This window comes from Shimia sp. R9_3, assembly GCF_017743755.1.
Taxonomy (GTDB): domain Bacteria; phylum Pseudomonadota; class Alphaproteobacteria; order Rhodobacterales; family Rhodobacteraceae; genus Shimia.
Window position 1 is genome coordinate 173,014 of the sequence record NZ_JAGHRP010000007.1, and the last position, 57,671, is coordinate 230,684.

44 protein-coding genes (2 of these 44 only partly in view) are annotated in these 57,671 nt (G+C 61.5%); 31 read left to right on the plus strand and 13 right to left on the minus strand.

Annotated features, from left to right (window positions below; translation table 11 throughout):
• Nucleotides 1-264 carry the end of an RraA family protein gene (locus J7412_RS17365; protein ID WP_209079777.1) on the plus strand. 432 nt of this gene lie to the left of the window's left edge, so only the last 264 of its 696 coding nucleotides appear in the window; the start codon falls outside the window, past its left edge; its stop codon occupies nucleotides 262-264.
• A gap of 13 nt (nucleotides 265-277) precedes the next feature.
• Here J7412_RS17365 and J7412_RS17370 read toward each other — a convergent pair whose 3' ends face one another.
• On the minus strand, nucleotides 278-1,174 hold the full coding sequence (locus tag J7412_RS17370) for a LysR family transcriptional regulator (RefSeq protein WP_209079778.1): 897 nt from the start codon (nucleotides 1,172-1,174) through the stop codon (nucleotides 278-280).
• A 128-nt stretch (nucleotides 1,175-1,302) separates the two neighbouring features.
• Here J7412_RS17370 and J7412_RS17375 point away from each other — a divergent pair, with 128 nt between their 5' ends.
• The 4 genes from J7412_RS17375 (at nucleotide 1,303) to J7412_RS17390 (ending at nucleotide 5,152) form a co-directional block, all read left to right on the plus strand.
• Nucleotides 1,303-1,779, plus strand: a complete 477-nt coding sequence (locus tag J7412_RS17375; RefSeq protein WP_209079780.1) for a nuclear transport factor 2 family protein — start codon at nucleotides 1,303-1,305, stop codon at nucleotides 1,777-1,779.
• A gap of 18 nt (nucleotides 1,780-1,797) precedes the next feature.
• The gene (locus tag J7412_RS17380) at nucleotides 1,798-2,421 is read left to right on the plus strand and encodes a glutathione S-transferase (RefSeq protein ID WP_209079781.1); all 624 of its coding nucleotides are present in this window, start codon (nucleotides 1,798-1,800) and stop codon (nucleotides 2,419-2,421) included.
• Between the two features lie 54 nt (nucleotides 2,422-2,475).
• Entirely contained in the window at nucleotides 2,476-4,119 is a 1,644-nt protein-coding gene (locus J7412_RS17385) for a pyridoxamine 5'-phosphate oxidase family protein (RefSeq protein ID WP_209079783.1), read from the plus strand.
• 112 nt (nucleotides 4,120-4,231) lie between these two features.
• Nucleotides 4,232-5,152 (plus strand): LysR family transcriptional regulator, encoded by a 921-nt coding sequence (locus J7412_RS17390; RefSeq protein WP_209079784.1) that lies wholly within the window; start codon nucleotides 4,232-4,234, stop codon nucleotides 5,150-5,152.
• Between the two features lie 9 nt (nucleotides 5,153-5,161).
• On the opposite strand, the gene J7412_RS17395 is transcribed toward J7412_RS17390, so the two are convergent.
• The 3 genes from J7412_RS17395 to J7412_RS17405 form a co-directional block, all read right to left on the minus strand.
• Nucleotides 5,162-6,532, minus strand: coding sequence for an HlyD family type I secretion periplasmic adaptor subunit (locus tag J7412_RS17395; RefSeq protein ID WP_209079786.1), 1,371 nt, complete (start codon nucleotides 6,530-6,532; stop codon nucleotides 5,162-5,164).
• Complete coding sequence (locus J7412_RS17400) at nucleotides 6,529-8,274, minus strand: type I secretion system permease/ATPase (protein WP_209079788.1); 1,746 nt, start codon at nucleotides 8,272-8,274, stop codon at nucleotides 6,529-6,531. Before J7412_RS17400 ends, J7412_RS17395 begins: the two co-directional genes overlap by 4 nt.
• 66 nt (nucleotides 8,275-8,340) lie before the next feature.
• The gene (locus tag J7412_RS17405; RefSeq protein ID WP_209079790.1) at nucleotides 8,341-11,520 is read right to left on the minus strand and encodes a CHRD domain-containing protein; all 3,180 of its coding nucleotides are present in this window, start codon (nucleotides 11,518-11,520) and stop codon (nucleotides 8,341-8,343) included.
• Nucleotides 11,521-11,921: 401 nt separating this feature from the next.
• Here J7412_RS17405 and J7412_RS17410 point away from each other — a divergent pair, with 401 nt between their 5' ends.
• The 18 genes from J7412_RS17410 to J7412_RS17495 all read left to right on the plus strand — a co-directional run bounded on the left by J7412_RS17410 (nucleotide 11,922) and on the right by J7412_RS17495 (nucleotide 36,707).
• Nucleotides 11,922-13,115: a hypothetical protein gene (locus tag J7412_RS17410; RefSeq protein WP_209079792.1), complete on the plus strand. Its 1,194-nt coding sequence runs from the start codon at nucleotides 11,922-11,924 to the stop codon at nucleotides 13,113-13,115.
• Nucleotides 13,116-13,326: 211 nt separating this feature from the next.
• Complete coding sequence (locus J7412_RS17415) at nucleotides 13,327-14,340, plus strand: hypothetical protein (protein WP_209079794.1); 1,014 nt, start codon at nucleotides 13,327-13,329, stop codon at nucleotides 14,338-14,340.
• A gap of 25 nt (nucleotides 14,341-14,365) precedes the next feature.
• On the plus strand, nucleotides 14,366-16,048 hold the full coding sequence (locus J7412_RS17420; protein WP_209079796.1) for a phage tail sheath subtilisin-like domain-containing protein: 1,683 nt from the start codon (nucleotides 14,366-14,368) through the stop codon (nucleotides 16,046-16,048).
• Nucleotides 16,049-16,060: 12 nt separating this feature from the next.
• On the plus strand, nucleotides 16,061-16,600 hold the full coding sequence (locus J7412_RS17425) for a hypothetical protein (RefSeq protein WP_209065477.1): 540 nt from the start codon (nucleotides 16,061-16,063) through the stop codon (nucleotides 16,598-16,600).
• A gap of 6 nt (nucleotides 16,601-16,606) precedes the next feature.
• Entirely contained in the window at nucleotides 16,607-17,068 is a 462-nt protein-coding gene (locus J7412_RS17430; RefSeq protein WP_209079798.1) for a hypothetical protein, read from the plus strand.
• A complete protein-coding gene (locus J7412_RS17435; RefSeq protein ID WP_209079800.1) occupies nucleotides 17,065-18,285 on the plus strand; it encodes a hypothetical protein in 1,221 nt (406 codons plus the stop codon). The genes J7412_RS17430 and J7412_RS17435 overlap by 4 nt, the downstream gene beginning before the upstream one ends.
• Nucleotides 18,286-18,296: 11 nt before the next feature.
• A complete protein-coding gene (locus tag J7412_RS17440) occupies nucleotides 18,297-18,839 on the plus strand; it encodes a DNA circularization N-terminal domain-containing protein (RefSeq protein WP_209079801.1) in 543 nt (180 codons plus the stop codon).
• A gap of 17 nt (nucleotides 18,840-18,856) precedes the next feature.
• Nucleotides 18,857-19,276: a hypothetical protein gene (locus tag J7412_RS17445; protein ID WP_209079803.1), complete on the plus strand. Its 420-nt coding sequence runs from the start codon at nucleotides 18,857-18,859 to the stop codon at nucleotides 19,274-19,276.
• A 15-nt stretch (nucleotides 19,277-19,291) separates the two neighbouring features.
• Nucleotides 19,292-23,194 (plus strand): peptidoglycan-binding protein, encoded by a 3,903-nt coding sequence (locus tag J7412_RS17450; RefSeq protein ID WP_209079805.1) that lies wholly within the window; start codon nucleotides 19,292-19,294, stop codon nucleotides 23,192-23,194.
• Between the two features lie 9 nt (nucleotides 23,195-23,203).
• Nucleotides 23,204-23,623 (plus strand): hypothetical protein, encoded by a 420-nt coding sequence (locus tag J7412_RS17455; RefSeq protein WP_209079807.1) that lies wholly within the window; start codon nucleotides 23,204-23,206, stop codon nucleotides 23,621-23,623.
• The gene (locus J7412_RS17460; protein ID WP_209079809.1) at nucleotides 23,620-24,633 is read left to right on the plus strand and encodes a hypothetical protein; all 1,014 of its coding nucleotides are present in this window, start codon (nucleotides 23,620-23,622) and stop codon (nucleotides 24,631-24,633) included. Before J7412_RS17455 ends, J7412_RS17460 begins: the two co-directional genes overlap by 4 nt.
• Complete coding sequence (locus J7412_RS17465) at nucleotides 24,630-25,430, plus strand: phage baseplate assembly protein V (protein WP_209079810.1); 801 nt, start codon at nucleotides 24,630-24,632, stop codon at nucleotides 25,428-25,430. Before J7412_RS17460 ends, J7412_RS17465 begins: the two co-directional genes overlap by 4 nt.
• Before the next feature lie 9 nt (nucleotides 25,431-25,439).
• Entirely contained in the window at nucleotides 25,440-25,772 is a 333-nt protein-coding gene (locus J7412_RS17470) for a hypothetical protein (protein ID WP_209065468.1), read from the plus strand.
• A gap of 16 nt (nucleotides 25,773-25,788) precedes the next feature.
• Nucleotides 25,789-26,256, plus strand: coding sequence for a hypothetical protein (locus J7412_RS17475; protein WP_209079812.1), 468 nt, complete (start codon nucleotides 25,789-25,791; stop codon nucleotides 26,254-26,256).
• Nucleotides 26,256-27,851: a hypothetical protein gene (locus J7412_RS17480; RefSeq protein WP_209079814.1), complete on the plus strand. Its 1,596-nt coding sequence runs from the start codon at nucleotides 26,256-26,258 to the stop codon at nucleotides 27,849-27,851. Before J7412_RS17475 ends, J7412_RS17480 begins: the two co-directional genes overlap by 1 nt.
• Nucleotides 27,851-32,596: a hypothetical protein gene (locus J7412_RS17485; protein ID WP_209079816.1), complete on the plus strand. Its 4,746-nt coding sequence runs from the start codon at nucleotides 27,851-27,853 to the stop codon at nucleotides 32,594-32,596. The genes J7412_RS17480 and J7412_RS17485 overlap by 1 nt, the downstream gene beginning before the upstream one ends.
• Before the next feature lie 14 nt (nucleotides 32,597-32,610).
• Nucleotides 32,611-33,516: a hypothetical protein gene (locus J7412_RS17490; RefSeq protein WP_209079818.1), complete on the plus strand. Its 906-nt coding sequence runs from the start codon at nucleotides 32,611-32,613 to the stop codon at nucleotides 33,514-33,516.
• Between the two features lie 38 nt (nucleotides 33,517-33,554).
• Nucleotides 33,555-36,707 carry a hypothetical protein gene (locus J7412_RS17495; protein ID WP_209079820.1) on the plus strand — a complete coding sequence of 1,051 codons (3,153 nt, stop codon included), beginning with the start codon at nucleotides 33,555-33,557 and terminating at the stop codon, nucleotides 36,705-36,707.
• A gap of 10 nt (nucleotides 36,708-36,717) precedes the next feature.
• Here J7412_RS17495 and J7412_RS17500 read toward each other — a convergent pair whose 3' ends face one another.
• The 4 genes from J7412_RS17500 to J7412_RS17515 form a co-directional block, all read right to left on the minus strand.
• On the minus strand, nucleotides 36,718-38,085 hold the full coding sequence (locus J7412_RS17500) for a sigma-54 dependent transcriptional regulator (protein ID WP_209079822.1): 1,368 nt from the start codon (nucleotides 38,083-38,085) through the stop codon (nucleotides 36,718-36,720).
• 13 nt (nucleotides 38,086-38,098) lie between these two features.
• Nucleotides 38,099-39,034, minus strand: coding sequence for a hypothetical protein (locus tag J7412_RS17505; RefSeq protein ID WP_209079823.1), 936 nt, complete (start codon nucleotides 39,032-39,034; stop codon nucleotides 38,099-38,101).
• A 370-nt stretch (nucleotides 39,035-39,404) separates the two neighbouring features.
• On the minus strand, nucleotides 39,405-40,121 hold the full coding sequence (locus J7412_RS17510) for a response regulator (protein WP_209079826.1): 717 nt from the start codon (nucleotides 40,119-40,121) through the stop codon (nucleotides 39,405-39,407).
• Complete coding sequence (locus J7412_RS17515; RefSeq protein ID WP_209079828.1) at nucleotides 40,114-42,342, minus strand: ATP-binding protein; 2,229 nt, start codon at nucleotides 42,340-42,342, stop codon at nucleotides 40,114-40,116. Before J7412_RS17515 ends, J7412_RS17510 begins: the two co-directional genes overlap by 8 nt.
• 264 nt (nucleotides 42,343-42,606) lie before the next feature.
• Between J7412_RS17515 and J7412_RS17520 the strand changes: the two genes are divergently transcribed.
• From J7412_RS17520 to J7412_RS17540, 5 genes are all read left to right on the plus strand, one after another.
• Entirely contained in the window at nucleotides 42,607-43,434 is an 828-nt protein-coding gene (locus J7412_RS17520) for an alpha/beta hydrolase (protein ID WP_209079830.1), read from the plus strand.
• A 33-nt stretch (nucleotides 43,435-43,467) separates the two neighbouring features.
• Nucleotides 43,468-44,340, plus strand: coding sequence for a class I SAM-dependent methyltransferase (locus tag J7412_RS17525; protein ID WP_247743983.1), 873 nt, complete (start codon nucleotides 43,468-43,470; stop codon nucleotides 44,338-44,340).
• 149 nt (nucleotides 44,341-44,489) lie between these two features.
• A complete protein-coding gene (locus tag J7412_RS17530) occupies nucleotides 44,490-44,852 on the plus strand; it encodes a group 1 truncated hemoglobin (RefSeq protein WP_209079832.1) in 363 nt (120 codons plus the stop codon).
• 1 nt (nucleotide 44,853) lies between these two features.
• Entirely contained in the window at nucleotides 44,854-45,909 is a 1,056-nt protein-coding gene (locus J7412_RS17535) for an adenylate/guanylate cyclase domain-containing protein (RefSeq protein WP_209079834.1), read from the plus strand.
• A gap of 258 nt (nucleotides 45,910-46,167) precedes the next feature.
• Nucleotides 46,168-48,480 (plus strand): PAS domain-containing hybrid sensor histidine kinase/response regulator, encoded by a 2,313-nt coding sequence (locus J7412_RS17540; RefSeq protein WP_209079836.1) that lies wholly within the window; start codon nucleotides 46,168-46,170, stop codon nucleotides 48,478-48,480.
• 49 nt (nucleotides 48,481-48,529) lie between these two features.
• Here the strand turns inward: J7412_RS17540 and J7412_RS17545 are convergent, their stop codons facing one another.
• Genes J7412_RS17545 through J7412_RS17555 form a run of 3 tightly spaced genes read right to left on the minus strand, consistent with a single transcriptional unit; the run spans nucleotide 48,530 to nucleotide 51,430 of the window.
• A complete protein-coding gene (locus J7412_RS17545) occupies nucleotides 48,530-49,870 on the minus strand; it encodes a TRAP transporter large permease (protein ID WP_209079838.1) in 1,341 nt (446 codons plus the stop codon).
• A complete protein-coding gene (locus J7412_RS17550) occupies nucleotides 49,870-50,367 on the minus strand; it encodes a TRAP transporter small permease (protein WP_209065453.1) in 498 nt (165 codons plus the stop codon). Before J7412_RS17550 ends, J7412_RS17545 begins: the two co-directional genes overlap by 1 nt.
• Nucleotides 50,368-50,374: 7 nt before the next feature.
• On the minus strand, nucleotides 50,375-51,430 hold the full coding sequence (locus J7412_RS17555; RefSeq protein WP_209079840.1) for a C4-dicarboxylate TRAP transporter substrate-binding protein: 1,056 nt from the start codon (nucleotides 51,428-51,430) through the stop codon (nucleotides 50,375-50,377).
• 330 nt (nucleotides 51,431-51,760) lie between these two features.
• Here J7412_RS17555 and J7412_RS17560 point away from each other — a divergent pair, with 330 nt between their 5' ends.
• Complete coding sequence (locus tag J7412_RS17560; protein WP_209079841.1) at nucleotides 51,761-52,702, plus strand: aminotransferase class IV; 942 nt, start codon at nucleotides 51,761-51,763, stop codon at nucleotides 52,700-52,702.
• 16 nt (nucleotides 52,703-52,718) lie between these two features.
• Here J7412_RS17560 and J7412_RS17565 read toward each other — a convergent pair whose 3' ends face one another.
• Nucleotides 52,719-53,915: a replication initiation protein gene (locus J7412_RS17565; RefSeq protein WP_209079843.1), complete on the minus strand. Its 1,197-nt coding sequence runs from the start codon at nucleotides 53,913-53,915 to the stop codon at nucleotides 52,719-52,721.
• A gap of 523 nt (nucleotides 53,916-54,438) precedes the next feature.
• Here J7412_RS17565 and J7412_RS17570 point away from each other — a divergent pair.
• Both J7412_RS17570 and J7412_RS17575 read left to right on the plus strand, forming a co-directional pair.
• On the plus strand, nucleotides 54,439-55,842 hold the full coding sequence (locus tag J7412_RS17570) for an AAA family ATPase (protein WP_209065449.1): 1,404 nt from the start codon (nucleotides 54,439-54,441) through the stop codon (nucleotides 55,840-55,842).
• Nucleotides 55,835-56,959 (plus strand): ParB N-terminal domain-containing protein, encoded by a 1,125-nt coding sequence (locus tag J7412_RS17575; protein WP_209079845.1) that lies wholly within the window; start codon nucleotides 55,835-55,837, stop codon nucleotides 56,957-56,959. Before J7412_RS17570 ends, J7412_RS17575 begins: the two co-directional genes overlap by 8 nt.
• Nucleotides 56,960-57,005: 46 nt before the next feature.
• Here the strand turns inward: J7412_RS17575 and J7412_RS17580 are convergent, their stop codons facing one another.
• Nucleotides 57,006-57,671, minus strand: the 3' portion of a protein-coding gene (locus J7412_RS17580; RefSeq protein ID WP_209079847.1) for an integrase. The gene runs 285 nt beyond the window's last position; only the last 666 of its 951 coding nucleotides appear in the window; its start codon lies beyond the right edge, outside the window; it ends in the stop codon at nucleotides 57,006-57,008.

A 57,671-nucleotide genomic window follows, 5' to 3' on the forward strand; every position in this document is an offset into this window, starting at 1 on the left:
GGCCCCAGCCACGCCTTTGTGCATGTGCGCGAGGTTGGCACAACCGTGGACATCTTTGGCATGACGGTGAACGACGGCGACCTCATCCACGCAGACCGCCACGGCGCGCTGGTCATACCCGAAGACGTCTTGCCGATGCTGGAAGACGCCATTCTGAAGCTTCTGGACACAGAAAAGCTGGTGCTGGAACCAGCCCGCGCCGACGACTTTGATTTTGAGAAGTTTGAAGCCGCCTGGCAGGCCTTTGAAGCCGCGCGCACCTGAGCGCTGAGGCCGCCTAGGCCAACCCGGGGACAGCGCGCAGCCGGTCCCGCGCCATATCAATGAAAGCCCGGATTTTTGCCGGAGCCCGCCGCCCTTCCGCATGCACCAGATGGATCGGCAGCGGCGCGGGCTCATGCTCTTCCAGCACGGCTTGCAGCGCTCCGGACTGCAGATCAGCGGCCACCTGATAAGACAGCACCCGGCACAGGCCCCATCCGCTTTGCGCCACGGAAATCGCCGCCGCGACACTGCTTAACGTCAAGCGGGGCTTGATTTTTACGCCGTCCTGTAGCTCCCGGCCAAAACGCCATTCGGTGGTCGGGCTGACCGGCGCAGCGGTGAGGATCTGGTGTTGTGGCAGGTCTGCCGGCGTCTGCGGCATCCCGTAACACGCCAGATACTCCGGCGCAGCCACCACCATGCGCCGCACCTGCCCCACGCGCACCGCCGTCAGGCCGGAGGAGGGCAAATCGCCGATCCGCACCGCAAGGTCAAAGCCCTCCTCCACCATATTCACCACCCGATCCACCATCAGCACATCCGCACTGACCGCGGGGAAGAGGTCCAGAAAATCCGTCAGGATCGGCGCAACATAGATCCGGCCAAATTCCGTTGGGCAGGTGATCCGCAGCTGCCCCACCGGATTGGTCGCCGCCCCCGTGGCCGCGTCATCCGCCGCCTGCATCTGCGCCAGAATGTGGCGCGCATCCTCCAGATAGGTGTGCCCCACCTCGGTCAACCGCACCCGCCGCGTGGTCCGTGTGAACAACGGCGTCCCAAGGCGCGCCTCCAGCGTGTTCACCCCCCGCGTTGTCGAAGGTGCGCTCAATCCCAACCGCCGCGCCCCAGCGGCAAAGCTCTCTTCTTCTGCCACAGCCACAAAGACTTCGAGGGTTTGCAAACGATCCAAAGCACAGCTCCAATATGGTCATTTTCCAAAATAATGACTTTCATATTTCGTATATTCATTCGTTTTCCGGATCAATCTATCTCTTGGCCAAGCGATAGAACGCAGATTTCCAATCAAAGGATTTGGCCATGTTTCAAGAACCGCCTCGCGCGCCCCTGCCACCGTTTACGCGGGAAACTGCCATTGAAAAGGTGCGCCTCGCCGAAGACGGCTGGAACGGCCGCAACCCTGCCAAAGTGGCGCTCGCCTACACGCCGGACAGCAGGTGGCGCAACCGCGCCGAGTTTCCGCAGGGCCGGGCCGAGATCGAAGCCTTCCTGACCCGCAAATGGGACAAGGAGCTCGACTACCGCCTGATCAAGGAGCTCTGGGCCTACACCGACAACCGCATCGCGGTACGCTACGCCTATGAATATCACGATGACAGCGGCAACTGGTTCCGCGCCTACGGCAATGAGAATTGGGAATTTGACGCCAATGGCTACATGGCCAATCGCCATGCCTCCATCAACGAAAAACCGATCACCGAAGAAGAACGGCTCTTCCGCTGGCCTCTGGGCCGGCGCCCCGACGACCACCCGGGCCTGAGCGACCTTGGCCTCTAATCACAACAGGATCACGATATGAAACCGATCAAACTCTACCGCACCCCAAAGTCCGGCCACTGCCACCGGGTCGAGCTGATGCTCGCCCTGCTGGGCCTGCCATATGAAACCATCGATCTGGATATGGCCGCTGGCGCACATAAGGCACCGGACTTCCTGAAAGTCAGCCCCTTTGGTCTGGTTCCGGCCATTGAGGACGATGGCTATACTCTCGCGGATTCCAACGCCATCCTTGTCTATCTGGTGAAAACCTATGCGCCCGACAGCGACTGGCTGCCCGCCGATCCGAAAGTGGCCGCCGAAGTGCAGCGTTGGCTGACCATCGCCGCAGACAACGTCTATTCCGGCCCCTGTGCTGCGCGTCTGGTCACCCTGTTTGGGGCGCCGCTAAATCACGAGGCCGCCATCGCCAAGGCCCATGCGCTCTTCAAGATCATGGAAGCGCATCTCGCGGGCCGCAACTGGCTGGCCGCCGATGTCATCACCGCCGCCGACGTGGCCTGCTTCAGCTACATCGCCCATGCACCAGAAGGCGGCGTCGACCTCGCGCCCTACCCCAACCTGCGCGCCTGGATCGCGCGTGTTGAGGCCGAGCCGAACTTTGTCGGCATGGTGGCCTCGCCGGTCCCGGAACTGGCCTAATCCAGCAGGCTGGCGCGCCTCAGCGCCAGCCCCCCTTTGAGAAAGGTAGATCACATGGACACCGTTACAGAACGCACCCCGTTTCACGCCGGAGAACGCGCCGCCCAGAAACGCGCAGGCGCCGGTGACGTGGCCCAGTGGGCCAGCGGTTTCATCCGCGATTATCTACCACAACAGCACCGGGATTTTCACACGTCTTTGCCGTTTCTGGTGGTGTCCGGCGCCGGCGCAGATGGCCACACCTGGGTCACGCTTATTGACGGGCCGGCCGGCTTCATCCGCTCGCCAAACCCGCGCGCGCTCAGTCTGCACACAGAGATTGATGCACAGGATCCGCTGCGCGCCGCCGTGGATGCAGGCACCGACATCGGTGCCGTCGGCATTGAGCTGCACAGCCGCCGCCGCAACCGCTTTAGCGGACGCTTGAAGCGATCAGGTGCCGCCTATACGCTCGATATCAAACAGACTTTCGGGAATTGTCCGCAATACATCCACGAGCGCCGTTTGCGCCGTGTGCCCGCCAATACCCCCGCGCCAGCCAAGCGCACGGAGGCGCTCACACCGTCACAAACGGCGTGGATCACCGGTGCTGATACGCTGTTCATCGGCTCCGGCCATCAGCACGGTGCCGATGTGCCCTCGCGCGGCTTTGATGCCTCCCACAGGGGCGGATTGCCGGGGTTTGTGCGCGTGTCAGATGCCACGCATCTGCACATCCCGGATTATGCAGGCAACAACTTTTTCAACACCATCGGCAACCTGCTTGCCGATCCGCGTGTGGGCTTGGTCTTTGTCGATTTTGACAGCGGAAGCCTGCTGCACATCTCCGGACGCGCCAGCATCAACTGGCACCCGGACGCCAAAAAAGACCCGGAGGCCCACCGCGTGATCGACGTCACAATCGACGCGGTGATCGAGCGCCCCAACGCGCTTGGTCTGCGCTGGTCAAAGCCGAATGCGGACCTGCGCCAATTCAAAGTGTCAAAGCGCGTCAATGAAAGCGAGGAGATCACGTCTTTCTATCTGTCGCCCGTGGATGGTGAGGGCGTGACGCCCTACGCCGCGGGTCAGCACCTGCCGATAGAAATCAACGTGCCGGGCCACACCGGTCCCGTAAAACGCAGCTATTCCCTCTCAGGGGATCCGCGCGACAAGTCAGCCTATCGCCTTACAATAAAACGAGAAAGCCAAGGGCTGGCCTCCCGTCATCTGCATGATGCCTTGGGCGAAGGCGCGGTGCTGCGCGCGTCCCAGCCTGCAGGGGATTTCGTGATCCCAAAAGGCAGCGCCCCGCTGGTGCTGGTCAGCGCCGGTGTCGGGCTCACCCCGATGGTCTCCATGTTGCACACCCTCGCGCAAGACAAAGCGGCGCGGCCGGTGTGGTTTGTGCACGGTGCAAAAGACAGCGCGCACCACGCCCTGCGTGTTGAAACGGATGCTTTGGTTGAAACCCACGACCACCTCCACCAGCGCCTCTTTTACAGCCGCCCCAGTGCAGCGGATCAGGCCACAGGCCGTTTTGACCACCATGGCCGGATCACCGCGCAGGCGCTTTTGAAACTGGAGGCCGGTGCCACGGCGCACTACCTGCTGTGCGGCCCCGCGCGCTTCATTGCAGAGCTGCGCAGCGGCCTTGAAGCGGCGGGCGTGCCCGCTGAGCAGATCCATTTTGAGAGCTTTGGCCCCTCGGCGCGATAGCTCACTTCCCATCACAGGCCTGTGTGCACCCTATCGTAAGGACTTTGGGCGACTTAGGGTGCCTCAGCCGAGTTAAATTCGGCATTAGGATCACATGTGATGGCGCCGAGAGATGAACCTGCGAGACCTTGAGTATGTCACGGCGGTTGCGAGACTGAAAAACTTCAGCAGCGCTGCCGAGGCCTGCAACGTGACGCAGCCGGCCCTGTCCAACCAAATTCGCAAACTCGAAAAGGAATTGGGCGCGGACCTTTTCATCCGCATGAGCGGTGAAACCCGGCTCTCGGCCTTTGGCGAGCGGGTGGCCCGCATCGCCGACCGTATGCTGTCTGATGCCCAACGCATCAGGGACTCCGCAACAGAGTTCCGAGACCCTGAGGCCGTGCCGTTCAAGATCGGTCTCACCCCCACGCTTGCGCCCTATCTCACGCAGTATTTCTCTATTCTGTTCAACGACTTGTTTCCCCGCATGCGGGTCACGATGATCGAAGACCTGCCGCAGAACATGTTGCAAATGGTGGAAAACCACGAGCTTGACGTCGCCTTGGTGGCGCAGCTCAATCACAATCCAACGCTGGATTTCACCTCGATCTGGACAGAGCCGCTCTATCTGGCCATGCGCCACGGGCATCCGCTTGCAACACTGCCGGCCATTCACCCCGAAGACGTGCCGGTCAGCGATTTCATCCGCCTGCCGCATTCCTTCGGCTATGAACTGGAAGATCGCCTGCCCACGCCCCGACCTGAATCCCGCGCCTCCAAGCGGTTTGATCTCACGGCCCTTCGGTTTGAGACCATCTGCCGCCACATCATCCATTCTGATGATTGCACCATTGTGTCAGCGCTGGCAGCGGAGCAGTTTCGCGAAGACAATTGGCCGCTGTCTTTTGTGCCTTTTGAGGCCCCGGGCAATCTTCGCAATCTTGGCGCGGCCTCGCGTCTGACCTGCCCGCGCAAACCCCTCTTGGCCAAAATCGGTGCTTATATCGCCGAGAACCCGCCAAAGGGCGTCACGCCGACATTTGCGGCGTGACACAGGTGTTTACTCGATGAATGTCCGCGCGAGACGGTCACTCAGAGGTTTGGTGAGATAGCTCAACGCGGTGCGCTCGCCTGTGTTCACAAACAGATCCGCAGGCATCCCCGGCACGATCTCAAGCGCGGCAACCTCACGCGGCTGCGCCTCATCAAGCTTCACCTTGGCCACATAGTAGAACTGCCCGGTGCGCTCGTCTTCCAGACTGTCAGCGGAGATGTCGACAATCATGCCATTGGCCTCAGGAACATCACCTTGATCAAAGGCCGATAGGCGCACGCGGGAGGATTGGCCGACATGCAGTTTTTCGATGTCCCCTGTCTCCACACGCGCCTCAACCACAAGCGGTTGATCCAGCGGCACAATATCGAGGATCGGCGCACCCGGACGCACCACGCCGCCTTTGGTGAACACCGTCATTTCCACGACCCGCCCGCTGACCGGCGCGGTGATCGCCACACGATTGAACCGCTCACTGGCCCCAAGATACTGCGCCTCAAGCGTCTCAAGCTGGGCCTCAATCTGCGCGATTTCAGTGGAGGCTGTCTCCTGACGCAGCCGCTCTGTGCCGATCTGAGACAGGCGCAACTCGCTGATTTCATTGCGCGCCCGCGCCTCATCAGTGCGCAGAGCTGCCTCAACGCCATTCAGGCGCTCAATCTCGACACGGCGGGAGTTCACCCGGGTGACAGCCACCAGACCGCGATCCAGAAGGCTTTCGAGATTGACCAGCTCCTGCTGCGTGATCTCCACTTGACGGCGGTTTGACACCTGCTGCGCCTGCAACCCCTCCACCTGATCCTGAAGGCTCTCCAAGCGCTGCTCAATCAGTGCCGCTTCGGCATCACGTGAGCGCTGTTCCGCATCAAACAAGGCCTTTTGCCGCACAAATGACGCCTGCCAGACCTCGGGCTCAAGTGCCACCGGCAGCGCATTTGCCACACGCTCTTCCGCAAAAACAGGCGCGCTGTCGAGCTGTGTTTCCAACCGTGCGCGCCGTGCAGAGAGATCACCAATCTGGCTGCTCAGCACATCCAGATCCACCCCCAGATCGGTGTTGTCGAGTTCCACAAGCGTGTCACCCGCCTCCACCAGATCGCCGTCGCTGACAAAGATATTGCGCACCACACCGCCTTCGAAATGCTCAACCGTCTTGCGGTTGCCTTCCACAACAAAGGAAGCCGGGGCCACCACCGCACCGTCAAGCTGCGAGGTGCTCGCCCAATAGGCCGCGCCACCAAGGAAACCCGCCACGGTCAGGATGCCAAAGAAGACAAAGCCTCCGATCCCGATGCCCGCCGCCTTTGTTTGCACGCGGTTGTAGTCCTCAAGGCGCAGAACGCCGCCGTTGGATTGTTTTCTCAAAGCTGGGGTCATTGGTTCGCTCCTTTCTTGCTCGCTGGTGCCGCTTGGCCTTCCGCCAGCCGCAGGTTTGCCGCACGCGCCACAGAGGTCTGTTGGCGGGGGCGCAGAATGTCTTCTTTGTCGCCAAAGCCGGTTTGCGCGCCTTTGTTCAGCGTCAGTACTTTGTTGACAGCCTCAAGCGTGCTGGGGCGGTGGGTCATAACAAAGGTGATCGCGCCCCGCGCGCTTGCGCCGCGAATGGCATTGCGCAGCGCCAGCTCTCCCTGGGCATCCAGATCGGAATTGGGTTCATCCAGCACCAGCACAAAGGGATCATTGTAAAGCGCGCGCGCAAGTGCGATGCGCTGACGCTGACCGCCGGACAGATGATAGCCGTTGCCAATCTCGGTGGCGTAGCCATCCGGCAGGCTGCTGATCAGACCATGCACATCCGCCGCAATCGCCGCTTCCAACACTTTGCTGTCATCAATCGTGGTGGAAAACCGCGCGATATTGTCCCGGATGGTGCCGTCAAACAGCTGCACATCCTGTGGCAGATAGCCAATCAGCTGGCCAAGCTCTTCTGTGTCCCATTTCGCCATCGGCGTGCCATCCAGACGGATCGCCCCGCGTTGCGGCACCCAGATCCCGGCCAGCATTTTCGCCAAGGTGGATTTGCCCGATCCGCTGTGCCCGATCACCGCAACCACATCTCCGGCCGACAGGACAAAGTCGATCCCGCCAATGGTGGCATTCTGTGCCAGCGGAGGCCCCGCCTGCGCGATGGTGGCGTTCAGCGAGATCTGCGGGCGTGGCATCGCCAGCCGTTTGGCAGGCTCCGGGTAGGCTTCAGACAGGGCCCGCAGTGTTTTGTAGGAGCCACGCGCCGCCAGAAACGTGCGCCACTGCCCGATCAGCTGGTCAATCGGTGCCAGCGCACGGGCCAGCACGATGGTGCCTGCAATCATCACACCTGCAGTGGCTTGCCCGGTGATCGCCAGCGCCGCCCCAAGACCCAGCATGCCGGACTGAAGCGCCATGCGTGTGGTCTTGGAAATCACCGAAAAGCTTGCAATCCGGTCAGACACACGCGCTTTGAGCTCATGGGCCTGATGTTGCAGAGCCGTCCAGCGACGAGCGAGATCACCAGTCATACCCATTGCCTGGACGAGCTCTGCATTTTGCTCACTTGTGGTGAACAAAGCGTCGGACCTTGCACGGGCGCGGGCGGCATCCTGCATCACATCAGATGCGCGCGCGTTGTTCACAAGGGCCATAATTGTAAGGAAAATTGCACCGCCAAGACCAAGAGCGCCAAGGTAGGGATGCAGCAGAAAGAGCACGCCGATGTGCAGCGGAATCCAGGGGGCATCAAAGAAAGCCGTCAGTGTGGGGCCGGAGATGAAATCTCTCAGCCCGGTCACATCGGCCGCCGGATTGTCGCCCGCGCCTTTGCCCTGCACCCGTTTGCGCATGGCCGACTGAAGGATCGGAGCGCCCACTTTCAGCTCAAACCGCGCACCAAGGCGGCTCAGGATGCGCATACGCACCAGATCAAGCATGCCGCTGACAATAAAAACGCCACCCAGAAGGATGCTGAGCGCAATCAGCGTGTCCATATTCTGGCTGGTCAGCACCCGGTCATAGACCTGCAACATATAGAGAGGCGCGGCCAAAACGAGCAAATTCAGGATCATGCTGAAGAAGGCGACAGCCATGAAACCGCCGCGCAGGGAGCGCCATGCGGATTTAACGAAGGATTTTTTCTGAAACATTTTGGTGATCTCTTTTCAGGGTGAAGGGGATGGCAGCCTTGGCTGCCATCCCACTGTTGCGTGCGATCAGGCGATGAAGTCGTCGTCGGTCAGATCCGTGCTGAGGACCCCTTCAAGGCGCACAGAGGCGTCCGAGGAGAAGGTCAGCAGGGTGTCGTCGCCGTCCTGAGACACGGTGAGCTGAGTGGCGAAGTCCGGGCCGAAGTCGGAGAAATCCAACCGGTCCACGCCAGTCTCAAAGTCACGGATGGTGTCGTTGCCGAAGTCGCCTTCAAAGAGGAAGGTGTCCGCACCGTCACCACCGATCAGGATGTCGTCGCCACCCTCACCGTTGATCAGGTCGTCGCCGTCTTCACCCGACAGGGTGTTGGCCAGATCGGACCCGTTGATGGTGTCTCCGTCGTTGGAGCCGATCACATTCTCGATGGAACTGAGCGTGTCGGTTTCCGAGACTTCGTTGATGACATCCGCACCGGACACACCTGTCGGCGAGTTGGCGTCGATCGTGGCGCCTGCGTCCACCAGCGTGTCCTGCGCGATTGGGCCGTTCTGACCGGCAGGCGCATTGTGCAGGTGGATTGCCGAAACAACGCCTGGCACAGGTGTCTGCAGATCCGCTTCGTTCAGGCCGGTCACGGTTAGCTCGGAGGAGTAAACCACCTCACCGGTTTCCGGGTTCTGCACGATGGTCAGCGTCGCTGTACCCGTCGCTTCACTGTCAGATGTCGGACCAGGTTCCTGGGAGGCATCCAGCTCGGCACGCAGGGTGATGACCCGTGCGTTGTGGCTGTCCATCACATCACTAACCACTTCAAACTGCCCGCGAATTTCGCCTGCTGGGAAATCGGAGGTGTGAATGTTGTAGTAGAGATTGCCAGCCAGCGCTTCAGACACAAAGCCAGCACCGTCGTTGATGTTTGGCGTCGGCTGCAGCGAAGCCCCCACGGTCACATTCTGCACTGAAACGGAGAAGCCTGTCTCACGGGTGGCTGTGCCAGTGCCGCTGGAGCCAAGATCCACTTTCACCGCCACATCTTGATCGGAGAAGTCAACGGTATCGCTGCCTGCACCACCTTCGATGAAGTCGTTGCCCAGACCGCCAACAATCACATTGTCGCCGTCACCAGCAATCAGAACGTCGTTGCCGGCACCGCCGTCAATCACGCCGTCGATCTGGCCAAGGTTGACCACGATGTCTTCGCCTGCACCCAGCAGCACGTTGCCATCTACCACGCCGTCATCATCGTTCACAAAGGTCACAGAGCCCGCATCACGCGCATCAATCGCGTTTACAGAACCGGTGATCTGACCTTCGTTGACAATCGCGCCAAGGATGTTCAGGCCGCCGTCCACACGGATACCCGCTGCTGCGTCGCTGTCCTCAGAGCCCGCGATCACGCCGGAGTTCTGCACCAGACCGGCAAAGCTTGCGTCTTCCTGATTGCTGAACAGACGCAGACCGTCACCAACGGTGTTGCCTTCGGTTGCATCGCCGCGACCTTGCAGGATGCCTTCGTTTACAACCGCTGCAGAAACCACATCACCCGCTTCGTCACCTGTCTGAAGAGACACGGCAGAGCCGTTGTTGCCCGCACCTGCGTCCACAAGACCGGTGTTGGTGAAGGTGTAGTTGTCTGCGGTGCCATCGGCATAGACGGTCCCGTTGCGCTGATCGCCGGTGCCGAGGATTGCGCCGGAGTTGGTCACTTCCAGACCTTCGCCATCGATGTTCAATGCACGGCTGTCAGAGGACACCACGCCGGAGTTCACAAACGAGCCACCAGAGTGATCGCCGGTGCCAAAGTACACACCGTTCTGCACACCTGCGACAGTGCCGGAGTTGGTGAACGTGCCTTGGAAGTTCACACCGTTGACAAAGCGCACACCGGCAACCGTGCCATTTGCGCCTTCAGACAGGATCGAGCCGCTGTTGGTGATCGTGGCATCTGTGGTGCCTTGGTTGCCAGGATTGCCAACCCGCACACCGTCACCTGCCAGACCTGTTCCGGCACTGGCATTGCCACGGCCTTGGATGGTTCCGGCGTTGTTCAATGTGAAGGTGTTTGCACCGTCTTCTGCGCCACCGATCTCTGCGCCAAAGCCAGAGCCTTGGTTGCCTTCGCCTGCATCAATCGTGCCGTTCACGAGGTTGGAAACGGAGAAGTCATCGGCTGTGCCATCGGCATAGACCGTGCCGTTGCGCTGATCGCCGGTGCCCTGAATGGTGCCTGCGTTCAGCAGGTCGACGCCGGAGCCGTCGATGTTCACCGCGCGGCTGTCAGATTGGATGGTGCCAAAGTTCAGCACATCCAGATCATGCTCGGCTTCACCGATATAAAGACCATTGCGCACGCCTTCGATCACACCGGTGGAGGTGTTCAGAATACGCCCCTCAGCCGCCAGACCATCCGCCACGCGGATACCGGCGGCAGTGCCTTGGTTGCTTTCAGAGGAAATCAGGCCGCTGTTGGTGATGTCCGTGTCAGACACCGCGCCTTCGGCCCCATTGTTCAGACGGATACCATCGCCTGCGCCACCTGTGTCAGAGGCCGCCTGACCGCGCCCTTGGATGGTTGCGCCAAAGCCGTTGAAGACAGTGTTGGAAACCGTGTCACCGGCTTCATCGCCAACCTGGAAGGAGATACCGGCACCGCTGTTCTCTGCGCCTGCGTCAATGGTTGCGCCGGTGAAGTTGGAAATGCTGACGTCTTCGGCGGTGGCATTGGTGTAGATGGTGCCGTTGCGCTGATCGCCGGTACCAACGATGTCACCAAAGTTGCGCACACTGATGCCCTGGCCTTCGATTTCGACCGCGCGGCTGTCAGAGGAGATGACGCCGCCGCTGAAGTTGTCGAGCGAGCCGGAGCTGTTTGCGCCGGAGAATTCCACACCGTTCAGCTCACCTGCGATGCTGCCGAAGTTGCGGATATCCGCGCTGGAACCGTCGGTCACTTCGACGCCGGTTGCCACATCACCATTGGCTTCAATGCTGCCGGTGCGGAAGTTGAAGACCTGCACGTCTTCGGCGTCTACAGACACGGCGGATGGCGCGTCATTGGTTTCGATTTCACCAAAGTTCAGCAACCGTGCGAGGTCGTTGTTCAGAACAAAGGCAGGGGTGTTGTCGACCACAGTGTTTTGGAAAAAGCCGTTGATCAGAGTCTGTCCGTCACGGACGGTTTCTTGGGCCAGTGACGAAGACATCATCAATCTGGCGCGCAAGCTGGCAAGAATCTCGGAAAGCATAAAAGAACTCCGCGTTGACTATGTTGAGTGCGGAGATCAAAGCCCTGACGTGGCCTCCCCGCTGACAACAGCAAGCGCCCAAGACAGTTAGACTTTGAAATTCTTCGTTCGAATGGTGGCCATAACCCTGAGAAATACTCACGCATCCCGTGAGAGTCCCGCAAAGGCGTTATCATATTTTTCAAGGGCTTAGATGCTCGGAATGCAAATTGAGAAACTGTTCATTGGTGCCAATTCACAAAAAGGTCAGCCAAGGTGATCAGAAAACCGGTCTCAAAATCGCGGATAGGACAAGGCTGTTGCCGTGATTGATCCCCGCCTTTGACACGACTCAGGATCACCGCACTTTCGCGCCGCCCGCAGCCATGTCACACTCAGAGTCTGACATGAGGGACACCCCAATGCCCCTATCGCTCGACCAAACCACACAGACGCAGCAGAAACTCACCATGACGCCGCAGATGCGGCAGATCGTTGAGTGTCTGTCGATGGACGGCGCTTCCACCGCCCGCCAAATACGCCAGTTCGGGCTGACAAACCCAAGCGTCGCACCAGCAGCGCAAGTAGAACAGATCGCGCAGACCAGCGGCCTCTATGAACACGCCGCCCTGTGGATCAACGCCCATTTTAAGGCAGAGGAACGCGCCATTGCGCTGCAGTTTTTGGATGCGCTGGAACCTTGGGGCTGGCTCAGTGAAAGCCTTGAGCGCATCTGCGCCACCGCGAGGGTGAGCATCACCACCGGCTCCGCCGTGCTTGCGCGGCTGCAAGCCATCGAACCTGCAGGTCTGTTTGCCCGCTCCCTGACCGAGTGCCTCGCCCTTCAGGTCAAAGCCGCAGGAGACACCGACCCGATTGTCGCACAACTTCTGCACCATCTGCCGGAAGTGCAGCACAAGACCACCAAACAGCTGGCCGCCCTCTGTGGCTGCAGCGACGAAGACATCGAATGCGGTCTCAAGAATCTGCGCAGCTACGATCCCAAACCCGGCCTGCAATTCGCAACCGCCCCGCCACCGCCCACCCGCGTTCCAGACCTGCTGCTCCGACGTCAGCAGGGCCTTTGGTCTGTCAGCCTCCATCCGGACTCTGCCACGCACCTCAAGCGTCTGCCGTCAATTGACCCACAGGCACAACGAGACGCCGACCGTTTTGAAAACGCGCTCTCCGCCCGCAATGCCACCTTGCTGGCCATGGCCAAGCGGTTGGTTGCGCTGCAACAGACCCATCTCACCTCCAAGACGCCCAAGACCCCGATCACCATGTGCGCCCTCGCAACCGATGTGGCCCGCCACAAAAGCACGCTCAGCCGGGTCTTTCAGTGGGCCACGGTGGAGATCGACGCTGAGGTTCTCCCCCTCCGCCACCTGCTTGGCCCGAAACTGCGCGGCCATGCGCTGTCACCTCAGGCTTTGATGCACCGCATCACGCAGCTGGTGTCTGATGAAGACAGCGCCCATCCGCTGAGCGACACCCAGCTTGCCGAGGCTCTGGCCTCTGAGGGCATGACGATCCCGCTCCGCACCATCGCGAAATACCGCGCGCAGGCGAACATCCCCGCGGCGCGCGCGCGCAGGCAAAACCGCTCTCATTAAAATCAAGCGTCGCCGCATAAACAGCGCCCCCGATGTGCGGCCCGTGGGTCATTTCCGACCCGACCCGCCTCTGCTGTCTGAAGCTTTCCCATTGATTTCAGACCACTGACGCCAAAATGCGCGCTGGCACGAAAGTTGCATAGAAGCAGGTAAGCGCGCTTGCCGCGCATGGATTTTAGAAAACCAATTTTCAACAGAGGAGCGCGGGCATATGCCGCCGCTGCCACTTGATGACGCCATCAACGAAGTGCTCAACGTCCATTTGAGCCCGTTTCTGCCCGTCGCACCGGGTGGTCTTCCCAACAACACCGTCCAGATTTTTGAAGCCAAGCGGCGCGGGGTCGGCCTTGGCGATCGCCGTGGGTCAGACACGCGCTTTGGCGTCACCGTCTCTGCCCTGCGCGGGATACAGCTGGACGGGGTGGCGCGGTTTGAACTCTGGGACACCACCCCCGATGCCGTGAACACCTCCATTGATGCGGTGCAGGCCAATGTTCTGGGGGCCGCCGCAAGCCTGCGCAGCATGGGGTTTCTGCGCCTCGCGCTTGGCGACAGCGCCCCGGCCGAACATGTCTCTGCGCTCAATGCATGGCGGCGCACGGCGGAGCTGCCTTTCCTCTATGAATACCGCGCGCGGGATTCTGATGACGCAGACAGCTTCATCGTGCGCATTCCCAACCGCGCCGATCTGGAAGAGCGCGACGGGCCCAACAGCAGCCTTGAGATCCTTTCCGGCGCAATGCAGCGCTGGGACAATGAGCGCGCGCCCTCTCTGATCCTGCGGCCAAACGGCGGGGCGCGTGCCCTGCGCCTCAGTGGTCTGGACGCCATGGCCTTTCTCAACGGCATTCCAGGCGGCGCCGTCACGCTCGAACGCGGGGTGTCCGGTGCCACCGGCGCGCCGATTCTGCACGCCACGCTCGACAGTTTTCTCAGCGCCATCGCTGACGGTCCCAGCCCGCAATTGCAGGCCATTGTCACCTTGCCCAGCACAGCCGCGTTTCTTGCCGCGCTGGGTCCCGCCGGAGCGCCTTTTGAGCTTGGCGACTGGGACACCAACCTCATCCGCGACCTCTATGTGCCTCATAGCCGCAGCTTTGACACCCCGGTCACCCTGCGCTCGGGCCGCGATTTTCTTGCCATCCGTCATGACGCGCCGGCCTTCGCAGCTCCGGCCGTACTCTACCTCCGCCTGCAGGCGGATCACCTTCGAGCCGGCCGTTAGGAGCCGGTCAAATCAGGAGTAAGCCATGGAACAGATCTTACCCGGCGTGTCGATTGCCGTCCGCCCAGAAGGCCTGATCACTCCGGGCGTTGTATCCATCAGCGCCATCGGAATGGTCGGGACAGCCAACAAAGGGCCGGTCAACACGCCGGTGCTCATTGGCTCCCCCGCAGCCGCCCGCGAGGTGTTCGGCGACGCCGATGAAATCGTGACGCCCGGGCAGGAGCTCACGCTGATCCGCGCCATTGATCTCGCCTATGACCACGGCGCGCGCGACATCTGGGCCGTGCGCATTGCAGGCGCGACTGCAGCCGCAGATTTTCTCATCGCCTCAGCGGGCGGAGACTGCTGCCGCCTAACCGCCGCGACCCCCGGCTCCTGGGCCAATACCATGGAAATCAACATCTCCGCCGCAGAGGAAAGCGCGGTTGTGAGTGGGGAAGAAATCGCAGGTACCGGCGCGGTTGGTTTGCAACTCGCCCACACCACCATTGCCGAAAGCGTGCGCAACAGCGTGTCTGTCCTCGCGGCAGGTGCCTCAACGCCCACCACGCCCGCCGTTGTCCACGGAGCCACCGGCACCCCGGCAGCAGGCCAAGTGGAAATTGACCCCGCAAGCGGCGCTCTGGTCTTTGCCGCTGGCGAAGCCCCCGCCGTCGGCGACACCGTGACAGTCACCTATGTTGTCCCAGCGGCCGACAGCGCTAAGATCACCCTGCGCACCGAAGCCTTGGAAGAGGTCTTTACCGCGGCAAGCGGCGCGCATCTCGTCGATCTGGTCAATCAGGCCACTGGCGGCTCGGATCTGGTGGACGGCACCGCGCTCGCAAACGCAACGGAGCTGCCCACCGCCTTTGCCGATGCCTTCACCTTTGAAACCTTCGGCGCTGGCACCAACACCACCGGCACCGACGGGGCCACAGGTGGCAACTACACAGACGGCTTTGAACAGCTGGCCAACGAACCGGCCTTCATCATTGTCGCCGCCGGACAGGACAACTCGGGCACCATCGGGGCGGACCTTTCCGCCCATGTGGCCGCAGCCAGCTCTGATGCCAACAAACGCGAGCGCATCGGGGTGATCGGCTCCCCGCCGGGGGCCTCCCTCAATGACATCCTGGATCACACGCTGAACTCAGATCGCATCGTCTTTGTCGCGCCCGGTGTCACCGTGTCTGACGTGGTGACCGGAGATGCGGTGACCCTTTCCGGCGGCTATGCGGCGGCCTGCGTTGCAGGGATGATCTCCGGCGCGCCGGTCAACCGCAGCCTCACCAATAAGGTGCTGAATGTCGCAGGGCTGGAAGATGTCTTCACCCAGGCCGAGCTGCGCCAGATGGTGCAAAACCGCGTGCTTGCGCTGGAAAGCCGCCTCGGCTTCCGCACGGTGAAAGGCATCACCACCTCCACCAACACCGCCTGGCACCAAATCACCACCCGGCGCATCGTGGACAAAGCGAAAATCGGCGTGCGTTCGGCGGCCAACCCCTACATCGGTCTGCTCAACAACGAGCGCGTCCGCGAAGCCATGCGCTCCACGATCAATTCCTTCCTCGCAGAGATGGTGCTGGACGAAGAGCTGGTGAGCTACGAGCTCGACGTGTCCGCCACCCGCGACGACGAAATCCGCGGCATCGCCCGCGTCACCATCGTCCTGCGCCCCACGTTCAGCATCGACTTCATCAAAGTCACGATGTTCCTCGAATAGGAGACCAGATAAATGGCCAACACCAATGTTTTTACGGGGGCGGATGCCACGCTCACCCTTGCGCCGCTGGACACCCCGCCGGGCGTCGACGCCGAGTCGATCATCGCGCGCTATGAAATCGCCACCGCTGTGGGCCGGGTGACCGGCGTCAAATTCACCGTCGACACCGACTTGCGTTCTTTTCACGAAATCGGCTTTCGCCATGTAACCTCGCTGCATGAGGGCAACATCAACATCTGTGGCGAATGCGACCGCGCCTATATCAACGGCGCGCTGCTCGGCCTGCTGATGGGGCGCAAATCCTTTCTGGACAACAACGCCCGCACCTTTCAGCCCGAATTCAACATGACGCTGCAGCTCAATGACCCTGCGGTCGAAGGCCAAGCGCGGCTCACCCTGAATGGCGTGAAATTCCAGACCTGGTCCTTTGCCCTGCCCGAAGACGACATCGTCATGGAAAAAGTCAGCTTCCGCGCCAAGAGCATCGACATCGCCGACTTTGACGATGACAGCGGCGTCTCGGCTGGCCCGGCCTTCGTGGATCAGGAGTAATCTGCCATGACGCTCACCAGCGAAGCGCTTCTGGCCGGGGCTTCGGCAACGCATCTGCATGATCTCCCTGCCGACCTGATCAAAGGCGAGGGCGGGGAGCAGCAGGTGGAGCTGCGCCCCCTGTCGGTGAAAGACCTGCAACTGATCGCCCGCGCCGCCAAGGAGGATGAAAACCTTTCCGCCGCGCTGATGATCCAGCAGGCGCTGGTGGCACCCGCGTTGTCTCTGGATGAGGTGCGACAGCTTCCGGCGGGGCTGGCCCGCCATCTGGTGGAGGAGGTCAACCGCATCAGCGGCATTGATCTGCCCCGCGACGCGCTGGAGGAAATGGTGCAGGCGCCCTTGGCCAAAGCCTGCTTTGTTCTGGCCCGAGAATTTGGTTGGACACCCGAAGAGGTCAGCGGCCTCACCATAGGGCAAATCCTGCTCTATCTTGAAATGGGACGGCGGGAGGCGGCAGAAGCATGACCCGCGCCTTCGCCTCCGCTGCCCCCCAACGCCTGCGCCAAGCCGCTTTGGCCGCCGCTGGATCAGTGCCCAAGCTCGCGCCTCAGCGCGTGCGCAAGATGCAGGCCACCGCGCGCCGCGTGTCGGCGTCGGGCGCGGACCTCAAATGGCTCTCAACCTGCGCCGAGCTGTCTGATCGCAAGGCCATGGAGCGCAGTTTGACCCGTTGGGAAACCTCAGAACCGGAACGCAAACCTGCCCCCAAGGAAACGCCATCTTACAAGCAAACCCCAGCGCAGAAGTTAGCGGCAAAGCAGAAACGCCAAGCGCCAGCATGGCATCACCCGCCAGCAGACACTCGCCCCAGACCTGAGGCACCCCGCTATGAAACTGCCAAAACACTGCCAACACGCCTCTCCGGCGGCCCGCTCAGGCTGCATGCAGGCTCCGACCCCGAAGATCTTGGTAAAGGCCCAGCCACTCCGCGTCCCAAACCTGCCGCGCAGCCCCTTACGGCAAAGCCTGCCAGCCCTCTGCCCACCGCGCTGAGTTACCCTTGGGCAAAGACAACAGCGCAAGACCTTGCTCCCCGCCCCCACACTGCGGCATCAAAACACCCGCGCGCCCTCCCCGTCTCATCCGGCCAACCGTCCAAAACACCTTGGCAATCCCTGCTCTCCGGGCCGCAGGCGTCAAACACCACCATCTGCGCGCTCACATCCCGCGACGCACAGCCGTCAAAAGCATCGCAAAACGACACGGTGACGCCTCCGCAGCGCGCGCCAAAAGATCCCCAAAGCGCGCAAGCCCCAAAGCCTGCAGGAAAACACTCCCCATCCGCCTTTGCCCAATCCACAACGCAGCCCAAGCCTGCAAATGCCGCGCCGCTCTCTCCGCCCGCACGCGCTTCAAACAGCCCCGATCCAGTGCAGCTTCACCGCGAACCGATCCACGGCACAGATCCGCTAGAGCGCGAAACCCTGTCCCGCCCGCCGCATGCCACCCCGGTGCCCCTGCCCGCGCAGCCCGATCTTGATCCGCCATTTGCCGAAATCCTGCCGCCATCCGACCGCGCCCATCTCACCCGCTTTCAAGAGGCCGTCACCGATGAGCCGCAAACCGAACTGCCAGACCGCTCCAAGCCACGCGCCACCGCAGGCTTTGACCGCGAGGCGCTGACCGACGCGCTGGCGCTCATCCTGCGGGACGAAGCCCGCCGCCACGGCATTGATGTGTGAGGAGCCCGCCCATGCGCCCGATGCTTGACGATATCCCGCTCCCACAGGTTCAGACCCTGAAGTTGCGCGACATCCGCGCCCTTGCCGAACACCGCGCCCCGGGGATGGACGGCAGCTATTGTCAGAACATGGGCCGCCACGCGACCTCGATCCTTGTGGCCGGTGTGGCCAGCGGGCGCGATGCGAAAGACACCCTCGCAAAACTCACTGCAACCTTTGACGCCGGCGCACCTGTGAGCTTCATCTCCGACATCGTTGCGGATGCGGAAATCGAAAACGTCCTCATCGACGATTTCCGCCTGCGCGAAGTGGCGGGAAAACCCGACCGTTACGCCTACGCGCTGGTGCTGCGCGAGTATCAGGAACCGGTGGAACCGGAGGCCGTGGGCCTTCTGGACAATGACATCCTCAGCGAAGCGCAAAGCCTCACCGATGACCTGATCGACGGCCTCGATCTGCTGCCGGAATTTGACACCGGGCTTGAGCGCTTTGTGGAACCGCTCACCGGTCTGCTGACCCGCCTGCAAGCCCTCAACAACACCTCCAACGCCTGACAAAGGAGATCGATGCCATGGCCGATAATCTCTTCGAAGACCTCAAAGAGGTCCTGCAAGATTTTAAGGATTTTCTCGATGACAAAGTGGGCGTGATCCAGCCCGCCGTGGCCGCCCTGCGCGCCATCATTCCCGATCAGATCGACAATCTGCTCAACAAGCTGATCGAGCTGATGAACCTGCTCAAATCCGAGGTTGAGAAACTCGACGTTTCCACCATCCCCGGTCTCGCCGAAGCGGCGGAATTCACCGATCAGGTCAAAGGTTTTGTCAACTCCGCCAAAGCCCTGCTGCCGGACAACGCCGATGACTTTGACGCCATCACCGATGTGGCCGATGTGGTCGGTGGCCTGCCCTCCATTGACGAGGTGAAAGGCGAAATCCTGTCCCTGATCGACGCCATCGTCGGCCATCTCAACGCGCTGAAAAACGCATAATCCGGGGAGGCTGTCGTGAACCGTCCAATCCGTCCCATGCTTGGCGAGATTGAACTTGCACAGGTCCAGCTTGTGCAGGTGGACGAAGATCAGATTTTGACACGGCACGACATCCCCGCACTGGAAGGTGATTTCTTTCAAAGGCTTGGGCGCGCCGGCACCGCCATTGAACTCACCGGCGTGCAAAGCGGCCCGGACGCCCGCGAAGGTCTCACCAAACTGCGTGACGCCTATCGCGCCGTCGCGCCGCTGACCTTTGCCGCCGATATTGTCACCGCAACCACGCTGGATGACGTGCTGATCGAGCATTTTGAGATCAGCGAACACGCAGGCCTGCCCGACGCTTTTGAATACCGCCTGCTGCTGCGCGAATGCCCCCCGGCGCCAGCCCCCGATCCGCAAGAGCCACCGGAGCCGCCCGAGCCGCCTGAGGTCACAGAGGATGAAGGCGTGCTGGTGGTGAATGTCATCAAAGAGGGTGATCCCGCCTTTGCCGCTAAAAACACCACCGTGCTGGCCGCAGGCACCCTGCAGGACGGCAGCGATTTCCCCGAAACCGCCCTCTCCGGCCAAACAGACACCCGCTGGACCGAAGATCCCTTCCCCGCCGGAGAATTCACCCTGCGCGCCACAGCGACAGGCGCAGCGGCGGATGGCAGCGATCTCAGCGGATCGGCAACAGCCACCGTGCGCGCAGGCGCCACCACCGAGGTCACCATTGTCCTGCGCGATGCCGCCGCCATCGCCAAACGGTTCCTTGTGCATTTCCGGTTTGACAGCGCCTTTGTCGAGCCTTGCCTCAAGCAGGTCCTGAAACAGGTCGCCGATCACGCCAGCGCCCACCCGGACGAGAAAATGCTGGTGGTGGGCCACACCGATCTGGTCGGCACAAAAGAGTATAATCAGGCGCTCTCAGAACGGCGCGCGCGCAGCGTCTTTGCCGCCCTGCGCTATGGCAATGACCCAGTAGGCGCCGTTGCCGAGTGGAACGCGCTGCGACAGGCCCGCACCACCAATCTGCACGACAATTGGGGCACACGCGAATACCAACAGATGCTGCAGGATCGGGATTTTTACAATGGCCGCATCGACGGCGATCACGGCCCGATGACAGATGCCGCCGTGCGCCACTTCCAAGCGGCCAACGGCCTGCCCGAAACCGGCACCATGAACGGCGCGACATGGCCTCTCCTGATCGACGCCTATCTTGCTGCCCAAGCCCTGTCTGTGCCAGACGACCGCCTCCTGCCCAACTGCCCCGGTGAAGGGCTGAAGTGGCTTGGCTGCGGGGAGCTTGACCCGCTGCGCAATGTCACCTTCGCATGGCGCCCCAACCGGCGCACCGAGGTGCTGTTCACCCGCGCCACCGAGCTCCCCGCCGACATCGACACGCCGGTCACATTTGCCCTCCCCGCGCCCGGCGCGGTTGGCAGCGACTGGTGCCTGAATGAAAGCAGCGGCTCCGCCCGAAGCTGCTTTGTCGCCCCCAATGTGAAAAGCAAACGCCATGAAACCTGCCCCGGCACCTTGCCGCGCGGCCCGGCCTTCACCCGCGAGCCGATTGAGCCGACGCCCCAGTTCAAGGTGCAAGGCTCCATACGCTTTGAAGACGGCACCCCCTACACCGGCACCTATTTCATCACCGCCCCTGATGGCGAGTACATGGCTGGCGAGCGTGAGAAAACCTCAGGCAGTGCCCGCGCCGGAACCCCCAAAACCAAAACACCCGCGCCCGATGGCAGCTTCTCTTATGACACCCCGCTGAAGACACCCGGCATTTTCATTCTGGAGCTGGAGGCCGACGTGATTGCCCGCCCCTCCGGTGCACCGATCACAGAGGCCAAAGGCCCGGTGGTTTGCAAACGGCTTGCCGGGCCGCAAGACCGGTTTGATGTGGTCATCACCGACCGCAGCGTGGCGGACACCCGCCCCACGCTCACCGGACCGGACGCTGTGGTTGTCGCCCGCACCCACAGCACGCCCGCGCGCGCCCCCCTGACGCTGGGCGCAAATCAGGCGTTTGCGGGCACTGGCACGCTGACGCTGACCAACGGCACAGATCGCCTGCGCGTCTTTGATGCGGCCGCGGGTGGCACCGAGCTCACCTTTGATGGCACCGACAATATCTTCACCTCAGATCAGCTCACCGCCGGGGTCACCCTATTTTGCGAAGGCGGCCCCAATCCCAGCGCAACGGCTGGGGATGTTACGGCTACTCTGCAGCTCACCGTGGGCGGCACCGCTGGCCTGTCGGTCTCCCATCAGATGACGGTGGTGCGCCTCACTCTGGATGTGGCCCTCTCCCGCCCCGTCGGCGGCGGCGACGCTCCTGACATGAGCGCGGCAGACCGGATCGCCATCGGTCGCTTCACACAGGTTGCGGACCCGACCTTCAGCCACGAACGCACGCTTCTGCGGGTCCAGCCACCGGAGCCTGCGGATTTCACCGGCGATCTGGCGCTGGCCCCCATCGGCCCGCGCGCTGCGCTCTTTGCCAGCGAACAACCCGCGGCAAGTCAGGCGGCGCTGGCCAATCCGCATGTGATCCCGGTGGCCAGCATCCCCGCCACCGGTCTTGCGCTTTTTGCAGAAGGTCTGGATCACAGCGCCGCCGTGCGCGACAGCGGCTTCATGCTTGGCCTGTCAGGTGGCGAGCCAGATGGCGACCGCGCCCCGATGACCATGGTGCGCATCGACGCCGCCCCGGACAACCTGCCCGCCACCGCTGCCGTCACCGCCTCGCGCTTCGGGGTCTGGGATCAGGCCTATAATGGCGCGGGGGAATTTGTCGCTGACATCATCGCCGCTGACGAGCGGCGCCTGCATTACCGCGTGCGCGACGCCGGCGCAGGCGCTGGCCCGATCACCGTCACCTGGCGCAGCCTGCTGGCGGATCAGGCCACCGATGACGACGCCCCCGCTTCACAAGTGCTCACCCTGCCGGCAACCGCAGCGGGCAGCGGGCATTTCATCTCAAACGGCGTCATGCTGGTGACCGACGACACCGACGCCGCTGTCGCAGTCCCCAGCGGCCTGCCAGCGCAGCCCGGACTGGCGGAGCCACGCGCACGGGGACAGAGCGATCACCGCCTGCGCCGTGCGCGCATCGACGGCTTTGTGCGCACCGAATACAGCCCCGCCGCGCAACCGGGCACCCGCCTTGGCATCACCCTGCCGGTCTTCCCGCGCAATCCAGATGAGCGCCGCCGCATTTCTGTGCGCGTGATCCGCTACACCTCCGCCACCTATGCGCCGGTGACAGATCAACGCATCGCCGATCAATTTGCCGAGGCCAACCGGCGCTGGAACGCCGTGGGCGTGCAAATCGACGCGCAGGCCACCGTGGATCGCGCCATCCCCGCCGCCGCGCTGGATGGAGGGGGCGACTACGGCGGGCAGGCCAACAACGCCTTTGAGCAAGCCGCGCTGCGCGATTTGATCCCGATCACCCCCGACAACACGCTCACCGTGGTCTTCACCAGCGTCGCCGGATCAAACGCCTATGCCACCGTGGCCAACCGCGCCCCCATCCCCAATCCTCCCGGCGCAAACCTGACGCTGGATGCGCGCTTCTTTGTCTTCATTGACAACACTCTGGACGTGCAGGACGTCACCTTGGGCCATGAGATGCACCACATCTTCTTCAACCGCTTTGACGGGGCCGCGAACGACGCTTTCTTTGCCTTTAACACCAATCCCGGCACCGCCGTTGGGGCGGCGCGCGGCATCGCGCTGCCGGATGCCCGCATCTATCGCCGCATCCAGAACCAGCACAGCGCCGACCCCGACAATGACCCCAACAACGACAACATCCTGAACTGGGTGCGCCGCACCCGCACCGCCCGCCAACCCGCTCAGGCCGGTCCCGGCCCCGCCCCTGACGCCACCACCGGCAACACGCTGGTTGGACCGTTTTAAGGACCCGACATGACCACGCCCATTGCAAAAATTCGCGAAGACTTGGCGCTGATCGTCGGCGGAGGCTTCACGCCTGACGGCATTGGCCCTGACGCCTATGAGGCAGTCGCGGCCCGCGCCAAGGCCGAGCCCAAACGCTACCTCAACGCGCTGATCCAGACCTATCTCGGCGGTGATTTTGACGCGCGCATGCTCTCCAGACTGCGCCCCGGCGCCGCGCTTGAGCTGCTGGCGGAAAGTGATCCGGAAACCATCGGCGCAACGGCAGCAAAACTGCTCGCCCATCTTGATGGCCTGCTGGTGATTTACGACAGCGCCACCGACAAGACCCAGCTTGAGGCGCTGCTGCCCGATGATGTGCTGGCTATGCATCAGCGCCTTGACCGGATGCGCAACCGCCTGCGCCCGCTTCTGGAGGCTGCGCCATGAGCCTTTTGTCCCCCACATACCGGCTCACCCTAGGCGACCAGCGCATTGACATGGGCAGCGAGCCGCGCGCCAGCACCGTCACCCAGATTGATGTGCAGCGCGCCATGGCGCCACTGGTGGATCGTTTTGAGCTGACCCTCGCCAAGCTTGGCACGCGCCTTCCCAAACGCGGCGACGCGGCAGAGATCGAGCTGGGCTTTGCCGGGTCAGACACCGGCCTTGAACGTGTCATGACAGGTGAGATCGAAGAGGTCGACGCTGGCCCGGAGCACACCCGCATTGTCGGCTTTGGCGCCGGTGCCCTCCTTTCACGCAACAAGGAAAACCACAGCTTCCGGGACAAAACCGCCGCCGATATGGTCAGCGATCTTGCCAACGCCGCCGGTGTCAAAGTGGCAGACACCGAGACCAGCGAGATCTTCCCAACCTACATCGCAGACGCCCGCCTCAGCGCCTTTCAGCACATGGTCACCCTCTCCGAACTGACCGGCTTTGATCTCTATTGTGACACAGATAATGCGCTGATCTTCAAAGGCTTCGGCAATGGCAAAACACTCTTCCCGCTGGACTTCGGCGAAGACGTGATCGCCTATCAGGTAGAAAGCACTCTGGCCTCTGCTGAGCGCGTTGAGGCCAGGGGCGAAAGCCCCGGCGCGGCACAGGGGGCAGACAGCTGGGCCTGGCTCACCAAAGACTTTGCACCCCGCAAAGGCAGCGCCGGCACCAGCGGGAGTTTGCGTGTTCTGGAACACGCCGCGCTGCGCACGGGTGAAACCGCCCAGCGCGCCGCAAGTGCTCTGCTGCGCCGCATTGAGAACCGCCGCATCCGGGGAGAGCTCACCGTGCTGGGCAACCCGGCCATAACCCTTGGCGACACCATTCGCCTGCAGTCCATGCCCGAGCCAGACCTCAACGCCACCTTCCAGATCCGCGGCGTCCGCCACCGGATCACCAAGGCCACAGGCTTTCTGACCCATCTCACCTTTCAGGCGCTGGAGCTGAGCCTATGAACGACACTGTCTCCACATTGCAGGCCATCATCCGCCGTGAGCTGGAAACCCTGCGCATTGCCGAACTTGGCATTGTGACAGCGGTGCACCCCCATGCGGATAGCGGGGACAGCGACAACTACAGCTGTGATGTGCGCCTCAAAAACACCGGGTTGGAGCTGCCCCGCGTGCCGGTCGCCACCGGCCATATCGGCACCGTCGCGATCCCCAATGTCGGCGATCTGGTGTTGCTCGCCTTTGATCGCGGCGACATCAACCAGCCGATCATCACTGGCCGTCTCTACAACGATGAGGACCGCCCGCCGATCAACACCTCAGATGAGGTGATCTTCCGCCTGCCGCTGGCCGAAGCCGACGATCAGGCCATCAAGGCCGCGATCCGCAATCATCAAACGGACAACCCGCCGCGCGAGCTGATCATCGAGATGGATCCGAAAATCACCATCCGCGTGACCGACGGCACCGTGCGCGCCACCGCCGGACCGTCCGAGCTGTTCATCGATCAGACCGGCGCATCCGGCGGCACCGTCACCGTGGTCACCGGCGGTACCAAGATCACGCTCAACCAGGACGGCGACGCCACCGTGGAGGCCATCGGCGCATTGAATCTGAAAGCGCAGCAGGACGTCACCATCGAAGGCCTCAACGTGAAAATCAAAAGCCAGATCAACACCGAGGTGGAGGCCGGTGTGCAGGCCTCCCTCAAAGGCACGATCACACAGGTCGAAGGCAGCGGCCCGACCACGCTGCAAGGCGGGATTGTCAACATTCAGGGCGTCACCAACTTCAGCCCATAGGAGGAAACCATGCCGGGACCACCGGTCACAATTGGATGTGCGGTCATCGTGACCCCCGGCGCTGCGGGGCCACCGGACACCGGCACGATCGTGGGCATCTTCCCGCCGCTGATCACCGCCGGAGGGCTTCCGCTCGCAACCTCAGGCTCACTCTGCACCATGATCAACTCGCTGACCGGCGTGCCCTATCCGCTTGTCATCGGCCCCATCGCCAGCTCCGGCGTGCGCATCGCGGGCAAAGCGCTGGTGCGGATGCTGGATCTCATCCCTTCACCGCCGGGCGTGCTCACCATCCTTGGCCCACCGGCTGCGCCTTACATCTCCGACACGTGGCCGCCATGAAACAGGGAGGCTTGATATGACACGGGACAATGCTCTCTTGGGGCAAGACCTCCTGCTCTTGCGCAACCGGCGGGACCAGACGACGCGCGAGCGCGGCCGCGACCTCTCCACACGGGTGCGTCCGGAAACCAATCAGCGCGATCTGGAAACCGTCTTTGGCGCGGAAAACATGGCGCAGGCGCTCTTGCTGCGGATGCTCACCTCAGAAGGCGAGCTGCGCCAGCTGGGCCATCCCACCTATGGCTCCCGCCTGCACGAGCTGATCGGCGAGCCCAACACCGAGGCCAACCGCAACCTCGCCAAACTCTACGCCCTGCGCGCCATCAATCAGGAGCCGCGAGTCGAGAAAATCCTGCGCGCCGACGTGCGCCAGCGCCGCGACGACCGTGGCGGCGTCGACATCGACATGCAGCTCAAAATCGTTGAAACCGCAACGCCGCTCAATCTTGTTGTGCCGTTCTTCTTTTCCACGGAGCAAACCTGATGACGCCTGACACCATCCATCTGATTCAGCGAAATTTCGGCGAGGTGTCCAACGACATCCTCACCAGCCTCATCGGCGGCATCGTCAACGAACCGATTATCTTTGACGTGAAAACCGATCTCTACCCTTTGGCGCAGGCTGCCGAAGGCATCCGCATGCTGACCGGGCAGATTGACGATCAGACCGCCAATCACACCTTTGAGGCCGGGATTGATTTTGCCTATGAGCCCGATCTGGGCGCGGTGCAGTGGCTTCCGGGCGGCGCGCGCCCCGTGGATGGCAGCGTGTTTTATGTGGATTACCGCCCCATCGGCGCCTCCTCCCCGATCACCGACATCAATGTCGGCAGCGTTGCCCGCACCCTGTCAGAGGCCGTCGCGCGCGAAATCGCCACGCTTTACGAACAGCTCAATCAGACCTACCGCTCGGGGTTTGTGAATTCCGCCGAAGGCGCCGCGCTGGATCAGGTGGTCGCCATTCTGGGGTTAAAGCGCAAGACCGGCGATTTTGCCTCCGGTCTTGTGGCCTTCTTTCGTGACCCGCAGGTGGTGGGTGATGTCACCATCGCTTCAGGCACCAGGCTGACAACCCAAAACGGCGCGGTCATCTTTGAAACCACCCAACAACGCACCCTGCAACGCGGTCAGGCGCGCATGGATGTGCCGGTGCGCGCCAGCGTCGATCACCCCGGCGAGACCGGGCAGGTTGCGGCCGGTGACATCGACACCCAGCTGCGGCCGCTTGCGGGCATCGCGCGGGTCTCAAACACCGAGCCAACGGTTTTTGGCGCGCCTCCGGAAACCGATGCGGAACTGCGCGCCCGTGCGCGGGCCGAACTCTACAAACTGGGCAACGCCACGCTACCTGCGCTCGACGCCAGCGTGCGCGACAGCTTTGCCACGCTCACCGAATACTGGGATCCCAATGCGCCCATCGCGCGCCGCACCGCGCCGGGTCGTGTGGCGCTTCTTGTGGAAAGCGAACCCGAGCGCTTTGCCAGTCTGTCTGCACAGGTCAACAACCAGCGCGCCGCGGGTATCGCCGCCACCATCGTGGCGCGCTATGTTTTTGTCACCCCGCGCATTGTCGCAAAAATCGCGGGCGGTCTCACCTCTGACGGCAAGGCCAAAGTGGCCGAAGAGATCATCGCCGCCGTGCAGGCCTTTGCAGAGCCGCTGACCACGGGCGATGCGCTTGAGGGTGGCGCGCTGCTGGAGGCGATCAAAGCGGTTGAGGATCTTGAGGACGCGCAGATTGTCGACCTGCAAGTCGCCCGCGCCGACGCCACCCCAACGCAAAGCGAAACCGTGGTTGACGCGCTTACTGCCTTCATCGCGGGCGGCGCACCCAAAGAAGAGACCGCCCTGCGCGCCGAGCTCAACACCCTGCTCTTTGAGGTGGACACCGGCGCGCCCACCGGACGCCGCATCCCCGACCGCAGCCTGCTGATGAATGCTGAAGGCAGCGCTCCCGCCACAGATCAAGACATCGAAGACGCCGCATTCCTTGTGAAAGCCGAGGTTGAGGGCGAACCCGGCTGGATCGTGATCGACATGGATGCGGCCGACATCGCCTTGCAGGAGGCCGGGTCCTGATGGTCACCAAAACGCAGCGCATTTTGGATTTGCTTCCGGGCACCTTCGCGGCTCAGCCCGCCCATTCGCCGCTGCAAAAGCTGATCGAAACCTATGGGGCCGAACTGCAGGGCGCGGAGAACACCCTCGCCGCCATCCTGCGCGCGCATTGGTGCACACAGGCCGACCTTGGCCGCGATCTGTTTGATGATCTGCCACGGATCGCCGCGCTCTACGGACTGGCCCCGCAGGAAGGCGATGATGTGGAAGAGTTCCGCAGACGTCTGAAACTCTGGGTCAGCCTCATTCTCGAAGGCCCCGCCACCGTGCGCGGGCTGCTGCGCGCCACCTCTATCCTCACAGGACTTGAGATTGATGACAGCGACGCGGCCTTTGATCCGTGGTGGACGCGCGCCGATGTTGGCCTGCTCACCACCAAAGTCGCCAGCCGCCGCGACGCAGGCCCAGCGATATTCGGCTTTGACCGCGCCTTTGCGCAAGGCAGCGACGCCACTTCGGCGCAGATCACCGGCCAGACGCCCCTCTCCGATCCGCTGACCCTGACAGCCAGCGCGCTGCACCTCACCATTGACGGCGGTGCGCCTGTCGCCATCGCGCTTGCAGGTGTCACCACACCCGAAGAGCTCATTGCCACCATCAACACAGCCATGGGTCAGCAGATCGCCGCACTGCCTCAGGGTCGGCTGCGGCTCTCCTCCCCCAGCACAGGTCCGGCAAGCCGCATCGCGTTGAATGATGCCACCGATGATGCCGCGCCAGAGCTCTTGGGCCTGGCCCCCCGCGCCTACGCGGGCCGCGACGCCACAGGCGCAGCGCTCACCGGCCTCATCGACCTCTCCGCCGGGGCCGACCTGTCAACAGACCGCTACATCCGCCTCTTGGTGGATGGCACCCGTCTTGCTGAAATCGACTGCGCAGGCGCTTCAGCGGAGGCCACCTCACTTGAGGAAATTGTCGCCGCGATCAACACCGGCCTTGGCCTCTCCGTTGCAAGCCACGACGGCACATATCTCACACTCACCTCCCCGACATTGGGGGCCACATCAGGCATCACTTTCCAAACAGCCGCCGCGCAAGACGCGCGGCTGGCCCTGTTTGGCCCCATCGCCACCGTCGCCTCCGGCCGCGACGCCCAACCGGCGCAGATCACCGGCACGCCGGATCTCTCCGCAGGCGTCGATCTCAGCGCAGACAGCCGCCTCCTGCTCAGCATCGAAACCAAGGAAGACGTAGAAATCGAATGTGCCGGAACAGACCCGGCCAACACGCAGCTGCCTGAAATCATAGGCGCGATCAACAGCGCCCTGCGCGCCGATGTCGCCACCACCAACGGGCGCAACTTGATCCTCAAAAGCATTGAGGCAGGTCCCAGCGGCAGCCTGCGCATTGGCCATCTGTCAGAAGGCGACGCCGCCAAGATCCTCTTGGGCCTTGAGGACCGTATCGCCACCGGATCCGCCGCCACTCGCGCCACCTTGCAGGGCGCTCTCGACCTGTCAGCGGGCATCGACATCGCCGCGCAACCGTTGTTGCAACTCGCCCAGGATGGCCGCACGCCGCAAACCTTTGATTTGTCCGACGCGGCAGCGGCCCCTCTGGATGCAGAGGGTCTCGCGCAGGCGATCAACAGCCAGCCGCAGGCGCCACTGGCCAGCGTCACCGACAACAGGCTCACCCTCATGAGCCATCTTGAAGACAGCGCCGGACAGCTGGAACTGATCCCCATCAGCACAACGCTCAAGCGCAATTTTGTCTCTCGCGTGCCCATCTCTGAGGACGCCGCCATGGCTGTGCTCGGCACGCTCAGCGCGGTGTCCCAATCCGCCCCCGCCGCCGCAGCCACCTTACAGGGCACCGTCAATCTCTCCCGCGGCGTCGACCTGCGCGCAGGGGGCTTCCTGCGTGTGCAACTGGACGATGCCCCTGCGGTGGACATCAACTGCGCCGGTCCGCGCCCGCGCCACACCACGCTTGATGAGGTCCTTGAGGCCATAAATTCAGCGCTTGGCGCAGACACCGCGCGCAGCTCCGGCACCATGCTAGAGTTGGTCTCCCCCAGCCTCGGCGCTTCAAGTCAGATCACGCTTCTGCCCCCACAGGCCACCGATGCGCAACCCGCGTTGCTCGCCACCGGCCCGCAAACCGCCACCGGATCTGCCGCGCGGCAAGTGGCCTTTGTCGGCACCACGGACCTTTCGGGCGGCATTGATCTGACGGCCGCCGCCCACCTGAAACTGGCAATTGACGGCAACCCGCCGCAGGAGATTGACTGCCGCGGATTTGATCCCGCAAACACAACCCTTGGCCAGATCGTCGTCGCCATCAATCTCAAGCTCGGCGCGGGCATCGCCAGCCATGACGGACGCCACCTGCTCCTCACCTCCCCAACCAAAGGCGCGGACAGCCGCCTCGACATTCTGCCCCCGTCCGAGGCTGACGCCACCGCCGCCATTCTCGGCGTATCCCCGGAGCGCAGCTATACCGGTCAGGCGGCACAGCCCGCCCAAATCGCAGGGCTGGCCGATCTTTCCGCCCCTATCGATCTGAGCACCGCGCGGTTCCTGCGCCTTGGCTTTGACGCCACACCGCCACAAGACATCGACTGCGCCAGTGCCGCCGCAGATGCAACGCAAGCCACCGGAGCGGAGATCGCTGCCGCCATCAACGCAGCCCTTGGCGCACCCGTTGCGCAGATCAGCGCGGACCGCCTGATCCTGACATCCCCCTCCCTTGGCGCATCAAGCCGGTTGAGTGTGGAGACTGCCACCGGAGGCGATGCCACTCAGGCGCTTTTTGGCGAGGCCCCGCGCAGCGCCACCGGCACACCGGCGCAGGCCGGTCAGATCACCGGCAGCGTTGACCTGCGCCAAGGTGTGGACCTCAGCGAACGCTCCGTGCTGCGCCTCGCACTGAGTGACGCCCTGCCGCTGGACATTGACCTCGCCGGAGAGGCCCCCGCCGCCACCGCGCCTGAGGAAATCACCGAAGCGATCAACACGGTGATCCCGCAAACCGCCAGCCTCAACGCAGATGGCCATCTCCTGCTGACCGCGCCCGCAGGCAGCACGCTTTGTGTGCAGCCCCTGCGCCACTTCGAACTGATCGACTTCCCGCAACAGCCGATCACCCAAACCGGCACCGCGCTGCACCACGGCGATGCGCTCTTTGCCGAAAACACCGGGCCATCTGATGCGCCGGGCACAGTCCGTTTCACTGCACCGCAAGGCACAGACTCCCCCGGCTTGGTCGACATCGACGCGGGTCGTACATTGCGCATTCGCGGCGCCATTCTGCCCGGTGACACCGCCGAAATCACAGAAGGCGCTCACAGCCTCAACGTCTCCACCCGGCTCAGCCCAACCCCGCGTGTCTACGGCCTGCCCCTGCTGCCCCATCTGGAAGTCCCGCAGGATTCCACCCGTTTCATGGCCTCTGGCCTCAACGGGCGGCGCGGCATCCTGATCTCTGACGGCTTTGGCTCTGATGTCATTGAACTCACCGAAATCACCCGCCGCGACGTCGCACCAGCGGTGCAGATCTCTGCCGCCCCCTCTTTGCCGGATCAGCTCCCCGAAGGCGTGTTTGTCGGGCAGCTGCAGCGTTCCGGCACCAGCCTGTTGCTCACAAACGGCGATAAAGAGCTGGAGGTGCAGATCGAAGGAAACGGAACGGATTTCCTCGGCCGCCCCGTGGCTATTCTGGCCAGACGCCTAGGTGACAGCCTGCTGCCGCGCCGGATCCGCCTCCTTTATGATCTGCAGATCACCGCGATCCCACCAGCCACGCCGCAGGTCTTCAACGGCGTAGTGCTGGATCAGGGGCCGGAGTTTGCCGCACTGTCCCTGCTGCAGCGCATCAATGAAACGGCGCAGGACACGCCCATTGTCTTTGCCAGCGCCGTCGATCAAACGGCTGCGCTCTCGCTCACCCCGGGCACCAACCGGCGCGTCTTTGTGGAATGCCTGACCGCCCGCTACGACGCCGCCGATTTTGACGAAAGCCATTTCGCCGGTGGGAACTGCCTGGAAGTGGGCGTCTTTGACGCCTGCCGTTTCGCCGAAAACCCACGGGCAAAATCCACCCCGGTCTTTGCCCCCGCAGACGGCGGCGCGGCCACCGATGTCACCCTCGGCTGGGCGCAGCACACACCCGGACGGGCGCAGATCAACCTGCCGCTCGACATGCCCGCACGGTTTGGCGCGCGCTTTGATCAGGACCGCTTTGCCCTGGCAGATGACGCGCCGGAGATCATCTCCGGCCTTGTCACGGAACCAGCCACTGACCCGCAGCTCTTCACCACACAGCTCGCCCCCGAAGGCTCCGCATCAACCCTTGTTACGGCGCGCCCTGCCGATGTGGTCCCCATCGGCTTTGACGCCAAAGACATCCCCTTCGCCCGCCCCGTTGCGCTGTCTGGCGGCACCGAAACGCAGGCCGCCCGCACCTTCCTCAATGATCCCGACCTGCCCGGTTTCATAGAGATTTCCGCCATCGCGCCGGGTCTCTTTGGCAACCGCATTTCCATCGCAGTCTGTGACACCGCACCGGGGATTTACGACCTGATCGTCACCTTTGACGGCGCCCGATTTGAAAACGCCCGCGCGCGGGTGAACGGGCCAGAATTCACCGGCACGGTTGAGGATTTCAATCGCCCCGGCCCGCGCGGCGTTCAGCACCTCAAGGCGGCAGGCATCGACCTCACCGTCACCCGCGACGGCACCCCGCCCGAAGACATTGATTGTTAGAAAAGGAGATTTTGATGTTGGACAACGACCCTTTCACCACCTTTGAACCCGGTCAGATCATCAGCGCCGCAGCCATGAATGCCATGCAATCCAAGATGCGCGCCGAAATCCACAAACAGATCGCCGAGGCCCTCGCCGCCCTGACCGAAGTTGACCTGTCCAAAGACAGCAACGCGCTCGAAGGCCATTCCGCCCAGGATCTTCTCAGCAAATTTTTGGAGCAAGCCATGCAAAAATTCCCCGGACACACAGGCTATCGGAAACTCTTCAAAGTGCTGGAGTTTGACGAGCCCAATCTCGTCGAACACGAACTCAAACTCTGCCCGCTGGTGGATCTTTATGAGCTGAAGAGCTTTGAGGTGATCTGCGCCGATGATGATGACAAACGTCGCGGCGAAGCACGCTTCTTTCTCTATCACACCAGCGAAAAGCGGATTTCGATGGAGGGGCCAAACGGCACCGTGACCGTCGACATCGAAGAGCGTGGCGAAACGCCCTTCAGCATCCCTGTGAGCGAAATACTCGATTATCTCGGCGTGGAATACACCGATGACACCAGCCTTGGTGATCTGGAAACCGAGCTTTGGAAGGCGATGTTTGCACCGCCCAACGACCCGTTTGATCCCAGCGATTATTGTCATTCGCCTTGGTATGAGCGCTGCTGCCGCGAAGAACGCACCGTGGGCAGCCTCAAGGCCAAAGGCGACTGGGACGATCTGAAACTCAAGATGATCCCCTGCAAAGTCGTGAACCCGGCGCCTCTGGAACGCGACGATTCCTCAAGCGAACGCCGTCCGCCCAATATCCTCGTTGCACACCATGATTTTGACCGGCTGTCGTTGGTTTTGCGCGAACGCATCTTCATCAACGACAACCAGCAGCTTGCAAATGTCTGCCTGATGGTCCTGCTCAAGGTCTGACAGCGACGCGCCTTTGGCACCGCGAGGAGAATGAACGCATGCAACAGGTCGAGCGCTTTCCGGCGAGAGGGTTTTTCCGTGGCACCAAGACCCTTTATCTGCGCAGCCTTCCCGAAGGCGCGCAGCTGTCGTCCTTCCGCCTGCGCCTGACCCCGATTGCTGCCTCCAACCGGATCGGTCCTGCCGAAGAGCAGATCAGTTTCACCGACCCGCCGGTCGATGGCAGCATCGCGGGCCGCGACACGTCTGATGACAGTCGCGAAACCGCCGTGTCTCAGGTGCGCGGCGGTGGCAGCCTGCCTTGGGCGGAGATCCATCTGGGCGGCTTTCGCACCCTTTCCCGCCTCAGCGGGGCGGGTTTGGCGGGGGCAACGCTGCAGGTGGATCTGGGCGGCCTGTTTGTCGATGTTGCGGCCAATGGCACGGTGCCATCGCAAAACGGCACATTCACTTTGAGTGACGGGGAACAACCCCTGCCGGGGCTGACGGTGCAACGCCTGCGCATTGCCCGCACATCGGCGGGGGCGCAACCGATTATAAACACCCTTTGGCTGCGCGCAGTGGCCAGCAATGTCACGCTGGCCATGGGGCAACAGCCCGCCGCCTGGGCCCTGCCCGGCGAGCTCTCTGCCGTCACCGAAACCACCGATCTCACCACGCTCGCGCAGGCGGCGTTGGATGCGGCGGGAACCGAGGGCGGCTTTGCGGTTCTGCCCCTGCACATCAAGTCAGACACCACCGCCCAGTTGGCTGTCGAAGTGCTCTACGAGATTCAGGAGCGCCGCAGCGGCCTGCCCGATGGGCTGCGCGAAAGCACGCTGGAATACACTTATGACGGCGTGTCTGAGGCAGGCGATGACCTCCTGCAAATCACCGTGCCGCCCAATATGGAGATTGATCCCGCCGGCACGCATATCGCGATTGATGGCACCTTTGAGGGCAGCGAAATCACCCTTGGCCCCACCATGGATCGCACCCCGCCGGAGGCTGTACCGCTCGCGGTCGGCACCGCCGCCGCCCAGCCGGTCACAATCACCGGAGAGACCATTCTTGACGCGGTGGATGTCCTGCTCTCCACGCAAGCGCGACAAGCGGACGTCAAAGTCGACCTGCGCGAAGATTTTGACGGCAAACCCGGCGACAGCTCGCTTCTTTCGCAACCCGCCACCGGTTCCTTTGGCGTCTCCGCCCATGGTGGGCCGCGATGGCTCAGCACCGCTCTGGGCCAGACCATCACCGTGCCTGCCGACGCGCAGCGCATCTGGCTTGTGGTCGAGCCGACCTCTGCCCCGATCGCTTGGCACGTCCATCCGGAAACCGAACCAACCGCAGAGCTGCAGACAAGCGACACCGGCGGTCTGTCATGGCGACCGGCCCGCGCGGACAGCCTGCCCGATGCGCTCATGGCCGCACACCGCTTCCGCCGCGCCTCGCCGGTGTTTCGCGTGCCGGTCTCAGCCGAAATCGGCCGTGACGCCGAAAGCAGCGTCCTGTCTCTTGAGCGGTTCCAACCCCTTGGCCGGGTAGAATTTGCGCTGGAGTCCCGCTCTGTTGCTGAGGCAGCAAATGGCATTCTGTCGGCGCGCAGCGCCACAACTTGCCCTCGTGGCGAGCAACTGACCAATGGCGGCTTTGAGGATCGCGCCTCTGGAAATGACCTCTATGAACCGCAGGGCTGGAGTGTCAGCGGCGGCGCGGTTGCGCTGCAAAGCTTCTCTGTGCCCGGCGACGCGGGGCCGCTCTCGGTCACGCTCCTGCGCCTTGGCCACGCAGAAAGCGCCCCCCGCGCGCTGTCGCAAATTGTCAAAGTCTCCCCCGGCTGCCCTTATCGCGCGGTGTTTCGCGGCTTCGCGCCTGAACGCGGCGCGGTGATCGAGCTGATCTGGCGTCAAACCGGCTGTGGCCTGTCGCGCACCGATGTACTGACCCCGCCCCCGTTTCTTGGCACCTTTGACAGCGGCCTGGAGCTGGCCGCCGTGGCTGGCCCTCAGTTGCGCACCATCCTGTCTGCCTCGCTGGATGTCATGGCCCCTGAGGATGCCGACCAGCTGGAGGTCCGCCTGCGCACCCCGGCCAACCAGCGCCTGTTTGTGGACACCATCTCCCTTGAGGGCGGGCCAACCGGCCTGCGCAATGGCGATTTCAGCGAGCTGGCCCTTGATGTGGACCCCACTGAGTTTCTGAGCGGTTGGCGCTTTTCTCCTGAGCTGACCCTCGAGAACCCGCCCCTTACCATCGCTCTGACCACGGAGGGCCTCACCTTCACCAATATCACAGCGGACAGATCTTCTGTGATCCTGTCCCAATCCGCTGAGGTGAACGCTGACGCGCCTTTTGCCGCCGCTCTCGAAGCGCAGCTTTCACATGGAGAGGCTGTTTTTGCCGCCCGCTGGCTGGACGGCGCAGGCGCGCAGATCGACACGCCGCTGGCCGCATCAATCCAACTTGAGGGGGCCGAGATCACCCGCCTGCGCGGCACAGTTCCGGCGGGCGCAGCAACGGCGGAAATCGAGATAGAGCTCGGGCCAAACGCCATACTCACCTTGGTGGCCGCCTCAGCAGAGCTTGAAGCGCCGCAAAACATCCCCGTGTCCTTCCTCTCGGAGGCGCCGGGCCGCATGACCGTGCGCGATTTCACCGTCGCCTTCCGCCCGCGCGCCGTGGCCACACAACCGCCACCGCCGGAGAGCCCATGTGTGCCAACCCCCGCCGATACCGCGCCGGAGGACATCTGCGAATGCGCGCCCTGCAAAGACAAAGGCGAAACCGCGCCTGCGCGCGCCACGCTCATCACCCGTCTGCCAACCGAGCTGCCCGTCGGCACCATCGCGCAGCCCCGCCTTGACAGCGTGGCCCGCCTGCCCCGCGAAAGCGCCACCGCGCGCCTGCGCACCCATGCCAGCAGCACCGCATTTCTCAGCCTTCCGGGCCACGCGCGGGTTTTGACGCCAGCCACAAATCTGACCCTCAATACCGCCACTTTGCCCGACCGGCCCACGCGCGAGCTGCACGGCATTGGCGAAGGACGCGCCGCGGTTCTGGAAACCGCAGGCATCACCTCGGTCTGCGCCGTGGCCCGCCGCAGCGCAACCGAGCTTGCACAAATCCTTGATGTGTCTGCGGAGTTTGCCGAAGACATCCTGTCTCAGGCGCGCGAACTGACCGCAGGCGGCTCAAACAGACGGCGCTGATTGCGGGTGGTCAAAATCCGTTTGTGGGAGAGGTTTGGGCAAATCCGGCCGGATCAATGCCGTGCTTTTTCAGGAGCTTACCCAAGGCGCGGCGCTCTTTGCCCGCCTGTTCTGCCGCTTTGGTAACATTGCCCTGCGTCTGGGCCATCACGCTTTCCAGATAGCGCCGCTCAAAGGCGTTCACCGCGCGTGCCTTGGCCACGCCAAAGGCCTCGTCCACACTGTCGCGCGCGCGAGGCTCCGTCGGGCATACCGAAACCAAACCATCCTGCGCCGTGACCACGCCGCGATGCACCAAATTTTCCAGCTCCCGCACATTGCCGGGCCAGGTGTATTCTTCGATCCAATGGCTGGACCTTATGTCCAGCGCCAGCGCTCCGGTCTGATATTGCTGCTCAAACAGCGTCAGAAAATGCCGCGTCAGCAGGGCCACATCCCCGACGCGCTGACGCAACGCCGGCAGCGTGAGCGACAAAACATCCAGCCGGTACAACAGATCCAGACGGAACCGACCGTCCCGCGCCAGTTGCCGCAGGTCTTCGTTGCCCGCCGCAATCACCCGCACATCCGCCCGCTGTGTCCGGCAGCCACCCACGCGGCGAAACTCCAGCGATTCAAGAAACCGCAGCAGCGCCACCTGCGCCTTGGCGCTCAGCGCCTCGACCTCATCCAGAAACAACGTGCCGCCGCGCGCCTGCTCCACAAGCCCCGCGCGGGCCTCATGCGCATCGGTAAACGCCCCGCGCGCATGGCCAAACAGCTCTGCCTCAATCAAAGTGTCCGGCAACGCGCCGCAACAGACAGGTACAAACGGGCCTTCGCTGCGCGCCGAAAGCTGATGGATCGCTCGCGCTGCCAGCTCTTTGCCGGTGCCGGTTTCGCCCTTGATCAGCACCGCCGCGTCACATTCAGCAAAGCGGCGCAGGGTCACCAGACTGTCCACAAAACAGCGTGATTGCCCCACCAGCCCCAGCGCGCTCACCTCCGCCGCCCGCTCATCCGCCGGGCGTCCCAACGGGCCGCTGCGCCCATATCTTTCCAGCCGCATCTTCAGCTCAGAAGGCGCACAGGGCCAGGTCAGAAACTCACGGCAATCGCGAATGGTCGGCTCCGCCCAGCGGAAGGCGCTCTTTTCAATCGCCAGCATACAATGCGGATGCGCCGCCAGCGCCTTCAGCCGCCGCATCGTGCGCCCGTCCCAGCCGCGCATGCCCAGATAGACCAGACTGTTGCCTTTCGCAGTCTTTGCCAAAGCCTCAGGCCCGGTCAGCTGCACACGGTAATCCAGCGCCCCAAGCGCCCCGAGAAACGCCTCAAAACGGTCTGATTTTTCCTGAGAAACCAGCGTCAGCCTGCGGTCTGTATCATCCAGTGACATGGTGGCACCCACCTCACCCTGCTGCGGGGTTTGCGGGTTTCGGCCCGCTCGCGCGGATTGCGAGCGCTTTTTTCATCACGTCAAACCAGAACGCGGCCCCAAGGCTGATGGCCAGCACCGTGATGGCCCATCCCGCCAGTGTCTTGAGGCTCTCCTGCGCGGTGCAGAAAGCATCGGAAAAGCTCTGCCCCTGCCAGCCAATCGGCAATATGGCCAGATCGTCCAACAGCGCTTGCGTATCGTCTGGCAGCGGCTGGCCCTCAGCCGCCGTCGCCTCCGCCGCCGCCACAATCCCCTCGCGCAGGTTTGAGTCCTTCCAAAGCAGCTCCATATAGGTCAGCGCATTGGCATTGATCGCCACCACCAGCCCAATCGACAACAGCACGCTGACAAACTGGCTTTTGCGTTTGTACCAGCCACTTGCCCGATCCATGGACTCGTCAAACCACTGCGCCAAACGCCGCTCCGCCATTTCGGCGCGCCGCTGCAAAGGCCGGTCAAGATCGCTTGCCTGCCCGATCATCAAGGTCAGCGAGCGCTTGAGCACCCCCTCCGGCATGTCCCGCACGATCTCGGGTGCCATGCCAAACAGCTCATCCACCGCAACCGGCAAGGTGGCACCATTGCCGTTCTTGCTGCGCAACGCATCCAACAGCGCCGTCGCAAAGGCACTGCTCGGCACATAAGACGGCCCATTCCCCATCAGGCCAAACACCCCGCTGCGCGGTTTGCCGCGATAGAGATGACGCATCGCCGGATGCTCCATGACCTCACGCACAAAGCTTCCGTCCGGATCTTCCAGCAGGTTCCTGAGCGCCACAACCAGATTGGCAGACCGCATGCCAAGCAGCCCCGTCAGCATCTCCTGCGCAGCGGTGATCACGATGCTCAATGCCAAAAACAAAAAGGCAACGCCAATAAACAGCTCCAATACAACTGATCCAAACACAGTTGCGCTCCCATCTCAAAAGAAGTTCGGTCCAATTTAGCGAATGCGCTTTGCCGCGCACAAATGGCTTACAGCAATAGAATTCAGGCGCGCACACCGTTCAAATTCTTCAATAAACTCTAACATTTTTGGTATCTTAGGGCAACTGAGCGTACCGGGAACAGTAGGAGATTCCACACCTGCAGCATTGTGAATGTCACCCCTATTTCGCATGATTGCATATACAAAACAGGGATTTAAATGGGCATCCTCGCAAAATAGATCAGAAGAATAAAACGGCAAGTCTTCGCCGAATATATTATGCAAACAAATTTTCTACCTATGATTGCTTATCTACATCAGAGCTGATCCGACTTTCCCCCAAGCCCCGTCAGTCCTCAGGGTCATAGACATACCCGATGCCGCGCACCGTGCGGATGATGGTCGGCTTTTCGGGATTGCGTTCAATCTTGCGGCGCAGCCGTGAAATCCGGATATCGATGCTGCGGTCAAACGGGTCCCAGGAGCGGTCATGGGCCTGCTCCAGAATCTGATCCCTGTTCAGCACCCGCCCCTTGTTGCGCGCAAACACCTTCAGGAGGTTGAACTCCATCGCCGTTAGCGCCAGCACGTCGCCTGCGTCCGAGACCATTTTTGCCGCCTCCAGATCAAGCGTAAACGCCCCAAACCGCGCGGTGGTGGCGCCATCGCTGCTCTGCCCCTGCGCCTGCGGCGCGTCCTGCCGCCGCAAAACCGCCTTCAGCCGGGCCTCCAACTCGCGCAAATCCACAGGCTTGCCCAGATAATCATCCGCGCCCATCTCAAGACCAATGATCCGGTCCACCACATCGCCCGCGGCGGTGAGCATGATCACCGGCACCGAATTGTCCGGGCGCAGTGATCTCAGAACCGAAAGCCCGTCCTCACCGGGCATGTTGATATCCAGCACAATCAGATCGACCCGCCCCTTGCCAAGCGTGGCGCGCAATTCCTCCGCATTGGCCGCGCTCAACACATCATAGCCGCGCTTGGTCAGATACTCCGCCAGCATCTCGCGCACATCGATCTCATCGTCACAGACCAGTATTCTGGTTGCCTGATCACGCATCGCGCCCCCCACCTTCCGCCATGATATCCTGCACCAGCTGCCGCAGCTCTTCCGGCGCAACCGGCTTTTCCAGATACGGGCGGCCCGCCTCCTGCAAGGTCTTCTGCGAGGTTGGCCCCATCGTATCGCCAGTGATGAAGGCGATCCGCGACACCATCTCCGGATGCTCGCGCTTGAGCGTGGCAAACAGCGTCTTGCCATCAACATCCGGCATGTTCAGATCGCTCAGCACCACGTCATAGCCCTGCCCCGCCAGCCGCTCCAAGGCCTGCGCGCCAGAGCCAACCTGATCCACAAGATAGCCCTCACGCTTCAGAACCTCCGCGATCAGCGCGCCAATGTCTTCTTCATCATCCACCACCAGCACACGGCCCACCGCCTGCGCCTCAGCGACGCGCGCACTGTCGCCTTGCGCTGTTCCATTTTGCGGAGCAGCCGGCAGACGGATCACAAACCGGCTGCCGGAGACAGCCTGCCCATCCAGCCAGATCTGACCGTTGTGGGAATGGATTATGCGATGACAGAACGCGAGGCCAATGCCGGTCCCGCTGCCTATCTCCTTGGTGGTAAAAAACGGCTCAAAAATCCGCGCACGGATATGGTCTGGCACACCGGGACCATTGTCACTGATCGCAATTTCGATCTGGCTGCGCGCTTTGACCGGCCGCGCCGTGATGCGGATCTGATCTCCCAGACCCGAGGTCTTTATCGCCTGCCCGGCATTCATCACCAGATTGATCACCACCTGCGTGATCTGATCCGCATCCGCGAGGATTTCCGGCAGATCCGCCTCCGGCGCATAGGCAATCTGAATGCCATCCTGCTGTTGCCCGTACCCGGCCACATCCAGCGCAGAACCGATCACACTGTCCAGATTGACCCGCTCCATGGAGGTCGGCCGCTGCCGCGCCATCGCCAGAAAGGTCTTCACAATCCGCGCACAGCGCTCCGCCGCCGCGCCGATCTTGGCCACCCGCCGCTGGGTCTCCGGATCGGTCACATCTTCCTGCAACATCAGCGCATGGCCCACCACGATCGACAGCGGGTTGTTCAGCTCATGCGCCACCCCCGCCAACAACTCCCCAAGGGCAGACATTTTCTCATTCTGATACAGCAGCTCCCGCTGCGCGGCCAATTCCTCCTGCAGGGCAAGCTCATCGGTCATGTCCCGCGTGCTGGAAACAATGACCTCCTCGCCCTTGAAATCAATCAGCTGCGCTGAAACCGCCCCCCAAAAACGGGTGCCATCGCCTTTGATATATTCCGCCTTCCGGTTGCGCACGACACCCGCCGCCCGCAGCTCTTTGAGATAGCGCGCCCGTTCCTGCGCCTCCACATAATAGCTCTGCGCACTGTCCCCATTCCCGAACAGCGCCAATGTCTCAGGGCTTGAAAACAAGGTCTCCCCCGTGGCCGCCTTGGTCATCTGCAAGGGGATCGGACAGGCTTCCAGCACCTGCTGGATCAACTGCTGTGCCTCAACCTCCTTGGTCAGATCCACAACACTTGAGACAATCACATCCTCGCCGCGATACTCCACGATCCGCGCAGAAATCGAGGCCGGAAACTCCCGGCCTTTCGCCTGCACCCGCAGGTAATAATTGTCGATCTGCCCCATCGCGAGCAGCTCGGTGACAAAATCAGCCCGGTCATCGGGGTTCACATAATGGTCGCGTGCAGACTTGGTGTCGCCAAACAGCTCCCGCGCCGCCGGAGAGCGGTAAATCAGGCTGCCATCGCCCACACGCGCCATGGTCACAATCGCCGAACTCGCATCCAGCACCGTCCGGATCAGCAAATCCCCGTCCCGCGTCGCGGCCTCTGCCTTCTTGCGGTCAGAAATATCCGTGCGTGTCACCACAAACCCGCCCATCTTGGTGGGATGGGTCGACACAAGGTAGTGGGTGCCATCGGTCTGCACCAACTCAAAATCGGTCACATAGTCATGGGTGGTCTGTAGCCGGTCAGAGACCCAGGCATCCTCGCGCCCAATCGCATCGTGATAAATCCCGCGCCGTGCGCTTTCGCGCATCAGAATTTCCCAATCCAGCCCGGGATGCAGGAGATCGGCAACTCCCGCATTCATCTCGATGTATTTCTGATTACAGACCACCAGCTTGCGGTTGTCGTCATAGAGCGCAAACCCCTCTGACAGACTTTCAATCGCATCGCTCAGCAGCTCGTGAAAACGATCCGAACCCGTATCAACGTCTGTGTCCATGTCTGTCTCAGAGGCCATGGCTTATCCCTATCCGGCCCAGGTTTCAGTTGGTTTTCAGAAGCAAATTCGCGTGTTTCAATTGTTTCAGTAATTGGGCGCAGTTTGGCACGCCAAAGGCAAAAACACCAAAAATCCCTGCGCCCTACCCCGCATCCCTCCGTATTTGGCCTGCGAAACAACTGAAACATCAGCCCGCCTGCACAGACATCACAGTGAAACAGCCACAGGCCAAATCTGGGTCCGTAACCAGTGTTTGGAGTAATGATGATGCACCCCCTCCCCAACAGCCTCACCCGCGAAACGGCTCCGGTGGTCGCTTTGCATTCTTCAGCCTCCGGCGCCCATCAGTGGGACGACCTGCGCACCCAATTTTCCGATCGCTTTGAGCTGCACGCTTGGGATCTGCCTGGCTACGGCAGCGCAGACGACCGCCTGGATGAAGGCCAAGGCGTGTCTCGCGCCGCGCTTCCGATCATCCGCAAAATCGAAGCGCTCAAGCAACCCGTGCATCTGATCGGCCATTGTTTTGGCGGCGGCGTGGCGCTCAAAATCGCCCTGCTGCGTCCCGAACTGGTGAAAAGCCTCACGCTTTATGAACCCGCAGCTTTTCATGTTCTGAAAGCCGCCGACGCCGAGGGCCGCTCTCTGCTGGAGGGGTTCAGCGCCTTGGAAACACAGCTGTCTCAGCCCAAGTCCGCCTCTGATCTTCAAGGCTTTGTCGATTACTGGACCGTCCCGCAAAGCTGGGCCTCCCTGCCTCCGGAGCGTCAGGACAAGCTGGTCGAACTGGCCCCCAAGCTGCTGGAGGATTTTCGGGATCTGGAAAGCGAGCAATGGCACCTCAGCGATCTGCAGGCCCTGCGCATCCCCACGCTGATCATGGTCGGGATGGAATCTCCGGCCCTTGCGCAAGCCACCGCACAGATGATTGCGCAGGAGGTCGACAACGCCGAGCTAGCCCTGCTCCCCGCCATGGGCCACATGGCGCCGATCTTTGATCCCGATTGGGTCAACCCCCGCATCCTGCAGCACATCGCGCGCGTTCAGAAAGCCGCGCGTCCCGTCACCTGGCCTGCGCGTGTCGCGGCCTGATCCCGCCCCGCCCTCTCATCAAAGGAGACCATCATGACCCTCGCAAACCCTCTCTTCAACCTGACCAAAACCTCCCCCCGAAAGGACAGCACCATGACCACCCAAGCCCCTGACTACAAAGCCATCAAAACCAAACAGAACGCCGCTTGGTCCTCCGGTGACTACGCCAAAATCGGCAGCACGCTGCAGATCACCGGCGAGATGCTGGCTGAGGCCACCGCCCCCGCCCATGGCGCAACCGTGCTCGATGTCGCCGGCGGCAACGGCAACGCCACTCTGGCCTTTGCCCGCCGCTGGTGCGCCGTGACCTCCACCGATTACGTTCCCGCGCTTTTGGAAGCAGGCCGCATCCGCGCTGAGGCGGATAAGCTTGAGGTCACCTTTCAGGTGGCAGACGCCGAAGACCTTCCCTTCGAGGATGGGCAGTTTGACATCTCAACCTCCACCTTCGGGGTGATGTTCACCCCCAATCAGGAACAGTCCGCACGCGAAATGTCCCGCGTGGTGCGCGCCGGTGGCAAGATCGCCATGGCCAACTGGACCCCGGACAGCTTCATCGGCCACCTCTTCAAAACGCTTGGCCGCCATGTGCCACCCCCAGCCGGGGTGCAGTCCCCCGCGCGCTGGGGCAATCGCGACTGGATCGAGGCGCAATTTGGCCCGACCGCCGAAACCATTGCCTTTGAACTGAAAAACTTCAATTTCCGCTACGCTTCACCGGATCATTTCATCGATTTCTTCCGCACCTACTATGGCCCTGTTCACAAAGCCTTCCTCGCGGTTGGCGACGCGGCAGAGGCGCTTGAGACAGACATGCGCGCCACCATCGCGCAGTTCAACGTCGCCACGGACGGCTCCATGATCGTGCCATCCGAATACGCGGAAATCGTCATCACCAAGCGATAACTGGCCCTGTCTGACGACATGCCTCCCCCTGCGGACATCGCGCGGCCCAGCCCCAAGGCAATGCCCCCGATATCCGCAGGGTTCCTAAATTAACCATTTTTTGTATGATGCAAGACACCGAGCATTCGGGCTTTGAAAAGGGGGGGACTATGTCAAGCCAATCACTTTTCGAGAAATACGGCGGGTTTTCCAACGTCAGCCGCGTGGTCATGGCCTTTTACGACACGCTTTTGGACAGCGACGATATCGGCCCCTTCTTTGATGAAATCGACATGTCCAAGATGGTCGACCACCAGACAAAATTTGTCGCCACCCTGCTCGGCGGGCCAGCTTCCTACACCGACCACCAGCTGCGCCAGCTGCATTCCCATCTCGACATTCAGGACCCGCATTTTGACGAACTCAAAGTTGTGCTCTCTGGCACCCTGCGCGATCACGGTTTTGCCGAAGGAGATATATCTGCCGTCCTGCAAGAATTTGAATCCCGCCGCCCCTTGATCGTGAGCGCCTGAGATGACCATCGAAGCCATCAACGAAAAGCTCCTGCGCGCGATTGGTGTTGGCGTCGCCCTTGTGGGCCGCAGCGACCTCAAGTTCCTGTTTTACAACAACACTTTTGAGGAGTGGTTTGAGGACCGGCTGGAAACCGACGAGCTGCTCAAAGTGTTTGAGGATCTCAACACGGAGGAGCTTCACGCCGCCCTTGATGACGCGGGCCAATACACCGCCGAAATCCGCCACCGCAAAAAGCGCCGCCAGCTGGTGATTGCGGCGGATTTCACCTCCGCCACCGATGGCGATCAGGAACTGATCGTGCTGGTCTGCCAGAACATCACCCGCATCCGCGAGCTGGAGTCGATGATCGACTCCTATTCCATGATGGTGGAGCGCAATACGCGCGAAATCAAACGCGAAAAGGAGCAGGTGGAGAAGCTGCTTCTCAACATCATGCCCCGTTCGGTCTATGAGGAATATAAGGCCTTCGGCGTGGTCACGCCCCAGCTCTATGATCCGGTCTCTGTCCTGATGCTGGATTTTGTCGGCTTCACCGACATGGTGGCCTCCGCAGATCCCAGCGTCACCGTGACCGAACTCAACGACATCTACAGCGCCTTTGACCGGATCGGCGAGCAATTTGGCTGCGAGCGCATCAAAACCATCGGCGACGCCTATATCACCGTCGCAGGGCTTCCCGATCCCACCCCGGATCACGCCCGCGCCGTGGCAAATGCGGCCATCCGGTTTGTGCGCTATCTGGAGCGGCGCAACACCAGCCACCCCAACCAATGGCGCTGCCGCATCGGCATCGCCTCCGGCGCCGTGGTTGGCTCCGTCGTGGGCATCCAGAAATACGTCTATGACATCTTTGGACCGGCGGTGAACCTCGCCACGCGGCTGCAGGAATTTGCCGAACCGATGCAGATCTCTGTGCAGGACGAGGTCGCCGCCACCCTGAAAGACCAGTTTGATCTGCAAGCCTTGGGGGCAAAAGACATCCGCGGCTTTGACCGTCAGGAGGTCTGGCGGCTGCTGGATGTAGGCATCGAGAAAAAGCTTGCGGGATCATAGCGCCCGCAGGGTCAAACACGGGTCTCGCACCGCTCAGTTTTCAAGCAAAATGCGGATAAAACATGCGCGCCAAATACAGATTTAACTCATTGAAGTAATTACGTTTTCGCGACTATCTATCATGGATTTGAGCCGCTCTTCCCCCTATAGATAACTTGTTACACACGTACTGCGGGTCTCCAGAAGGTGACACGTGAGGTTGGCTCTCATTTGGGCCGAGAGTTCCTTACTTGGTCGAAGTTCTGAGAGGTGACCTGAATGACCACTGCCTATGACTTTTTTTGCGCGCCTGCGCCGGACGTGGCAGATGGTTTTGACCCAGCCTCCACCCCGATCTCCGCACTCTGGCAAGTGGATCTGAGACAGAAAACCGTCTGGTGGAGCCCCGCCGCACAGGCGCTTCACGGCGTCGACCCCAGCTATCAGCCACGGTTTGAAAACGCCTTTGAATTTTGTCTGCCCCAATACCGTGCGGTCATCCAAAACGCCTTGCACCGCAGCATTCAGCAAGCGGCGCCCTGGCGGTTTGAGTTTGTGGCAAAACGCGCCGATGGTCAGGAAATCAAGCTCGCAAGCGCAGGTCACCCCATCAGCCAAGATGGGAAAACCACGCAGCTCATCGGCCATTTCGAACCTCCGGAAACCGGCCAGCACATTGCGGCCAAGGCCCGTCGGCCTTCTGACCAACTCACGCTGGACGACCTGAGGGAGCTGCACGCCGTTGTTGACGAAACCGCGATCCTGTCAGTCTCCGATGCCGCCGGGAGAATTCTTCACGTCAACAAGAACCTGCTGCGCGTGTCCGGATACACCAAAGATGAGCTGATCGGCAAAAACCACAACCTGATGAACTCCGGCCATCACAGCAAGGCGTTCTTTCACCGGATGTGGCAGACCATCTCACGCGGAAAAATCTGGCGCGGAGAGATTTGCAACCGCAGCAAGCAAGGCGAAACCATCTGGTTTGACACAATTATCTATCCCGTAATGGGGCCAAATGGCCGCCCGATCCGGTTTATTGCCCTACGTTTTGACATCACGGAGAAGGTGCGCACCAGTCGGCTGATCTCAGCCTTCTTTGATGTGTCGCACGCCCCAAATGTCATTTTAGATGACAACGGCTGCATTCAGCGGGTCAATCCGGCCTTCTGCGCCGCGTCCGGCCATTCCAAAAACCACCTGCTGCATCACCACATCAGCGATTTCATCGCGCCCCATGACCACGACAAGGTCGCCAAAGCCCTGCGCAAAGCGCGGCTTGGACAGAAGGCAAACGCCCTGCAAACCGCGCTGCAGGATCGCCACGGCAGCAAACGCATTCTGGATCTGCGTTTCACCCGGTTTGAGGGGCAAATCTTCGGCTCCGCCAACGACATCACAGAGCAATGGCAGCGGCAAAAATCTCTGGCGCAGGCCCGTAAGGCCGCAGAAGAGGCGAACCAGTCCAAAACCGCGTTCCTTGCCAATATGAGCCATGAAATCCGCACGCCGCTCAACGCGATCATCGGCATTGCCGACAGTCTCCACCGCGACGAAGGCCTCAGCGCGCGACAAAGAGATCTCGTGCAAACGATCTATGAGTCCGGCGACATGCTCGAAGGGCTGCTGTCTGACATTCTGGATCTCTCCAAAGTCGAAGCAGGCAAGCTGCAGCTTGAAACCATCCCATTCGCCCCGCTCAAAGAGGTGTCCGCCGCGCTCAGGCTGCATCGGGAACAGGCCGATGCCAAAGGTGTCACCTTCTCTTTGACCAGTGAGCTCGACGAAAACGATCTTGCGAGCGGCGACCCGCTCCGCCTGCGGCAGATCATTTCAAACCTCGCTTCAAACGCTGTCAAATTCACCGAACAGGGCCATATCACCTGCTCGCTGTCGCTCAAGAAAACCCCTGGCAAACCCGCCCTCACGTTTGTCATCGCCGACAGCGGCATCGGCTTTCCTGCCAAAACGGAAGGTAACGTCTTTGAGCGCTTCCAGCAGCAACGCAAAAGCGACAGCCGTAAATTTGGCGGCACAGGCCTTGGCCTCGCAATAAGCTCCGCTCTGGCGCAGAATATGGGCGGCGCGCTCACTGTGACCTCTGCCCCGGGCAAAGGCGCCACCTTCACGCTGCAGCTCCCGCTTCAGCCCGCCACATCCACGATCACAGCACAAGTGGGGATCGCCGATGACATGAACCTGCGCGGATGCCATGTGCTGATTGCCGAGGACAGCATGGTCAATCAGAAGGTCATCAGCCTCGTGCTTCAATCTGCCGAATGCGAAATCACCTTTGCTTCCAACGGGTTGGAAGCTTTGGAGATCTTTCAAGCCCCCAAAAAGCCGATTGATCTTGTGTTGATGGACATGCGGATGCCGGTCATGGATGGCGAACAATCGGTACGCCGGATGCGCGCCTTTGAGGCCCAGACCGACAAACAGCGCACCCCCATCCTGATGCTCTCGGCCAACGCCATGGCCCACAATGTGCGCGACGCTTTGGACGCAGGCTGTGACGGCCATGTGGCCAAACCCGTCCGCCGCGACGTGCTTTTTGGCAAGATCGACAGCTGCCTGAAAGCCACCTCTTAGGCACCCGGCCCCCGATCCTCTCTCAGATCAAGGGCCGCCAGCTCGCGCCCTACCCCGCGCCGGTGGGGATCCACAGCGACAGGATCGGGAAGGCCATGATCAGCCCCAGCACAATGATATCCACAGACAGGAACCGCGCGATCCCGGCAAAAATCCGGTCAATCGGCGCCTCTTTCCCCACCACATTAGCAATCACAAAGACATTGAGCCCCACCGGCGGCGTGATCAGCCCGATCTCCAGCAGCTTGATCACCACAACGCCAAACCAGATCAGGTTCAACCCGTAGCTCTCCACCAGCGGCACCAACAGCGGCAATGTCAGCACCATGATGCCAATCGGATCAAGGAACATGCCCAGCACCAAATAGATCAGCGCAATACAGATCATCAGCACCACAACGGACATATCCGCCGCCGACACAAACTCCACAATCGCTGGCGCAATACCAGTCAGCGCGATGAAAGACACAAAGACCTTGGCCCCCGCCGCGATAAAGAAGATCGCCGCGGTTTGAACACAAGTCTCCTTCACACTGTCCCAAAGCCCCTGCAAGGTCAGCGTGCCTTGGGCAAACCCGATCACCGTAGCAGCCGACACACAGACCGCCGCCGCCTCGGTCGCGGTGAAAATTCCGCCGTAGATGCCGCCCACAATGACCACAAACAGAAACAGCGCGGGCCAGGCGGCAATCGCGGCGGCCTTACGCTCTTCGGTGGTGTAGGTTTCGCCAACATCCGGCGCGATATGCGGCGCGCGCAGCACCCAGATCCAGATCACCGCAACAAAGCCCAGCAGCGTCAGCAATCCGGGCAGAATGCCTGCGAGAAACAGCTTTGAAATCGAGGTTTCGGTGAAAATCCCGAAGATGATGAACAACACCGACGGCGGGATCAGCGAGCCCAGCGTGCCCCCGGCCGCCACACTGGCGGTGGCCAGCCGCGGATCATACCCCATCCGCAGCATTTCCGGCGTACAGATCCGACCCATGGTCGAGGCACAGGCAATCGAGGAGCCTGTGATCGCCGAAAATCCGCCGCAGCCAATCACGCTGGCCATGGCCACGCCGCCCGGAATGCGGGTCATCCAGACTTTGGCGGCAAAGTAGATTTTTGTCGTGATTTCCGCGCGATAGGCGATATGCCCCAGCGCCACGAACAGCGGGATCATCGACAGCGAATAAGAGTGTATGAGATCAAAGGCGTTGTTAAACACCATCGACGTGGTGGCGCGGATCGCGCGTTCCGGCATGAAGGTGCCGGTGCGAAACGCAAAGATCGCAAAGGTCGCCACAACCGCCACCGCGCCAAGCGCAAAGGCAATCGGCACCCGCAGCGCCAGCAAAACCAAAACGGTTGCAAAGGCGATCAGCCCAATTGTTGCCGGATCCATCAATGGCCTCCCTGATCACTGACGGCCTCGCCGTTCAGGATCGTTCTGATATCAGAGATGGCCAGCATCAGAAGCCTCAGCCAACAGGCCGACAGCCCCAGCACAAACAACAGCCGCCCGGGCCATTTCGGCAGACCAAGATCGCCAAAATAGAAGCTCCCCGAGCTCCATTCCGCCAAAAACGCGCGCCCACCGGCATAGATCATCGGCGCCAGCGCCAGCAGCCCGACGAGGGAGCCAAACACAATCAGCCAAGATCTCAGCCGCGCCGGAAAGCGGTTGGAGACAAATTCCACCACCACATGGGCGCGCTGCGCGGTTGCGATGGCCAGCGGCAGCAGCACCGCCGCCACCATCAGCTCTTCGACAATGATATTGCTGTCAGGGATATTGCCGCCAAAGCTCCGCGCAATCACATTGGCTGTGATCAGGACACCCATCCCGATCACCGCCAATGCCGCGCAAGCCAGCAGCGCACGCTCGCATCGTTTGATCATCTTCAGCTCAGTTCGTCTGACGATCCCAGGGATAGCCCTCGCTGTCCCGTGTCTCGGTCCACTTGGCGATCAGCGCTTGATATTCCGCAAGCATCTCTTCACCTGGCATGCCCGCTTTGGCGGCATTTTCAGACCAGGCCGCAACAAACTGCTGGCCTTTCTCCACCAGCGCGGCGCGTTCCTCCTGAGCCAGCTCGATCACCTCAACACCGTTGTCTTTCATCTGGGTGATGGCTTTTTCATTGGCTGCGGTGATGATGCGGCCAAACTCATCCGCCATATCAGAGCCAACGTCTTGCAACAGCGCCTGCTGATCCGCGCTCAGCGACTGATAGCTGTCCTTGTTCATGAACATACCAACGCCGCCGACCTGACCCCAGTTCAGCATCGTGTAGCTGTCCATGACCTCATATTGCTTCAGCGCGGCCACCGCATAGGAGTAGCCCTGAGAGCAATCAATTAGACCGGTATCAAGCCCTTGATACGCATCATAAATTGACATGCGCACCATATTTGCGCCCATCTCGCCAAAGACCTTGCCATAAGCGCCCACGCCGCGCACTTTCAGGTTTTCCACATCTTCTGCGGTGCGAATGGCGGCGTCTTTGCAGCCGATGTTCACCTGACTGGTTGTCCAGGTGCCGATATAGACAAGGTTCTTTGCGTCGAGATCCGCCTGGATCGCCGCATTCGTGCGCATGAACTCATCGGTTGCGCGCATGCCAACCCAGGCGTCCGGGTTGTTCAGCGGCAAATCCGCGATGCCATAGCCCACCAGCTCCTGCGGGTAGTAAACTGCAATCACCGTGCCCAGATCCGCAATGCCGTCTTTCACGCCTGCAAGCGCTGCGTTGGCTTTGAACAACGCCCCGCCCCACTGCACGTCGATACGCATGTCGCCTTCCGAGCGCGCCGCAACCTGTTCGGCATACCACGACAACGCTGCCGCCCGCGCCCCGCGGTTCGGCCCGGCTTCACCGTGGATCAGGACTGTTTCCGCCCCGGCTGTGGCGGCGCATCCCGCCAGAACGGCGGCTCCAAAAATTTGTTTGATCTTCAACATATCACTCCTCCCTTGACATGCCTTTTCCGCTATGCGAAATTTAATTTCGCGCAGATAAGTTAACGCTAGTGCCGCGTCAGAGACCACGCAAGTGTTTTGTGCGCGCGCCCCCTCACGCGATCCGCTGCGTCACGACGGCCAAAAACCGTTGCAAGCGGGGCTCAAAAGCGCATTTGGAACCGGTGACGTCCACTGGCCTCAATCTGTACCCCAAACCGGGAGCAGCCCCGCCAACATCGCCCTTTCCAAAGCAATTTCAACGCTCTAAGGTCTCGCTCATAGCTGTGCCCATCAGGCGCAGATTGCCCATCAATCAGCTTTGAGCCGCCCATGACCGACACAGATCGCCACTCCACCCATGACGCCAAATCAGACGACCGCAACGATCACATCAAGATCTATGTGGATGGGGAAATCGTTCCCAAGGACGAGGCAAAGGTCTCTGTCTATGACAGCGGCTTCATGCTGGGTGACGGCATGTGGGAAGGCATGCGGCTTTATGACGGGCAGTGGGCCTTCTTTGACGAACACATGGACCGGCTCTTCAACTCGCTGAAGTCGGTGTCGATTGATATCAACATGGGCCCAGAAGACATCCGCAAAATCCTCGACAACACCGCAGCCGCCAACGGCATGACCGGCGATGCCCATTGCCGCCTGATGATCACCCGTGGCCGCAAGGCCAAACCGTTCCAGCACCCTGCCCTCTCCAAATGGGGGCCCACCATCGTGGCCATCATCGAACATTCCAAGCCGGTCGACAGCCTGCAAAACGCGGGCATCCGTCTGGCCACCGTGCCGCAAGTTCGCGGCCTGCCGATGAGCCAGGACGCAAAATACAACAGCCATTCCAAGCTCAACTGTGTGATTGCCTGCCTTCAGGCCGAACAGGCGGGCGCAGACGAAGGGCTGATGCTCGATCCGCATGGCTTTGTGAACACCACCAACGCCTGCAACTTCTTCATTGTGCGCCGGGGCGAGGTTTGGACCTCCACCGGGGATTACTGCATGAACGGCGTGACCCGTCAGAAGGTGATCGACCTCTGCCGCGCCAACGACATCCCCGTGCGCGAGAAAAATTATTCCCTTTACGAGGCTTACGGCGCCGATGAGGCCTTTCTCACCGGCACGTTTGGCGCGCAAACCCCGGTGGCAGAGATCGACGGCAAGCCCATTGGCACCGGCGATCGCCCGGTGATGGCCCGCATTCGCGCGCTTTACAAAGAGCTGGTGACCAAAAACGTCGCCGCTCAGAAAGCGGCGCGCGGGTAATCCGCACAAATCGGGGTCAGGAGACCGGCTCGGCCTCCAACCCCTCAAAAATTTCGGGGTCCATGTCTTCCCAGAAGGCAAAGATCGCGCGGATGTTCAGCGGTGACACCCAGCCAAAGCGCTCAAAGTCACCGCGCGCCACATCATCTTCAAGTTGGCTTGCAAACAGGCGTTTGTCCGCATCCCGCTGCGTTGGGGTGCGCGCTTCAATTGCCGCCTGAACACGCCGCAGGCGTTCGGCCCGCTCAGATCGGGGCACCGCAGGCGCGGCAACCTCTTCGACCTCTTTGTAGTCTTCTTTAAGCGCAGCGGTCAGATATCCGACCATACTTTTCACATCTTTGCGCTGGCGCACATAGTCCAGCTTGGCCATGACCTGCTCTTCGCCATAGGCCCCCAGCCATTGTCGCGCCAGACGGTCACTGACCCCCAATTCGCGCAGCCGTGCATAAACCGGCCCGTGGCGCATTCCTTCCCCGTCATCAATGTCCAGAATCGCCAGCTGCGGGTTCTCTTTGATGCGGAAGCGGATATCGGTGACCACCCTGCCCTGTTTGCGGGTCTCAGGTTCGATCAGAATATTGCTGGTCTTGTTCACCTCTGCGACCGCCGGTTTGATGACCTTCGCATTGAGATGCTTGTAGCTCTCATAATAGCTCGAACCATCCAGCCCCATCAGCCGCCGGAACAGTTCCATCGACCACCAGCCGGTGCTGCCGGTGCGGATAAACCGATAACAGTTCTCATAAAGCGCCAGCGCGTGGCCCGAGGTGAACTTGCGCTGAATGTTGAGATTGATGAGCGCAAAAACCTTCGGGTCATGCAATTTCTCAGCCAAGGCATGGGAATAGGAGTATTCACAGACGCCGCCTTTCAGCTTGGCATAGCTCAGAAGGCTCGACACCCCCCATTCCTGCTGGCCTTTCTCGTCCAGCATGTCCCACTCGGCCACCGTTTCCGCCAATCCGCGCAGCGAGGCCTTGAGCGTTTCCATGTCATTGGAGTTGTAACCAATCATCATACACAGGGTGCGCGCATCAATTGAGTGTTTGCTCTGGCTGGTGAGTGTGTCATAGGCGTTCAGCAACAGCACGTTCGACAACTTCCGCTGCAACAGCGTCAGTTTGCCGGAGACGTGAATCGCCGCCACATGTTTTTTCACCGCTCCACGCCGCAATGCGCCTGTGAGTTGGTCGCGAGGAATATCGTTCATCGCTCTGCCCTTTTTTGCGCACATTATGCGCTGAAAGGAACCTTAACGCAAACTCAATATGGGTGCTTAAATCTGTGGATAACTGATCCCGTAGGCGGGTACCTATAGGATTTCCACCGGGACCGGCACCCCCCTTAAGGGACCTAAATACGGGATGCCCCACTGAGTTATCCACAGGATTTTGCCAAATCTGGGGCTGAAAGAGCCAAAACTGGACTCTGGTACCCCTATTCCCGCGAATCGGGCCCCTACCCCCTGCAAACAGGCACCTCTTATCCTGTAGTTGGGTCCCTTTGATCCCGTAGGCAGGTCCCCAAACTTATCTAAGTCTTTGATTTTATTTTTGATCCTGATCGTAAAGATTCTAAATATCCTAAAGACTCTACAAGCTTTACGTCGCTGTTTTTTGTTATTTTTGGAAGGTTTCGCCGCGAAACCGCCATCTTTGATTCACATTGGCAAATTCATGTGCGATAGTTCCGGCAAAATCACGATCGAAGCAGTACATCGCAGAGGAACTGAGATGGTATCAGGCAAAGATAACCTGCCCCCATATTTCAACATCAACCCAGCCGAAGCCGCCGCCAAGCTATCTGACCCTATCGACACCGCCCGATTCGCAAAAGCGGCGGCCTTCGCAACGAAGGGACGACAGGATCTCGCCCGTCGCGGCTACGCCCCTGACGGCAAGAAAAGGCTCCGCCGATTCTCCACTTGGGAGATCTGCAAGTTTCTGATCCCGGTGGCACCGGCCCACTTTCGGCGCGTGCTGAAGAAGTATCCGGAACTTCCCCAAGGCGTGGGCGAAGGAAATTCCAAGTGGTTCTCTCTGGAGGACGTTCTGGCCCTTCGCGCGCACTTCGCCGCTGAAGGCGCGCAGGACCGTGAGTACCAGCCTTGGCGCCCCGAGGGTCTCCCTGCAAAAATTGTGGCGGTCTCCAACTTCAAAGGCGGCACCTCCAAAACCACGACCACGGCGCACCTCGCCATGTCCGCCGCACTTGACGGCTATAAGGTGCTGGTGATCGACCTCGACAGCCAGGGCTCGCTCACCTCCATCATGGGCGGCGATGTGCAGGACGAATGGTCCACCGCTTTCCCGCTCATGGCCAAAGATTACGCGCAGGCGGTTCTGGCAGAGAACAGCGTGCGCGAAGCGTCCGGCGACACCCCCCTGCCCTTTGATGAAACCCTGACCGAGGCGCTCAATGTCACCGCGCGCGACATCATTCAGGAAACCCACTGGCCCAACATCGACCTGCTCGGCGCGCAACTCAATCTCTACTGGGCAGAATTTCAGATCCCGGTCTGGCGCATGGGGCTGCGCAGCTGGCCGCTGTGGGACGCGCTCACAAACGCGCTCACCAACGAGAGCATCGTGGATGACTATGACATCATCTTCCTCGATACCCCCCCTGCCCTCGGCTACCTCACGATCAACGCGCTTGCCGCGGCCGACATCCTGCTGGTCCCGCTCGGTGCGTCTTTCCTTGAATTTGACTCCACGGGCCGGTTCTTTGACATGCTCTATTCCACCTTCGCCAGTGTCGAAGAAGGCGAAAACGCCGCCCGCCGTCGCGATGGCCTGCCGGAGGTGAAGTTTGAATGGGATGCGGTGCGCGCTCTGATCACTCGCTTTGATGCCGGGCAACAGACCGATCTCGCCAATGTCATTCAGGCCTATTTCGGCGACTTCATGACAACCTACCGTCAGGACATGACCGCAATGGTTGGTCAGGCCGGCGAACAGGTGAACGGCATCTACGAGGCAGATTACCGCGAATTCAACCGCGACACCTATGTGCGCGGCCGCGAAACATTCGACCGCACATGGGCTGAGGTGAAAGAGATCATCGTCGGCACATGGTGGCGCGATCTTGAAGACCTCAAAGCAGAGCAGATGAACACGGAGGCAAACGATGGCTAAACGCAGAAAACTTGTGGCGCCAAGCAGCGCCGACCTGAGCAAACTGGAAGAGGAGTTTCGCCGCGAAACCTCCGTTCCTGAACCCGCCGCCTCGCAGGTGCGCGGCGTGGCCCCCATTGCCAAGATTGCCGCGGAGGCTGCTGCGGTCTCCCAACCAGCCAGTGCCGCAGATCGCGCGCGTCAGGCGCAACTTGAGGCCAGCGAGGCAAAGCTGCAGGAAGCGGAGACAGATGGCCGCCTGCTGGTCGACATCCCCGTGGGTGAGATTGACGCCGACGCCATGGTGCGTGACCGCGCGGCGCTGGATGCCGACGATATGCTGGAGCTGCGTCTTTCGATCTCGGCCAACGGCTTGCGTCTGCCCATCGAGGTTTATGAGCTGCCCGCGAGCGATCGTTCCGACGCGCCGCGCTACGGATTGCTGTCAGGCTACCGTCGTCTGATGGCGGTGCGCGAATTGCTGGGGCTGACCGAGGAAGCCCAGTTCAAATCCATTCGCGCCATCATCCGCCCACCGGCGGAAACCGATGCCGCCTTTGTCGCTATGGTCGAAGAAAACGAAGTGCGCTCCGAGCTGAGTCATTTCGAACGCGGCCGCATCGCGGTGATCTCTGCGCAGCAAGGCGCGTTCCTCAATGTCGAAGACGCGGTCAACAAACTCTTCGCAACCGGCTCCAAGGCCAAGCGCTCCAAGGTCCGCAGCTTTGCTCTGATCTTTGAAGAGCTTGGCGACATGCTGGAATTCCCCGATGCGCTCAGCGAAAAGCGCGGCCTGAAACTGGCGCAGGCGTTGCGTCAGGGGGGCGAAACCCGCATTCGCAACGGCCTCGCGGCGGCGTCTTCGGCCACAGCCGATGAGGAATGGGCGGTGATCGAAGGGGTGATCTCAACGCTGGACGCGCCAGAACGGGATCCCAAACGCGGCGGTCGTCCGCGTAGCACAACGCCGGTATCTGGCTGGCGCGACGCGGAAACACTGGTGACATCCAACGGGATCACCATCCGCCGTCAGGCAGATGCAGATGGCTATTCTCTGCGTTTTGAAGGCCGTCAGCTTGACGGTGAAATGATGGAAAACCTGCTCGAAGAGATCCGCGTTTTCCTGGAACGCCCCTAAGAGGGTTTCGCCGCGAAACCTGAGCGTGGGTTTCGCGGACCCAAATTTACAGACCCGCCGCTTTGGTCAGGTTCACCTGAAACCGGACGCGGTCGTCCTCAGAGGGGCGGGTCATTTCGGCGGATGTCACGCCCGTCGCATTTACCCCCACAGTTCGATCAACCTTCGCCGCATGGGCCAATCCGCTGCGCAGGCTATGCCCGGAAAACAGGGCCATCCGGTCCTTTTCCGAAAGCTCCGGCCGCAGGCCTGCCGCGAGGGCCGTTTGCTTGATCAGCCGCGCCACATGTTTGTCATTCAGCCGCGTCTCCAGCGCGCGTTTGCCATTGCGCGAAGTGCGCACAAACACCGGGCCGGATTGGATCTTTGCGAAATGCAACCATTGCTCCAGCGCATGAACAGGGCAGCTTTGCTCCCCAGAGCCGCGCCCGATTTCCACCTCACGCCAGCCGGTGCGCGTGGCATGGGTCAGCACCGCGCCAGCCTCAAGGATCGTGATCCAGCCGGTGGCTTCCGTGCCGGGCGCGTCTCCAAAATCCAGCCCGACAATCTCTGACCGGCTCAACCCGCCGACATATCCAATCAACAGCAGCGCACGATCCCGCAACCCGCGCAGATCAAAGGGCAGGGTGGCGGTCATCATCAGGATCTCATCCGGGCGGATTGGGTCCTTGCGCTTTGGCGTTGCCCGCGTGCGGCGCAGCGTGTCGAG

Coding starts and splice junctions, on each gene's coding strand:
- J7412_RS17375 (WP_209079780.1), top strand. CDS start 1,303: ATGTTTCAAGAACCGCCTCGCGCGCCCCTGCCACCGTTTACGCGGGAA.
- J7412_RS17380 (WP_209079781.1), top strand. CDS start 1,798: ATGAAACCGATCAAACTCTACCGCACCCCAAAGTCCGGCCACTGCCAC.
- J7412_RS17385 (WP_209079783.1), top strand. CDS start 2,476: ATGGACACCGTTACAGAACGCACCCCGTTTCACGCCGGAGAACGCGCC.
- J7412_RS17390 (WP_209079784.1), top strand. CDS start 4,232: ATGAACCTGCGAGACCTTGAGTATGTCACGGCGGTTGCGAGACTGAAA.
- J7412_RS17395 (WP_209079786.1), bottom strand. CDS start 6,532: ATGACCCCAGCTTTGAGAAAACAATCCAACGGCGGCGTTCTGCGCCTT.
- J7412_RS17400 (WP_209079788.1), bottom strand. CDS start 8,274: ATGTTTCAGAAAAAATCCTTCGTTAAATCCGCATGGCGCTCCCTGCGC.
- J7412_RS17405 (WP_209079790.1), bottom strand. CDS start 11,520: ATGCTTTCCGAGATTCTTGCCAGCTTGCGCGCCAGATTGATGATGTCT.
- J7412_RS17410 (WP_209079792.1), top strand. CDS start 11,922: ATGCCCCTATCGCTCGACCAAACCACACAGACGCAGCAGAAACTCACC.
- J7412_RS17415 (WP_209079794.1), top strand. CDS start 13,327: ATGCCGCCGCTGCCACTTGATGACGCCATCAACGAAGTGCTCAACGTC.
- J7412_RS17420 (WP_209079796.1), top strand. CDS start 14,366: ATGGAACAGATCTTACCCGGCGTGTCGATTGCCGTCCGCCCAGAAGGC.
- J7412_RS17425 (WP_209065477.1), top strand. CDS start 16,061: ATGGCCAACACCAATGTTTTTACGGGGGCGGATGCCACGCTCACCCTT.
- J7412_RS17430 (WP_209079798.1), top strand. CDS start 16,607: ATGACGCTCACCAGCGAAGCGCTTCTGGCCGGGGCTTCGGCAACGCAT.
- J7412_RS17435 (WP_209079800.1), top strand. CDS start 17,065: ATGACCCGCGCCTTCGCCTCCGCTGCCCCCCAACGCCTGCGCCAAGCC.
- J7412_RS17440 (WP_209079801.1), top strand. CDS start 18,297: ATGCGCCCGATGCTTGACGATATCCCGCTCCCACAGGTTCAGACCCTG.
- J7412_RS17445 (WP_209079803.1), top strand. CDS start 18,857: ATGGCCGATAATCTCTTCGAAGACCTCAAAGAGGTCCTGCAAGATTTT.
- J7412_RS17455 (WP_209079807.1), top strand. CDS start 23,204: ATGACCACGCCCATTGCAAAAATTCGCGAAGACTTGGCGCTGATCGTC.
- J7412_RS17460 (WP_209079809.1), top strand. CDS start 23,620: ATGAGCCTTTTGTCCCCCACATACCGGCTCACCCTAGGCGACCAGCGC.
- J7412_RS17465 (WP_209079810.1), top strand. CDS start 24,630: ATGAACGACACTGTCTCCACATTGCAGGCCATCATCCGCCGTGAGCTG.
- J7412_RS17470 (WP_209065468.1), top strand. CDS start 25,440: ATGCCGGGACCACCGGTCACAATTGGATGTGCGGTCATCGTGACCCCC.
- J7412_RS17475 (WP_209079812.1), top strand. CDS start 25,789: ATGACACGGGACAATGCTCTCTTGGGGCAAGACCTCCTGCTCTTGCGC.
- J7412_RS17480 (WP_209079814.1), top strand. CDS start 26,256: ATGACGCCTGACACCATCCATCTGATTCAGCGAAATTTCGGCGAGGTG.
- J7412_RS17485 (WP_209079816.1), top strand. CDS start 27,851: ATGGTCACCAAAACGCAGCGCATTTTGGATTTGCTTCCGGGCACCTTC.
- J7412_RS17490 (WP_209079818.1), top strand. CDS start 32,611: ATGTTGGACAACGACCCTTTCACCACCTTTGAACCCGGTCAGATCATC.
- J7412_RS17495 (WP_209079820.1), top strand. CDS start 33,555: ATGCAACAGGTCGAGCGCTTTCCGGCGAGAGGGTTTTTCCGTGGCACC.
- J7412_RS17500 (WP_209079822.1), bottom strand. CDS start 38,085: ATGTCACTGGATGATACAGACCGCAGGCTGACGCTGGTTTCTCAGGAA.
- J7412_RS17510 (WP_209079826.1), bottom strand. CDS start 40,121: ATGCGTGATCAGGCAACCAGAATACTGGTCTGTGACGATGAGATCGAT.
- J7412_RS17515 (WP_209079828.1), bottom strand. CDS start 42,342: ATGGACACAGACGTTGATACGGGTTCGGATCGTTTTCACGAGCTGCTG.
- J7412_RS17520 (WP_209079830.1), top strand. CDS start 42,607: ATGATGCACCCCCTCCCCAACAGCCTCACCCGCGAAACGGCTCCGGTG.
- J7412_RS17525 (WP_247743983.1), top strand. CDS start 43,468: ATGACCCTCGCAAACCCTCTCTTCAACCTGACCAAAACCTCCCCCCGA.
- J7412_RS17530 (WP_209079832.1), top strand. CDS start 44,490: ATGTCAAGCCAATCACTTTTCGAGAAATACGGCGGGTTTTCCAACGTC.
- J7412_RS17535 (WP_209079834.1), top strand. CDS start 44,854: ATGACCATCGAAGCCATCAACGAAAAGCTCCTGCGCGCGATTGGTGTT.
- J7412_RS17540 (WP_209079836.1), top strand. CDS start 46,168: ATGACCACTGCCTATGACTTTTTTTGCGCGCCTGCGCCGGACGTGGCA.
- J7412_RS17545 (WP_209079838.1), bottom strand. CDS start 49,870: ATGGATCCGGCAACAATTGGGCTGATCGCCTTTGCAACCGTTTTGGTT.
- J7412_RS17550 (WP_209065453.1), bottom strand. CDS start 50,367: ATGATCAAACGATGCGAGCGTGCGCTGCTGGCTTGCGCGGCATTGGCG.
- J7412_RS17555 (WP_209079840.1), bottom strand. CDS start 51,430: ATGTTGAAGATCAAACAAATTTTTGGAGCCGCCGTTCTGGCGGGATGC.
- J7412_RS17560 (WP_209079841.1), top strand. CDS start 51,761: ATGACCGACACAGATCGCCACTCCACCCATGACGCCAAATCAGACGAC.
- J7412_RS17565 (WP_209079843.1), bottom strand. CDS start 53,915: ATGAACGATATTCCTCGCGACCAACTCACAGGCGCATTGCGGCGTGGA.
- J7412_RS17570 (WP_209065449.1), top strand. CDS start 54,439: ATGGTATCAGGCAAAGATAACCTGCCCCCATATTTCAACATCAACCCA.
- J7412_RS17575 (WP_209079845.1), top strand. CDS start 55,835: ATGGCTAAACGCAGAAAACTTGTGGCGCCAAGCAGCGCCGACCTGAGC.